This window comes from Streptomyces sp. NPDC049585, assembly GCF_040675615.1.
Taxonomy (GTDB): Bacteria; Actinomycetota; Actinomycetes; order Streptomycetales; family Streptomycetaceae; genus Streptomyces; species Streptomyces luteosporeus.
Map to the genome: position 1 here is coordinate 55,696 of NZ_JBFAPE010000004.1, position 56,709 is coordinate 112,404.

At 74.4% G+C, this 56,709-nt stretch carries 52 protein-coding genes (2 of these 52 cut by a window edge); 26 read left to right on the forward strand and 26 right to left on the reverse strand.

The annotated features are described in order from the left end of the window. Positions 1-577 carry the 5' portion of a PHP domain-containing protein gene (locus tag AB0K17_RS06350; RefSeq protein WP_365982272.1) on the reverse strand. The gene continues 437 nt to the left of window position 1, outside the view, so the window shows 577 of its 1,014 coding nt (coding positions 1-577); its start codon is at positions 575-577; its stop codon lies off the left edge, out of view. Between the two features lie 160 nt (positions 578-737). Here AB0K17_RS06350 and AB0K17_RS06355 point away from each other — a divergent pair, with 160 nt between their 5' ends. Further along, positions 738-2,144, forward strand: coding sequence for an FAD-dependent monooxygenase (locus AB0K17_RS06355; RefSeq protein WP_365982273.1), 1,407 nt, complete (start codon positions 738-740; stop codon positions 2,142-2,144). 150 nt (positions 2,145-2,294) lie between these two features. On the opposite strand, the gene AB0K17_RS06360 is transcribed toward AB0K17_RS06355, so the two are convergent. Next, positions 2,295-3,725: a lipase maturation factor family protein gene (locus AB0K17_RS06360; RefSeq protein ID WP_365982274.1), complete on the reverse strand. Its 1,431-nt coding sequence runs from the start codon at positions 3,723-3,725 to the stop codon at positions 2,295-2,297. Between the two features lie 80 nt (positions 3,726-3,805). Between AB0K17_RS06360 and AB0K17_RS06365 the strand changes: the two genes are divergently transcribed. The 6 genes from AB0K17_RS06365 to AB0K17_RS06390 all read left to right on the forward strand — a co-directional run bounded on the left by AB0K17_RS06365 (position 3,806) and on the right by AB0K17_RS06390 (position 12,904). Continuing rightward, complete coding sequence (locus AB0K17_RS06365) at positions 3,806-5,896, forward strand: SpoIIE family protein phosphatase (protein ID WP_365982275.1); 2,091 nt, start codon at positions 3,806-3,808, stop codon at positions 5,894-5,896. A 96-nt stretch (positions 5,897-5,992) separates the two neighbouring features. Beyond that, positions 5,993-7,879, forward strand: coding sequence for a methylmalonyl-CoA mutase family protein (locus AB0K17_RS06370; protein WP_365982276.1), 1,887 nt, complete (start codon positions 5,993-5,995; stop codon positions 7,877-7,879). Next, a complete protein-coding gene (scpA, locus tag AB0K17_RS06375) occupies positions 7,879-10,080 on the forward strand; it encodes a methylmalonyl-CoA mutase (RefSeq protein ID WP_365968494.1) in 2,202 nt (733 codons plus the stop codon). The genes AB0K17_RS06370 and scpA overlap by 1 nt, the downstream gene beginning before the upstream one ends. Before the next feature lie 4 nt (positions 10,081-10,084). Beyond that, positions 10,085-11,074: a methylmalonyl Co-A mutase-associated GTPase MeaB gene (gene meaB, locus AB0K17_RS06380; RefSeq protein ID WP_365968493.1), complete on the forward strand. Its 990-nt coding sequence runs from the start codon at positions 10,085-10,087 to the stop codon at positions 11,072-11,074. A gap of 163 nt (positions 11,075-11,237) precedes the next feature. Further along, complete coding sequence (locus tag AB0K17_RS06385; protein ID WP_365968492.1) at positions 11,238-12,077, forward strand: hypothetical protein; 840 nt, start codon at positions 11,238-11,240, stop codon at positions 12,075-12,077. Beyond that, positions 12,074-12,904, forward strand: coding sequence for an alpha-L-glutamate ligase (locus AB0K17_RS06390; protein WP_365982277.1), 831 nt, complete (start codon positions 12,074-12,076; stop codon positions 12,902-12,904). Before AB0K17_RS06385 ends, AB0K17_RS06390 begins: the two co-directional genes overlap by 4 nt. Positions 12,905-12,919: 15 nt before the next feature. Here AB0K17_RS06390 and AB0K17_RS06395 read toward each other — a convergent pair whose 3' ends face one another. The 7 genes from AB0K17_RS06395 to AB0K17_RS06425 all read right to left on the reverse strand — a co-directional run bounded on the left by AB0K17_RS06395 (position 12,920) and on the right by AB0K17_RS06425 (position 18,864). Beyond that, complete coding sequence (locus tag AB0K17_RS06395; protein WP_365982278.1) at positions 12,920-13,621, reverse strand: HAD family hydrolase; 702 nt, start codon at positions 13,619-13,621, stop codon at positions 12,920-12,922. Positions 13,622-13,858: 237 nt separating this feature from the next. After that, complete coding sequence (locus tag AB0K17_RS06400) at positions 13,859-14,794, reverse strand: M56 family metallopeptidase (RefSeq protein WP_365982279.1); 936 nt, start codon at positions 14,792-14,794, stop codon at positions 13,859-13,861. A gap of 103 nt (positions 14,795-14,897) precedes the next feature. Further along, a complete protein-coding gene (locus tag AB0K17_RS06405) occupies positions 14,898-15,869 on the reverse strand; it encodes a pirin family protein (RefSeq protein ID WP_365982280.1) in 972 nt (323 codons plus the stop codon). Between the two features lie 71 nt (positions 15,870-15,940). Next, positions 15,941-16,903, reverse strand: coding sequence for an electron transfer flavoprotein subunit alpha/FixB family protein (locus tag AB0K17_RS06410; protein WP_365982281.1), 963 nt, complete (start codon positions 16,901-16,903; stop codon positions 15,941-15,943). 49 nt (positions 16,904-16,952) lie between these two features. Continuing rightward, the gene (locus AB0K17_RS06415) at positions 16,953-17,741 is read right to left on the reverse strand and encodes an electron transfer flavoprotein subunit beta/FixA family protein (RefSeq protein ID WP_365968486.1); all 789 of its coding nucleotides are present in this window, start codon (positions 17,739-17,741) and stop codon (positions 16,953-16,955) included. A gap of 189 nt (positions 17,742-17,930) precedes the next feature. Beyond that, positions 17,931-18,425, reverse strand: a complete 495-nt coding sequence (locus AB0K17_RS06420) for a flavin reductase family protein (protein WP_365968485.1) — start codon at positions 18,423-18,425, stop codon at positions 17,931-17,933. A 124-nt stretch (positions 18,426-18,549) separates the two neighbouring features. Then, complete coding sequence (locus AB0K17_RS06425) at positions 18,550-18,864, reverse strand: thioredoxin family protein (RefSeq protein WP_365968484.1); 315 nt, start codon at positions 18,862-18,864, stop codon at positions 18,550-18,552. A 235-nt stretch (positions 18,865-19,099) separates the two neighbouring features. Here AB0K17_RS06425 and AB0K17_RS06430 point away from each other — a divergent pair, with 235 nt between their 5' ends. Then, positions 19,100-19,828, forward strand: coding sequence for a lysophospholipid acyltransferase family protein (locus AB0K17_RS06430; RefSeq protein WP_365968483.1), 729 nt, complete (start codon positions 19,100-19,102; stop codon positions 19,826-19,828). 74 nt (positions 19,829-19,902) lie between these two features. Here AB0K17_RS06430 and AB0K17_RS06435 read toward each other — a convergent pair whose 3' ends face one another. The 3 genes from AB0K17_RS06435 to AB0K17_RS06445 are packed head-to-tail and all read right to left on the reverse strand — an operon-like array spanning position 19,903 to position 23,176. Further along, entirely contained in the window at positions 19,903-20,994 is a 1,092-nt protein-coding gene (locus AB0K17_RS06435) for a low specificity L-threonine aldolase (protein WP_365968482.1), read from the reverse strand. After that, entirely contained in the window at positions 20,973-21,737 is a 765-nt protein-coding gene (locus AB0K17_RS06440; protein ID WP_365968531.1) for an SDR family NAD(P)-dependent oxidoreductase, read from the reverse strand. The genes AB0K17_RS06435 and AB0K17_RS06440 overlap by 22 nt, the downstream gene beginning before the upstream one ends. A 41-nt stretch (positions 21,738-21,778) precedes the next feature. After that, the gene (locus AB0K17_RS06445; RefSeq protein WP_365982282.1) at positions 21,779-23,176 is read right to left on the reverse strand and encodes a DUF6421 family protein; all 1,398 of its coding nucleotides are present in this window, start codon (positions 23,174-23,176) and stop codon (positions 21,779-21,781) included. A 345-nt stretch (positions 23,177-23,521) separates the two neighbouring features. On the opposite strand from AB0K17_RS06445, the gene AB0K17_RS06450 reads away from it, so the two are divergent. The 3 genes from AB0K17_RS06450 to AB0K17_RS06460 are packed head-to-tail and all read left to right on the forward strand — an operon-like array spanning position 23,522 to position 26,063. Continuing rightward, the gene (locus AB0K17_RS06450) at positions 23,522-24,382 is read left to right on the forward strand and encodes an ABC transporter substrate-binding protein (RefSeq protein WP_365982283.1); all 861 of its coding nucleotides are present in this window, start codon (positions 23,522-23,524) and stop codon (positions 24,380-24,382) included. Next, entirely contained in the window at positions 24,379-25,278 is a 900-nt protein-coding gene (locus AB0K17_RS06455) for an amino acid ABC transporter permease (protein ID WP_365982284.1), read from the forward strand. The genes AB0K17_RS06450 and AB0K17_RS06455 overlap by 4 nt, the downstream gene beginning before the upstream one ends. After that, positions 25,275-26,063 carry an amino acid ABC transporter ATP-binding protein gene (locus AB0K17_RS06460; protein ID WP_365968478.1) on the forward strand — a complete coding sequence of 263 codons (789 nt, stop codon included), beginning with the start codon at positions 25,275-25,277 and terminating at the stop codon, positions 26,061-26,063. Before AB0K17_RS06455 ends, AB0K17_RS06460 begins: the two co-directional genes overlap by 4 nt. A 21-nt stretch (positions 26,064-26,084) precedes the next feature. Here AB0K17_RS06460 and AB0K17_RS06465 read toward each other — a convergent pair whose 3' ends face one another. Beyond that, on the reverse strand, positions 26,085-26,633 hold the full coding sequence (locus tag AB0K17_RS06465; RefSeq protein ID WP_365982285.1) for a GNAT family N-acetyltransferase: 549 nt from the start codon (positions 26,631-26,633) through the stop codon (positions 26,085-26,087). A 76-nt stretch (positions 26,634-26,709) separates the two neighbouring features. Here AB0K17_RS06465 and AB0K17_RS06470 point away from each other — a divergent pair, with 76 nt between their 5' ends. The 5 genes from AB0K17_RS06470 (at position 26,710) to AB0K17_RS06490 (ending at position 31,046) form a co-directional block, all read left to right on the forward strand. After that, positions 26,710-27,102, forward strand: coding sequence for a VOC family protein (locus AB0K17_RS06470; RefSeq protein WP_365982286.1), 393 nt, complete (start codon positions 26,710-26,712; stop codon positions 27,100-27,102). Positions 27,103-27,244: 142 nt separating this feature from the next. After that, the gene (locus AB0K17_RS06475) at positions 27,245-27,781 is read left to right on the forward strand and encodes a DUF5134 domain-containing protein (protein ID WP_365982287.1); all 537 of its coding nucleotides are present in this window, start codon (positions 27,245-27,247) and stop codon (positions 27,779-27,781) included. A gap of 97 nt (positions 27,782-27,878) precedes the next feature. After that, the gene (locus tag AB0K17_RS06480; RefSeq protein ID WP_344433355.1) at positions 27,879-28,091 is read left to right on the forward strand and encodes a hypothetical protein; all 213 of its coding nucleotides are present in this window, start codon (positions 27,879-27,881) and stop codon (positions 28,089-28,091) included. Between the two features lie 86 nt (positions 28,092-28,177). Next, positions 28,178-29,470: an aldolase gene (locus AB0K17_RS06485; RefSeq protein WP_365982288.1), complete on the forward strand. Its 1,293-nt coding sequence runs from the start codon at positions 28,178-28,180 to the stop codon at positions 29,468-29,470. 52 nt (positions 29,471-29,522) lie between these two features. After that, positions 29,523-31,046, forward strand: coding sequence for a carboxylesterase family protein (locus AB0K17_RS06490; protein ID WP_365982289.1), 1,524 nt, complete (start codon positions 29,523-29,525; stop codon positions 31,044-31,046). 253 nt (positions 31,047-31,299) lie between these two features. On the opposite strand, the gene AB0K17_RS06495 is transcribed toward AB0K17_RS06490, so the two are convergent. Continuing rightward, positions 31,300-32,340 carry a LacI family DNA-binding transcriptional regulator gene (locus tag AB0K17_RS06495; RefSeq protein WP_365982290.1) on the reverse strand — a complete coding sequence of 347 codons (1,041 nt, stop codon included), beginning with the start codon at positions 32,338-32,340 and terminating at the stop codon, positions 31,300-31,302. 147 nt (positions 32,341-32,487) lie between these two features. On the opposite strand from AB0K17_RS06495, the gene AB0K17_RS06500 reads away from it, so the two are divergent. Both AB0K17_RS06500 and AB0K17_RS06505 read left to right on the forward strand, forming a co-directional pair. After that, positions 32,488-33,462 carry an ROK family protein gene (locus tag AB0K17_RS06500; protein WP_365982291.1) on the forward strand — a complete coding sequence of 325 codons (975 nt, stop codon included), beginning with the start codon at positions 32,488-32,490 and terminating at the stop codon, positions 33,460-33,462. A gap of 138 nt (positions 33,463-33,600) precedes the next feature. Beyond that, entirely contained in the window at positions 33,601-34,638 is a 1,038-nt protein-coding gene (locus AB0K17_RS06505; protein ID WP_365982293.1) for an NUDIX hydrolase, read from the forward strand. Positions 34,639-34,870: 232 nt separating this feature from the next. Here the strand turns inward: AB0K17_RS06505 and AB0K17_RS06510 are convergent, their stop codons facing one another. Further along, on the reverse strand, positions 34,871-36,262 hold the full coding sequence (locus AB0K17_RS06510) for a dipeptidase (RefSeq protein WP_365964705.1): 1,392 nt from the start codon (positions 36,260-36,262) through the stop codon (positions 34,871-34,873). Between the two features lie 190 nt (positions 36,263-36,452). Between AB0K17_RS06510 and AB0K17_RS06515 the strand changes: the two genes are divergently transcribed. The 4 genes from AB0K17_RS06515 (at position 36,453) to AB0K17_RS06530 (ending at position 41,063) form a co-directional block, all read left to right on the forward strand. After that, on the forward strand, positions 36,453-37,694 hold the full coding sequence (locus AB0K17_RS06515) for a geranylgeranyl reductase family protein (RefSeq protein ID WP_365982295.1): 1,242 nt from the start codon (positions 36,453-36,455) through the stop codon (positions 37,692-37,694). 578 nt (positions 37,695-38,272) lie between these two features. Next, complete coding sequence (locus tag AB0K17_RS06520; RefSeq protein ID WP_365964703.1) at positions 38,273-38,482, forward strand: ferredoxin; 210 nt, start codon at positions 38,273-38,275, stop codon at positions 38,480-38,482. After that, positions 38,472-39,833 (forward strand): FAD-dependent oxidoreductase, encoded by a 1,362-nt coding sequence (locus AB0K17_RS06525; RefSeq protein ID WP_365964702.1) that lies wholly within the window; start codon positions 38,472-38,474, stop codon positions 39,831-39,833. Before AB0K17_RS06520 ends, AB0K17_RS06525 begins: the two co-directional genes overlap by 11 nt. Positions 39,834-39,878: 45 nt before the next feature. Next, complete coding sequence (locus tag AB0K17_RS06530; RefSeq protein ID WP_365982296.1) at positions 39,879-41,063, forward strand: cytochrome P450; 1,185 nt, start codon at positions 39,879-39,881, stop codon at positions 41,061-41,063. A 29-nt stretch (positions 41,064-41,092) separates the two neighbouring features. On the opposite strand, the gene AB0K17_RS06535 is transcribed toward AB0K17_RS06530, so the two are convergent. Further along, on the reverse strand, positions 41,093-41,893 hold the full coding sequence (locus tag AB0K17_RS06535) for a maleylpyruvate isomerase family mycothiol-dependent enzyme (RefSeq protein ID WP_365982297.1): 801 nt from the start codon (positions 41,891-41,893) through the stop codon (positions 41,093-41,095). Positions 41,894-41,919: 26 nt separating this feature from the next. Further along, positions 41,920-42,813 carry a DUF2797 domain-containing protein gene (locus tag AB0K17_RS06540; protein ID WP_365982298.1) on the reverse strand — a complete coding sequence of 298 codons (894 nt, stop codon included), beginning with the start codon at positions 42,811-42,813 and terminating at the stop codon, positions 41,920-41,922. 102 nt (positions 42,814-42,915) lie between these two features. Between AB0K17_RS06540 and AB0K17_RS06545 the strand changes: the two genes are divergently transcribed. Beyond that, positions 42,916-44,139, forward strand: coding sequence for an ROK family protein (locus AB0K17_RS06545; RefSeq protein ID WP_365982299.1), 1,224 nt, complete (start codon positions 42,916-42,918; stop codon positions 44,137-44,139). 154 nt (positions 44,140-44,293) lie between these two features. Here AB0K17_RS06545 and AB0K17_RS06550 read toward each other — a convergent pair whose 3' ends face one another. Together AB0K17_RS06550 and AB0K17_RS06555 are read right to left on the reverse strand one after the other, a co-directional pair. Then, positions 44,294-44,818, reverse strand: coding sequence for an ATP-binding protein (locus AB0K17_RS06550; protein WP_365964697.1), 525 nt, complete (start codon positions 44,816-44,818; stop codon positions 44,294-44,296). Between the two features lie 199 nt (positions 44,819-45,017). Then, a complete protein-coding gene (locus AB0K17_RS06555) occupies positions 45,018-45,347 on the reverse strand; it encodes a hypothetical protein (RefSeq protein ID WP_365964696.1) in 330 nt (109 codons plus the stop codon). Positions 45,348-45,493: 146 nt separating this feature from the next. Here AB0K17_RS06555 and AB0K17_RS06560 point away from each other — a divergent pair, with 146 nt between their 5' ends. Further along, entirely contained in the window at positions 45,494-46,630 is a 1,137-nt protein-coding gene (locus tag AB0K17_RS06560; protein ID WP_365982300.1) for a PLP-dependent cysteine synthase family protein, read from the forward strand. A gap of 25 nt (positions 46,631-46,655) precedes the next feature. Here the strand turns inward: AB0K17_RS06560 and AB0K17_RS06565 are convergent, their stop codons facing one another. The 6 genes from AB0K17_RS06565 to AB0K17_RS06590 form a co-directional block, all read right to left on the reverse strand. Next, complete coding sequence (locus tag AB0K17_RS06565; protein ID WP_365964694.1) at positions 46,656-47,162, reverse strand: SRPBCC family protein; 507 nt, start codon at positions 47,160-47,162, stop codon at positions 46,656-46,658. A 77-nt stretch (positions 47,163-47,239) separates the two neighbouring features. Next, positions 47,240-48,088 (reverse strand): DeoR/GlpR family DNA-binding transcription regulator, encoded by an 849-nt coding sequence (locus tag AB0K17_RS06570; RefSeq protein ID WP_365964693.1) that lies wholly within the window; start codon positions 48,086-48,088, stop codon positions 47,240-47,242. A 103-nt stretch (positions 48,089-48,191) separates the two neighbouring features. After that, entirely contained in the window at positions 48,192-50,594 is a 2,403-nt protein-coding gene (locus AB0K17_RS06575) for a right-handed parallel beta-helix repeat-containing protein (RefSeq protein WP_365982301.1), read from the reverse strand. A 161-nt stretch (positions 50,595-50,755) separates the two neighbouring features. Further along, a complete protein-coding gene (locus tag AB0K17_RS06580; RefSeq protein ID WP_365964691.1) occupies positions 50,756-51,397 on the reverse strand; it encodes a hypothetical protein in 642 nt (213 codons plus the stop codon). Positions 51,398-51,542: 145 nt separating this feature from the next. Beyond that, positions 51,543-52,373 carry an MOSC N-terminal beta barrel domain-containing protein gene (locus AB0K17_RS06585; protein WP_365982302.1) on the reverse strand — a complete coding sequence of 277 codons (831 nt, stop codon included), beginning with the start codon at positions 52,371-52,373 and terminating at the stop codon, positions 51,543-51,545. Positions 52,374-52,615: 242 nt separating this feature from the next. Continuing rightward, positions 52,616-53,110, reverse strand: coding sequence for a DUF6643 family protein (locus AB0K17_RS06590; protein ID WP_365964689.1), 495 nt, complete (start codon positions 53,108-53,110; stop codon positions 52,616-52,618). Between the two features lie 188 nt (positions 53,111-53,298). Between AB0K17_RS06590 and AB0K17_RS06595 the strand changes: the two genes are divergently transcribed. Then, complete coding sequence (locus AB0K17_RS06595; protein WP_365982303.1) at positions 53,299-54,912, forward strand: TerD family protein; 1,614 nt, start codon at positions 53,299-53,301, stop codon at positions 54,910-54,912. Positions 54,913-54,928: 16 nt separating this feature from the next. Here AB0K17_RS06595 and AB0K17_RS06600 read toward each other — a convergent pair whose 3' ends face one another. After that, a complete protein-coding gene (locus AB0K17_RS06600) occupies positions 54,929-56,107 on the reverse strand; it encodes a glycosyltransferase (protein WP_365982457.1) in 1,179 nt (392 codons plus the stop codon). An 86-nt stretch (positions 56,108-56,193) separates the two neighbouring features. On the opposite strand from AB0K17_RS06600, the gene AB0K17_RS06605 reads away from it, so the two are divergent. Next, a protein-coding gene (locus AB0K17_RS06605) for an aspartate/glutamate racemase family protein (protein ID WP_365964687.1) crosses the window boundary here: on the forward strand, positions 56,194-56,709 show its 5' portion. Its footprint extends 282 nt past the window's final position; 516 of the gene's 798 nt are visible here — the first part of the coding sequence; it begins with the start codon at positions 56,194-56,196; its stop codon lies beyond the right edge, outside the window.

Genomic DNA, 56,709 nt, shown 5'->3' on the forward strand with positions numbered 1-56,709 from the left:
CGAGCAGTTCCTGTTCCTGGTCGAGGGAGCCGTCGTCGAGGATGTCGCACTCGATGCCGGTCAGCAGGCGGAAGCCGTCACCGAGGCGCTCGTTGACCTCCGCGACCACCTGCAGCTGCTCGCGCAGCCGCTCGGCGGACAGACCGCGGGCCACGGTGAGCCGGGGCGAGTGGTCGGTCAGGACGGCCCACTCGTGGCCGAGCGCCTTGGCGGTCCGGGCCATCTCCTCGATCGGGCTGCCCCCGTCGGACCAGTCCGAGTGCAGGTGGCAGTCGCCGCGCAGGGCCGCCCGCAGCGCCCGACCGCCCTCGTCGAGCGGACCGCCGGTCTCCTCCTCCAACCGGGCCAGGTAGCCGGGCACCTCGCCGCGCAGCGCCTCGATCGCCGCGGTCGCCGTCTTGGGGCCGACGCCCTTGAGGTCCGTCAGTGTCCCCGCGTCCGCGCGGCGGCGCAGTTCCCCCTCCGGCAGGGCCGCGAGCGTGGCTGCGGCCGTGCGGAAGGCCTTGACGCGGTACGTGGGAGCCTGGCTGCGCTCCAGCAGGAACGCGATGCGCTCCAGCGCCTCCACGGGGTCCATCGCACCACCTCCACCCCACCACCGTGCGGCACCCGGCGGGCGGACGCACGTGTTCGCCCGGTGCCCGGGACGGGCAGGTCACTCCTGCCGTTTCCGTCAGCGAGAGGAGAGCGGGACGAGCAAGGCGCAGCGCGGGCCCGGTGATGCGGGGCACCGCCGGGTGGTGGTCCTGGGCGGCAGCCTGGCGGGCATGCTGGCCGCCGCCGCGCTGGCGGGGCACGCCGGGGAGGTGGTGGTCGTCGAGCGGGACGTACTGCCGCAGGAGGCCCGGCCGCGCAAGGGCCTGCCGCAGGCCCGCCATGCCCATCTGCTGATGTCGGGCGGCGCCCGGGCGATGGAGTCGCTGCTGCCGGGCGTGACGGCCGGGTGGCTGGCGGCGGGCGGCCGGCGGGTGCCGCTGCCGACGGCGCTGGTGTCGCTGTCGGCACAGGGCTGGATCCCCCGGACGAGCGAACTGCAGTACGTGATCGCCTGCAGCCGCGACCTGCTGGACCTGGTCGTCCGCGAACGGGTGCGGGCGCTGCCGGGGGTGCGGTTCCTGGAGGGGACCGAGGTGCTGGGGCTCACCGGCGACGCCCGGCAGGTCACGGGCGTACGGCTGCGGGAGCCGGCCTCGGGCGAGGAGCGGTCCCTGGCGGCCGCCTTCGTCGTCGACGCCACCGGCCGGGCCTCGCGGGCGCCGCGGTGGCTGACCGGGCTGGGGCTGCCGCCCGTGCGGGAGGTCACGGTGGACTCCGGGCTGGTCTATGCCACCCGGATCTTCCGGGCCCCGCCGGGCTCGGAGGACTTCCCCGTCGTCAGCGTCGCCCCGGAGCCGGGCACCTCCCGGCCGGGCCGGGCCGCGGCGATGCACCCCATCGAGGGCGGCCGCTGGCTGGTGACCCTCTCCGGCACCCGCGGCGGCGAGCCGACGGCGGTGAACGAGGAGTTCGAGCCCTTCGCCCGCACCCTGCGCCACCCGATCATCGCGGACCTCGTCGCCACCTCCGAGCCGCTGACCGACGTGCGCCTGACGCGCTCCACCGTCAACCAGCGCCGCCACTTCGAGCGGCTGGGCGCCTGGCCGGGCGGCTTCGTCGTGACCGGTGACGCCCTGGCCGCGTTCAACCCGGTCTACGGGCACGGCATGTCGGTGGCGGCCATGGCCGCGGTGGCCCTGCGCGGGCTCCTGCCCGACGGCGGCCTGACCGACCCGCGGCTCGCGCGCCGGGCGCAGCAGGCGATCGCCCGTACGGCCGAGGCGGCCTGGTCCATGGCGGTGGGGGAGGACGTGCACTACCCCGGCGCCATCGGCGAACGGCCGCCGGCCGCGGCCCGCCTCCTGCGCGGCTATGTGCAGCGAATGATGCGCACGGCCACCGTGGATCCCGTGGTGACGCGGGCGCTGATCGACGTGATGTCCCTCTCCCGCCCCCTGCCGGCGGTCTTCGCCCCCGCGGTGGCGCTGCGGGTGCTGCGCGGCCCGACCACGGCGCCGCCGGCGGGCCCGCCGATCACCGCCGCGGAACTGGCCCTGGCGGGCCTGGCCCCCACCGAACCGGACCCGTGCGACCCGGCGCCCCGCTGAGGGGGCGCCCCGTCAGGGGCGCGGGGAACTGCGCGATCGGCCACCGGCGGCCTGCAGTCGACGCGGCGGCCGCGCGCATCTGCGGGCGCGTCGTGGCTTGTCGCGCAGTTCCCCGCGCCCCTGACGGGGCGCTGCACCGCGGCCTGGCCGCTACGGCTTCGCCAGGCGCGTGGGCGGCAGGAACTCGCCCTGCAGGGTGCGGTGCCACCAGGCGCCCGTCTCGCGGAGCTCGCGCCACGTCGTGAAGCGGTACCGGTACAGCCGGGCCCGTACGTGGGTCGGTGGGGTGTCGGGGAAGGGGTTGTGGCGCAGGAGGCGCAGGGTCGGCGGGTCGGCCGTCAGGAGCCGTTCGACGAAGGGGCCGAACCAGTCGCGGGCATAGCCCGGTGAGATCCCGGCGAACCACATGAGCCAGTCGAGTCGCAGGTGGTACGGGGCGTACTGGCGTGGCAGCCGCCCCGGCGCGCCGGGCTTGCCCTTGAAGCCGTACTCCCGCCAGACGGTCGTGGTGCTCGGCACCGGCTCGTCGGTGCCCTCGACCACCACCTCGTAGCGGCGGCGGTTGATGCTGCCGAAGGCGCCGTACGTGTTGACCAGGTGGAAGGCGTTGAACGACATGTTCATGCGCTGCTGCCGCGACAGCAGGTTGCGCGCCGGCCACCAGCTCAGGACGGCCACCAGGGCGGCCGCGGCGAGCACCAGCACCTCGTACCACAGCGGTGCGCCGCCGGCCGGGGCCGGCTCCGGCAGGGAGAACAGCTGTGCCATGGCCGAGCCGTCGACCGCGGAGAAGGCCAGGACGATGGTCACCCAGTTGAGCCAGGCGAAGTTGCCCGAGGCCACCAGCCACAGCTGGGTGACGATGATCAGCCCCGCCGCCACGCTTGCGTACGGCTGGGGGGTGAAGAGCCCGAAGGGCACGACGAGCTGTGCCACGTGGTTGGCGCCCGTCTCCACCCGGTGCAGCGGCTTGGGCAGGTGGTGGAAGAACCAGCTGAGCGGGCCGGGCATGGGCTGGGTCTCGTGGTGGTAGTACAGGCAGGTCAGGTCCCGCCAGCAGGGGTCGCCGCGCAGTTTGATCAGGCCTGCGCCGAATTCGACGCGGAAGACCAGCCAGCGCATCAGCCACAGCACGAGCACCGGGGCGTCGGTGCGCGCGTTGCCGAGGAAGACGGCGAGGAATCCGGCCTCCAGCAGCAGCGACTCCCAGCCGAAGCTGTACCAGGTCTGGCCCACGTTGACGATCGACAGGTACATGGCCCACAGCAGTGCCCACATCACCATCGCGGCCCACAGCGGCACCGCGTCCGCGGCGCCTGCGACGACCGCCGCGGACAGCAGTGTCCCGCTCCAGGACCAGGCGGCGAAGAAGCGGTCGGAGTAGTGGGCGTGGAAGACGCTGGGCGCCCGGCGCCAGGTGACGTACGCCAGGTAGCGGGGGACCGGCAGCATCCCCCGTTCGCCGATCAGCGCCCGGAACTGCAGGGCCGCGGCCAGGAAGGCGATCAGGTAGAGGGCCGCGAGGCCGCGCTGCAGCACCAGCCGGCTCAGCCCGTACCCGCCGGCCGTGAACCACTCCATGCCGGTATCCGTACCACCGGGCCGCCCGGCCGATCACCGTCGCATCGAAGAAACCGATAAAAGGTGGCAAAGTTGCTCATATGGTTGATCGGGGAGCGACGACGCCTGCCGTGCCGCCGCCGGAGGACTGGCCCGCCCGCCCGGAGACGGCCCTCGCCCTCAACCGGATGGGCAGCTTCGACTGGGACCTCGGCAGCGGCCGCATCCACCTGGACGAGCAGGCGCGCGAGGTGCTCGGCGTGTCCCCGGACGTCTTCCACGGCCACATCGACGAGCTCGTCGGCCGGCTGCCGCGCACCGACGCCATGCGGGTGGACGGCGAGGTCGCCCGCGCGCTGAAGGACGGCAGCGAGATCTACGGCGTCTACTACCGGGTCCGGCTGCCCGACGGTGGCCTGCGCTGGACGTACGCGCAAGGGCGCATCCGGCGCGACGAGGCCGGTCGGCCCAGCCGCATCGTCGGCATCGTGCGCGACGCCACCGAGGAACTGGGCCACGGCGCCCCGCGCGAAGTGGACGACGACCGCCGCCACCAGACCACCGTCGTCGAGACCACTACCGCCGCTCTCGCCCACGCCCGCACCGTCCAGGACGTGATCGACTTCTTCAAGGACCCGCGCGCCGTCGAGTACCTCGGCTCCGACCTGCTCGTCCTCGGCCTGCTCGACTCCGGCCGCATCCACCTCGTCGCCGAGGGGCCCTCCGAGCACTTCATCCCCGGCACCCGCTACACCCGCATCGACGACAACTTCCCCATGAGCGAGGTGATCCGCACCCTGGCCCCGCGCTTCATCGAGTCCCCGGAGGAGTTCGCCACCTGCTACCCCTGGCTGTACGAGCGCATCAGGGACATCGGCATCGCCTCGGCCGCCTACCTCCCGCTGATCGCCCAGGGCCGGGCGATTGGCGCCCTCGGCCTGCTCTACCGGGAGTCCCGCGGCTTCACCCGCCAGGAACGCAACCTCTTCATCGCCCTCGGCAGCAGCCTCGCCCAGGCCATAGCCCGCGCCATGCTCTTCGACCAGGAGCACGACCTGGCCGAGGGCCTGCAGCAGTCCATGCTGCCCCGCCGGCTGCCCGACGTCCCCGGCGCCCAGATCGCCGCCCGCTACCGCTCGGCCCGCATGGGCCGCGACATCGGCGGCGACTGGTACGACGCGATCCCCCTGCCCGGCGGCCGGGTCGGCGCCGTCATCGGCGACGTCCAGGGCCACGACACCCACGCCGCCGCCGTCATGGGCCAGCTGCGCATCGTGCTGCGCGCCTACGCCACCGAGGGCCACGCCCCCGCCACCGTCATGGCCCGCGCCTCCGTCTTCCTCCACGAACTGGAGACCGACCGCTTCGCCACCTGCACCTACGCCGAGGCCGACCTGGCCACCGGAGTCGTCCACCTCGTCCGCGCCGGCCACATGGACCCGCTGCTGCGCCACACCGACGGCACCTGCCGCCGCCTGCCGGTCTCCGGCGGCCTGCCGCTCGGGCTGTCCGCCGAGTTCGGCCGCCCCGACTACCCGGTGACCACCATGGAACTGGACCCGGGCGAGACGCTGCTGCTGTTCACCGACGGCCTGGTCGAACAGCCCGGCTCCGACCTCGACGAGGGCATGCGGCACCTGACCGGCCTCGTCCGCAAGGGCCCCTACGACCTGGACGGGCTCGCCGACCTGCTGTGCGAGGACGTGGGCGAACGGCTCGGCGAGGACGACATGGCCCTGTTGCTGCTGCGCCGGCACGGCCCGGCCACCCGCGGCGGCGGCCGCCTCCAGCAGCACATCGCCCCCGCCGACCCCGAGGCCCTCTCCGCCGGCCGGCACATGATCCGCGCCGCCGTGCGGGCCTGGGGCGCCCGCGAACGCGCCGACGAAATCGAACTGGTCGCCGACGAGTTGGTCACCAACGCCCTGCTGCACACCGACGGCGCGGCGGTCGTGACGATCCGTATGCTCACCGGGCCCGTGCGCCGCCTGCGCGTCGAGGTCGAGGACCGCTCCAGCGCCCTGCCCCGCCGCCGGGAACCGGGCGAATCCGGCGTCTCCGGCCGCGGCCTGATGCTCGTCGACCGCCTCGCCGACACCTGGGGCGTCGAACCGCGCGGTTCCGGAAAATCCGTCTGGTGCGAGTTCGTCGTGACCGACGGACACCGCGAGGAGGACCGGCCCGCCGACTGAAGCAGGCGGCGACCACACGACCACACCCCGGAAGAGGCCAAGGTCACAGCCGTTGCCCCTGCTGCCGGGCGGGCCCGCTCCCCTAACGTTCCCCCCATGACGGTCCTGCCTGATGACGGCTTCGTCCTGGCCGCCGAATTCCCGCCCGCGACCCGCGAACAGTGGCAGCGCCTCGTCCAAGGGGTCCTCGCCAAGGCGGGCGGTACGGCGGAGGGCGCGGCTGCCGAGGACGCCCTGGCCACCGCCCTCGAGGACGGGCTGGCCACGCGCCCCCTCTACACCGCGGACGACGGCCGCGCCGCGGCCGCCGCCACCGGCTGGCCCGGCTTCCCGCCCTTCGTGCGCGGCGCCCGGCCCGAGGGCACCACCACCGGCTGGGACGTACGCCAGCACCACCGCGACCCCGACCCGCGCCGCACCAACGAGGCCGTCCTCGCCGACCTGGAGAACGGCGTCACCAGCCTGTGGCTCGCCACCGGCGGAGCGCATCTGCCCGTCGAGGCCCTGCCCACCGCCCTCGACGGCGTCTACCTCGACCTCGCCCCCGTCGTCCTCGACGCCGGAGCCGAGTTCGAGGCCGCGGCCGGGCAGCTGCTGCGCCTGTACGACGAGCGCGGCCTGGCCCCCGGGGCCCCGCGCGGCAACCTCGGCGCCGACCCGCTGGGCACCCTCGCCCGCACCGGCACCGACGCCGACCCCACCGGCCCCCTCGCGGCCGCCGCCGCCCTCGCCGAACGGTGCCTGACGACCCGTCCCGGCGTGCGCGCCCTGACCGTCGACGCACTGCCCTACCACGAGGCCGGCGCGTCCCCAGCCCAGGAACTGGGCTGCTCCCTGGCCACCGGCGTCGCCTACCTGCGCGCCCTCACCGACGCCGGCCTCGGCGTCGAGCAGGCACTGGCCCAGCTGGAGTTCCGCTACGCGGCCACCGCCGACCAGTTCGTGACCATCGCCAAACTGCGCGCCGCACGCCGTCTGTGGGCGCGCGTCGCCGAGGTCAGCGGCGCCGCGCCAGCCGCCGGCGCCCAGCGCCAGCATGCCGTGACCTCCCCGGTGATGATGACACGCCGCGACCCGTGGGTGAACATGCTGCGCACCACCATCGCATGCCTGGCCGCGGGCGTCGGCGGCGCGGAGGCGGTGACCGTCCTGCCCTTCGATCAGGCCCTCGGCCTGCCCGACGCCTTCGCCCGCCGCATCGCCCGCAACACCTCGTCGATCCTGCTGGAGGAGTCCCACCTCGCCCGCGTCGCCGACCCGGCCGGCGGATCCTGGTACGTCGAGCGGCTCACCGACGAACTCGCCCACGCCGCCTGGACCTTCTTCCAGGAACTCGAAAGCGCCGGCGGCCAGGCCGCCGCACTGCGCTCCGGGCTGGTCGGCGAACGCCTCGCCGCCACCTGGGAGGAGCGCTCCCGGCGCCTGGCCACCCGCCGCGAACCGGTTACCGGCGTCAGCGAGTTCCCGCACCTCGCCGAGCAGCCCGTCCACCGGGAGCCCGCTCCCGCCGCCCCCGCCGGCGGCCTGCCCCGGGTGCGCCGCGACGAGGCATACGAGGCCCTGCGGGCCCGCTCCGACGCCCACCTCGCCGCCACCGGCGCCCGCCCGCGCGTCCTGCTCGCCACCCTCGGCCCCGCCGCCGCGCACACCGGGCGCGCCACCTTCGCCGCCAACCTCTTCCAGGCCGGCGGCATCGAACCCGTCCAGGCCGCCGTCGACGCCGACACGGCCGCCGGCGCCCTGGCGGACAGCGGCACCACCGTCGCCTGCCTGTGCTCCAGCGACGCCCTCTACGCCGAGCAGGCCCCCGCCGTCGCCGCCGCCCTCAGGGCGGCCGGCGCCACCCGCGTGCACCTCGCGGGGAAGGCCTCCGGCGACCAGCGGGAATCCTTCGAACGGGCCGGCATCGACGCGTTCGTCTTCGCCGGCGGCGACGCCGTCGCCGTCCTGTCCTCCGTCCTGGACCACCTGGGAGTGGCGTGATGCGCATTCCGGACTTCTCCCGCATCGACCTGGGCACCCCCGGCGACGGCCCGGCCGACGCCGCCGCCTGGCGCTCGGCCCTGAAGGAGAGCACCGGCCACCGGGCCGAGGACCTGGTGTGGGAGACCCCCGAGGGCATCGGCGTCAAGCCGCTCTACACCGACGAGGACCTCGCCGGCCTGGACTTCCTCGGCACCTACCCGGGCATCGCGCCCTACCTGCGCGGCCCCTACCCGACGATGTACGTCAACCAGCCCTGGACCATCCGGCAGTACGCCGGCTTCTCCACGGCCGAGGAGTCCAACGCCTTCTACCGCCGCAACCTCGCGGCCGGCCAGAAGGGCCTGTCCGTCGCCTTCGACCTGCCCACCCACCGCGGCTACGACAGCGACCACCCGCGCGTGACCGGCGACGTGGGCATGGCCGGCGTCGCCATCGACTCCATCTACGACATGCGGCAGCTGTTCGACGGCATCCCGCTGGACCGCATGACCGTCTCCATGACGATGAACGGCGCCGTGCTGCCCGTCCTCGCGCTGTACATCGTCGCCGCCGAGGAACAGGGCGTACCGCCCGAGAAGCTGGCCGGGACCATCCAGAACGACATCCTCAAGGAGTTCATGGTCCGCAACACCTACATCTACCCGCCCCGGCCCTCGATGCGGATCATCTCCGACATCTTCGCGTACACCTCGCAGAGGATGCCGCGCTACAACTCCATCTCCATCTCCGGCTACCACATCCAGGAAGCCGGCGCCACGGCCGACCTCGAGCTCGCCTACACCCTCGCCGACGGCGTGGAGTACCTGCGCGCCGGCCGCGAGGCCGGCCTCGACGTCGACGCCTTCGCCCCCCGCCTGTCCTTCTTCTGGGCGATCGGCATGAACTTCTTCATGGAGATCGCCAAACTGCGGGCCGCCCGGCTGCTGTGGGCCAGGCTCGTCGCACAGTTCGAGCCGAAGAACACCAAGTCGCTGTCGCTGCGCACCCATTCGCAGACCTCCGGCTGGTCGCTGACCGCCCAGGACGTCTTCAACAACGTCGCCCGCACCTGCGTCGAGGCCATGGCCGCCACCCAGGGTCACACCCAGTCCCTGCACACCAACGCCCTCGACGAGGCCCTGGCCCTGCCCACCGACTTCTCCGCCCGCATCGCCCGCAACACCCAGCTGCTGCTGCAGCAGGAGTCCGGCACCTGCCGCGTCATCGACCCCTGGGGCGGCAGCGCCTACGTCGAACGCCTCACCCACGACCTGGCCCGCCGCGCCTGGCAGCACATCCAGGAGGTCGAGGCCGCCGGCGGCATGGCCCGGGCCATCGACGCCGGCATCCCCAAGATGCGCGTCGAGGAGGCCGCGGCCCGCACCCAGGCTCGTATCGACTCCGGCCGGCAGCCGGTCATCGGCGTCAACAAGTACCGGGTCGAGGCCGACGAGCAGATCGAGGTGCTCAAGGTCGACAACTCCTCCGTCCGCGCCCAGCAGATCGACAAGCTCCGCCGGCTGCGCGCCGAACGCGACGAGGCCGCCTGCCAGGACGCCCTGCGCGCCCTGACGAACGCCGCCGCGGCCGGCCCCGGCCCCGGCCTGGAGGGCAACCTCCTCGCCCTCGCCGTCGACGCCGCCCGCGCCAAGGCCACCGTCGGCGAGATCTCCGACGCCCTGGAGAAGGTCTACGGACGTCACGCCGGCCAGATCCGTACGATCTCCGGTGTGTACCGCGAAGAGGCAGGACAGTCGGCCGCCGTCGAACGCACCCGCACCCTGGTCGAGGCGTTCGAGCAGGAGGAGGGCCGCCGGCCGCGCATCCTGGTCGCCAAGATGGGCCAGGACGGCCACGACCGCGGCCAGAAGGTCATCGCCAGCGCCTTCGCCGACCTCGGCTTCGACGTCGACGTCGGCCCCCTCTTCCAGACCCCCGCCGAGGTCGCCCGGCAGGCGGTGGAGGCCGACGTGCACATCGTCGGCGTCTCCTCGCTGGCCGCCGGCCACCTCACGCTCGTCCCCGCCCTGCGGGAGGAGCTGGCGGAACAGGGCCGCGAGGACATCATGATCGTGGTGGGCGGCGTCATCCCGCCCCAGGACGTGCCGACCCTGCTGGAGATGGGCGCCGCCGCGGTCTTCCCGCCCGGCACGGTCATCCCCGATGCCGCCCACGACCTGCTGAAGACCCTCGCCGGGGTCCTCGGCCACGAGCTGTGATCGCATGGCCCGCGCGATAGACACCGACGCCTACGTCAAGGGCGTTCTCGACGGCAGGCGGGCCGCCGTCGCGCGCGCCATCACCCTCGTCGAGTCCAGCCGCGGCGACCACCGCGAGCACGCCCAGCGCATGCTCACCGAACTCCTGCCGCACGCCGGGCGCGCCCGTCGCATCGGCGTCACCGGCGTGCCCGGCGTCGGCAAGTCCACCTTCATCGATGCCTTCGGCACCATGCTCACCGGGCTCGGCCATCGCGTCGCCGTCCTCGCCGTCGACCCGTCCTCCGGGCGCACCGGCGGCAGCATCCTCGGCGACAAGACCCGCATGGAACGCCTGGCCGTCGACCCCGCCGCCTTCGTCCGCCCCTCGCCGACCGCCGGCACCCTCGGCGGCGTCGCCCGCGCCACCCGCGAGGCCATGGTGGTCATGGAGGCCGCCGGCTACGACGTGGTGCTCGTCGAAACGGTCGGAGTCGGGCAGTCCGAGACGGCCGTCGCCGGCATGGTCGACACCTTCCTGCTCCTGACCCTCGCCCGCACCGGCGACCAGCTCCAGGGCATCAAGAAGGGCGTCCTGGAACTGGCCGACGTCATCGCCGTCAACAAGGCCGACGGACCGCACGAACGCGACGCGAAGGCCGCGGCACGCGAACTGGCGGGCGCCCTGCGGCTGCTGCACGGCCCCGACGCCGCCTGGAACGCGCCCGTCCTCACCTGCAGCGGCCGCGAGGGCGCGGGCCTGGACGTGCTGTGGGAGCGCATCGAACAGCACCGCCGGGTCCTGGACGCCACGGGCGCGCTGGCCGCGCGCCGCCAGGGGCAGCAGGTGGAGTGGGTCTGGAGCATGGTCCGCGACCAACTCCTGACGGAACTGCGGCAACACGAGGGCGTACGGACGCTGGCGCCGGAACTGGAGCGCGAGGTCGCGGCGGGCACCCTCCCCGCCAGCACCGCGGCCCAGCGCCTCCTGCGGGCGTTCCGGGGCGAGGAGTAGAGCCCCGCCCCGGGGCTTTGCCCCTCGGAGCCCCGGGACCGCGCTTCGCCCGGTGGCCCCGAACGCCGGCCGGGCCGCACGGCCCGCTCCACCCCCGGGTCCGGCCCCCGGCCGAACGTGGCATCCTGAGCCGTCACAGTTCGCCGGACCGAGGGTGCACCACATGAGACTCTGCTTCCTGGTGGAGGAGCAGTACCGGCACGACGGCATGCCGGTGGACGTCATCCGCCAACTCACTGCCTGGGGGCATCACGTGGACGTGCTGCGCCCCGGCAGCTCCCTGGTTCCCCTTTCCGAAGCGGTACGAACCGGGCAGCACGACGCATGGGTGCTCAAGACGGTCTCCGGCGGTCCGGGGCTGAGCCTTCTCGAAGCCGCCGCGGCCGTGGGTGTGGTGACCGTCAACGACGCCCGTTCGATCCGTGCCGTGCGCGACAAGGTGCGGGCCGCGGTCGTGGCGGAGGCCCACGGACTGCCGGTGCCGCCGACGTTCGCCGCGGCGGACGCCCGGCAGTTCGCCGAGCTGCCCGAGTCGCTGTTCCCGCTGGTCGTCAAGCCGGCCGACGGCAGTTCGGGCCGCGCCGTACGGCTCGTGGCATCCCCCGACCAGCTGCTGCCCACGGCCACCGGATCCCTGCTCATCGCCCAGCCCTACGTGGCCAACTCCGGCACCGATCTCAAGGTCTACTGCGTCGACGGCGAGTTCCACGGCACCGAGCGCCGCAGCCCCCTGCACCCGGACCGCCCGGCCCACGAGCGCACCGTGCCGCTGCCGCCCGCAATCGCCGCCGTCGCCGCCGCGGTCGGCGAGGCGTACGGCCTCGACCTGTACGGCGTGGACATCGTGCTGGGCCCCGACGGGCCCGTGGTCGTGGACGTCAACGACTTCCCCAGCTTCCGCCAGGTGCCGGACGCCGTCGCCAAGGTCTCCCGGGCCGTGCTGCGCCTCGCGGCACGCACGGATGCCGCACCCCTCACGCACGCGGCCGGCGGCCTCGCATGAGGATATGCCTGCTCACCCCCGACCCGACGCACCCGCTGCTCGCCGAGACCACGGCCCTGCTGACCCCCCGCCACGAGGTGGAGTGGCTCGACCCGGGCACCTACGAGGGCCTGCCGGAGCCGGCCGGGCTCGCCGACGTCTACCTGCTCAAGACCCGCACACCGCGCGCCCTGGAGCTGGCCCGCCACCTGGAGACGCACGGCGCCCCCGTCATCAATTCCGCCTCGGCCACCGAGCTGTGCCAGGACCGCACCGCCATGGCGGAGGTCGCGCTGCGCGCCGGGCTGCCGTTCGTGACCACCCGCACCGAGCCCTCGCTGGCGGGGTTCGCCGCGGCCGGCGGGCCCGGCGACCCGGTGGTCGTCAAGAGCCGGCACAGCCGCCGCGGCGACCTGGTCGCCCTCGTCGACGGCCCGGAGCGTCTCGCGGAGCTGGCCGGGCAGTGGCCGGGGGAGCCCGTCGTCGTCCAGCCCTTCACCCCCAACGACGGCTGGGACCACAAGCTGTGGGTGGTCGCGGACGAGATCTTCGCCGCCCTGCGCCGCTCGGAGCTGGCCCCGCCCGTCCCCGGCCCGCGCACCCGCTCCTTTCCCCCGGCGGACCTGCCGCCGGGGTGGCTGGAGGTGGTGCGCCGGGTGGGCGAGGTCTTCGCGCTGGACGTCTACGGCGTGGACCTGCTGGACGCCGGCGGACAGCCGGTGATCGTCGACATCAACGCCTTCCCCGGCATCCGCGGCCAGCAGGGCGCCCCCCACGCACTGGCCGCCCTGGCCCTGCGCACGGCCACCGGCAGCCGCGGGCCCCGCGTGCCGGCGGTCAGCCCCTGACGGCCCGCGCAGCGGTCAGCCGCCCACCGTGTCGAGCACCGGCAGCAGGGCGTCGGGACGCCGGTCGACCGGGAGGTGCTCCACCAGGTGCACCGCGCAGCCGATGCGGGCCGCCCCGCCGTCGTTGACCGCGTCGTCACCGACCATGAGCACCTCCTGCGGCGGTAGCCCCAGCGCCTCACAGGCCGTGTGGAACAGGCGGGGGTCGGGCTTCTGCACGCCGTGCTCGTACGACAGCACGTAGGCCTCCACCAGCGGGTCCAGGCCGTGTTCGCGGAAGACGGGCCGCAGGTCCCAGCCCACGTTGCTGACCACGGCGGTCCGCACACCGCGCCGGCGCAGCTCGCCGAGCACCGCGGCGGCGTCGGCGTACGGCCGCCACGCGCCGGGCTCCATGTGCCGCGCGTACAGCACCTCGTACAGCCCCGGCACCGGCATCGGCACGCGGCTCGCCATCGCGAAGTAGGCGGCCCGGTGCTCCTCGGCGCTGCTGTCGCGCCGCGCCCACACGGCGGCGAGCTCGTCGGGCACCTCGGCCGGCAGCGGTCCGCCCGGTTGTGCGCCTGCCTCCTGCAGACGGCGCACGAGCTCCTCGAACCCGTCCTCCGGCAAGGTGGTCCCCGTCCGCTCCAGCGCGGCGCGCAGCCACGACGCCGTCGACTCGATGCACAACAGGGTGCCGGAGAAGTCGAAGAGAACGCCCTTGGGGTGGCTCATGGCACCACTGTGCCATGAGCCCAGGGTGTCCGGCGGGTCTTCATCGCGGGGCAGTGCGTCGACTGCGGGCCGTCGGTGGCCGATCGCGACCACGCGGCGGCAGCCGCACACCGGCACTGCCCCGCGCCCCTACGGGGCGCCGTGGCTGGTGCAGTGCCCCGTCAGGGGCGCGGGGAACTGCGCGACAAGCCACGATGCACCCGCAGACGGGGCACTGCATGATCCGCCGGACACGGCCTAGCCGCGAAGGGCGCTCAAGCCGGGGACGAAGGTCACCAGCACGGGGACGAACGGCACCAGTGAGGCCACCGCCGTCAGCCGCAGCCGTTGCGGCACCGTCAGCCGGGGCGCGGGTGCCAGCAGGCGGTCGACACGGTCGGGCAGCCGGGACAGGCCGGAGGCGCCGGGGCCGAAGACACCGCGGTCCTCGTTGAGTTCGACCAGGGCGAGGGCGGTCGCCAGCCGGCCCGTGCGGCGGGAGGCGCAGTCGTCCGCCGCGAGCTCGACCAGGTGGTGCACCTGGTCGCGGAAGGCCGCGAAGACCGGCACCTGCGGGAAGCCGTCCGCCAGTGCGGCCGAGCAGTGCAGCAGCCAGTCGTGGCGGGCCCGGGCGTGGCCCTGTTCGTGGGCGAGCACGGCGTCCAGCTGCGAGCCGTCCAGCCGGCGCAGCGCCGCGGTGGTGATCACCAGCCGGGGTGCGGCGCCGCCGCGCAGCAGCCAGGCGTCCGGACGGTCGCTCTCCAGCACCACCAGGCGCTCACCGCCGCGTGGTTCGCCCGGCAGCCGCGGCGAGCGCACCCGCAGTGCCGCGTGCCGCCGGCGGCGCCGGGCCCGGCGCACCTCGCGGGTGAGCATCGCCGCCGTCCACAGGGCGCCGGCGGCCAGCGAGATGGCCAGGGGTGCGGCCCAGGAGCCGTACACGCCCAGGGCGTAGGCCTCCATCACCCCGTGCGGCGCCGGGGCGAAGACGTGGCCGCGCACCGCCTCCCAGGCGGCGGCCGCGCTGAGCGACATCGCGAGCGCGCAGCACAACAGGACGGCGGCCACCGCGCATTGCCACACCCACAGCGCCAGCACCGGTTCGCGGGCGGGCCAGTCGGCGCGGGTCAGGACGCGCGGGGCCAGGGCCGCGACGAGGGCGGCCAGGAGCAGCAGCGCGAGCGGGACCATCATGGGCGTGTGTACCCCCCGGACCGAAGTGATGGGTGCCTGCTGCGACCCTAGTGGCCGGGCGGCCCCGCGCGCAGTGGTCCCGCCCACGCCGGGGCGGCCGGTCTCAGCGCACGCGCCCGCGGGGCTTGAGGGGGACGGGCGGCAGGGCGGGGGCGGCGAGGCGCGCACCCTCGTAGCCGTGCACCTCGCCGAAGCGCGCGGGGCCGGCCATCCACTCCTCGCGCGCCCGCACGATCTCGTCGTGGCCGCGGCCCACGAAGTTCCACCACATCACGATCCGCTCCTCGAACGGCTCGCCGCCCAGCAGCATGAACGCGCTGTCCACCGTGGCCCGCAGCGGCAGTTCCGTGCGCCCGCACCCCAGGTACAGCATCGATCCGGGGGCCGGTCGTACACCGTCGACCTCGGCCTCGCCGGACATCGTCAGCACCGCGTACTCGAAGTCGGGGTCGACCGGCAGCCGGGCCGACGTGCCGGCCGCGAGGGCGACGTCCGCGCCGACGAGGGGGGTGTACGCGGTGGCGGGCGAGGCCACGCCGGCCAGCTCGCCCATGAGCACGGTGGCGGTCAGGCCGTTGCCGCCCGTCACCCGCGGCAGCTCGGCGTGGTGTTCCCAGGCGGGCGCGGTGTGCCGGTGCGCCTCGGGCAGCGCCACCCACAGCTGCGCCCCGTGCAGCAGCGGGGCGTGCTCGCGCGGCGACTCCTCCGAGTGGGCGATGCCGCGCCCCGACGTCATCAGCCCCAGCTGCCCCGGCCGCAGCGTCTGCGCGCTGCCCAGGCTGTCGCGGTGCAGGATCTCGCCGTCGTGCAGCCAGCTGACGGTCTGCAGGCCGATGTGGGGGTGTGGCGGGACCTGCATGCCGGGCTCGTCCGCGATGTCGTCGGGCCCGTAGTGGTCGACGAAGCACCACGCCCCGACCATGCGCCGGCCCATGCTGGGCAGCAGCCGGCGCACGACGGTGCTCTCGCCCAGCGGCATGCGCTTGGCGGGCAGCAACTCCCGCACGGGACCGCCCGGTACGTCACCGCGGCCGCCGCAGGGGGTGGGGACGGGGCGCAGGTCGAGGTTGCTCATGAGCACACTGTGCCACGCGAAGGCCCCCGCCCGGCGGAAGCCGGAGCGGGGGCCCTGGGAAGGAGGCGGGATCAGCCCTTGCGGGACTTGACCTCTTCCGTCAGCTGCGGGACGACCTCGAACAGGTCGCCCACGACGCCGTAGTCGGCGAGCTCGAAGATCGGGGCCTCGGAGTCCTTGTTGATGGCCACGATGGTCTTCGAGGTCTGCATGCCGGCCCGGTGCTGGATGGCGCCGGAGATGCCCGCCGCGATGTACAGCTGCGGCGAGACGGACTTGCCGGTCTGGCCGACCTGGTTGGTGTGCGGGTACCAGCCGGCGTCGACGGCGGCGCGGGAGGCGCCGACGGCCGCGCCGAGGGAGTCGGCGAGGGACTCGATGATCCCGAAGTTCTCGGCGCCGTTGACGCCGCGGCCGCCGGAGACCACGATCGCGGCCTCGGTCAGCTCGGGGCGGCCGGTCGACTCGCGCGGGGTGCGGGAGACGACCTTGGTGCCGGTGGCCAGCTCGCCGAAGCTCACGGCCAGCTGCTCGACGGCGCCGGCGGCCGGGGCGGCCTCGGGGGCGGCCGAGTTGGGCTTGACGGTGATGACCGGGGTGCCCTTGGTGACGCGGGACCTGGTGGTGTACGAGGCGGCGAAGACCGACTGCGTGGCCACCGGGCCCTCGTCGCCGGCCTCCAGGTCGACGGCGTCGGTGATGATGCCCGAGCCGATGCGCACCGCGAGGCGCCCGGCGATCTCCTTGCCCTCGGCGGAGGAGGGGATCAGCACGGCGGCGGGGGAGACGGCCTCGTAGGCCGCCTGCAGGGCGTCGACCTTGGGCACGACGAGGTAGTCGGCGAACTCGGGGGCGTCGGCGGTGAGGACCTTGACCGCGCCGTACTCGGCGAGGGTCGCGGCGGCGGCGTCGGCACCGGCGCCCAGGTGCACGGCGACGGGCTCGCCGATGCGGCGGGCGAGCGTCAGCAGCTCCAGGGTGGGCTTGCGGACGGCGCCGTCCACGTGGTCGACGTAGACGAGGACTTCAGCCATGGCGTTGCTCTCCTGCGGGGAAACGAGGACGGGAAGGGGACGGCGCGGCTCAGATGAACTTCTGGCCCGCGAGGAACTCGGCGAGCTGCTTGCCGCCCTCGCCCTCGTCCGTGACGATGGTGCCGGCCGTGCGGGCCGGGCGCTCCGCGGCCTCGTCGACCGCGGTCGAGGCGCCCTCCAGGCCGACCTCGTCCGCCTCGATGTCCAGGTCGGACAGGTCCAGGGACTCCACCGGCTTCTTCTTGGCGGCCATGATGCCCTTGAAGGACGGGTAGCGTGCCTCGCCCGACTGGTCGGTGACGGAGACGACGGCCGGCAGGGCGGCCTCCAGCTGCTCGCTGGCGGCGTCGCCGTCGCGGCGGCCGGTGACCTTGCCGTCGGCCACGGCGACCTCGGAGAGCAGGGTGACCTGCGGGACGCCCAGGCGCTCGGCGAGCATCGCCGGCAGCACGCCCATGCCGCCGTCGGTGGAGGCCATGCCGCTGATCACCAGGTCGAAGCCGGTCTTCTCGACGGCCTTGGCCAGCACCAGGGAGGTGCCGAGCGCGTCGGTGCCGTGCAGGTCGTCGTCCTCGACGTGGACGGCCTTGTCGGCGCCCATCGACAGCGCCTTGCGCAGCGCGTCGTTCGCGTCCTCGGGACCGATGGTCAGGACGGTGATCTCCGCCTCGCCGTCGGCCGCCTCCTTGATCTGCAGCGCCTGCTCGACCGCGTACTCGTCGAGCTCCGAGAGCAGGCCGTCCACGTCGTCGCGGTCGACGGTCAGGTCTTCGGCGAAGTGCCGGTCGCCGGTGGCGTCGGGCACGTACTTCACACAGACAACGATCCTCAAGCTCACGCCGGCTCTCCTACTGCATCGTCTCTATCAAAGCTGCCTTGACAGGCAGCATAGGCGCCTGGTGGGGCGGGATCCCGGTCGGCGGCGTCCTCGCTCCGACCAGAATGTTACTCGTCAGTACATCGAGCGTGGTGACCGAACGCAAGGCCGGTCCACTGTGATCTGCCCAACGCGTGAGACGGGGACGCCTCAGTCGCGCAATGCGTTGAAACGCCCCTGGTGGTACAGCAGGGGCCGGCCGTCGCCCGTGGGATCCCCGGCCACCACCTCGGCCAGCACCAGGCGGTGGTCTCCGGCGGGCACCCGGGCCACCACCCGGCACACCAGCCACGCCAGGACGTCCTCCAGCACCGGCACCCCGTGCGGCCCCGGCCGCCAGCGGGTGGGCGGGGCGAAACGGTCCGCGCCGCTGCGCGCGAAGGTGGTGGCGAGCTGCTGCTGGTGCTCTCCCAGTATGTGCACGCCCACATGCTCGGCCCCGGCCAGCACCGGCCAGCTGGAGGAGCCGGTGCCCACCCCGAAGGAGACCAGGGGCGGTTCGGCGGCGACGGAGGTCAGGGAGGTCGCGGTGAAGCCGGCCGGGCGGGCACCCTGTGCGGTGATCACCGCGACGCCGGCCGCGTGCCGGCGGAAGACCGAGCGCAGCAGCTCGGGGCTGCCGAGGTCGGCGGGGGAGGCCGTCATGGAGTTGTGGTGTCCTTCCGAAGGGGCCCGGGCGGCATGGCGTCACAGTGACGATCGACGCCGTGCGGCGTCAAGCGAGGGCCTACGGGTGGGAGGTGGATCACGCCGCGTGACCTCGATGCCGTCACATCGCCGCGCCGAGCGCGGCGACGACGTCGGCCCGGCGCGGCTGCCCGGCGGCCCGGCGCACCACGCGGCCGCCTGCGTCCAGGACGAGGGTGGTCGGGGTGGCGGTCACCTCCAGCGCGCGCACCAGTTCCAGGCGGGACTCCGCGTCGATCTCGACGTGCGCCACGCCCTCGACCATGGCGGCCACGTCCGCGAGCACCCGCCGGGTGGCCCGGCACGGTTGGCAGAAGGCGCTGGAGAACTGCACGAGCGTCGCCCGCTCGCCCAGGCGCGCGCCGAGTTCGGCCCCGCTCAGCCGCGTCGGCTGCATCGTGTGCTCCTTCGTCGTCCCCGCCGTGTCATCGGCGCCCGTTGCCCTCGCGTCAGCGCCCGCCGTAACCGGGAAATTTCCCGACGTGACGAGGATCTCCACCCCCGCCCGGTCTCCCAGCTGGATCGGCGCGTGCCCATTCGGGCACGATCTGGCGAAAGCCAGACCCTACGTCCGCGTAACTTCAGCATCTCAACCGGGAGCACCCTCCCCGGGCCGGAAGGATCTTCCCGATATGGCAGAGCTCGTCTACCCCCCGGTGATCGGATTCGCGCGCACCATGTTCAAGGCCTTGGACCTGCGTTTCGACATCCAGGGCAGCGAGCACGTCCCGCAGCGCGGCGGGGCCGTGCTGGTGAGCAACCACATCGGCTACCTCGACTTCGTCTTCTGCGGGCTGGCCGCGCGGCCGGCGGGGCGCCTGGTGCGCTTCATGGCCAAGGAGCAGGTCTTCCGTCACAAGGTCTCCGGGCCGCTCATGCGGGCCATGAAGCACATACCCGTCGACCGCGCCGCGGGCGCCGACGCCTACCGCCACGCGCTGTCCGCGCTGCGCTCCGGCGAGGTCGTCGGGGTCTTCCCCGAGGCGACGATCTCCACGTCCTTCACGCTGAAGAACTTCAAGACGGGCGCGGCACGGCTGGCCCAGGAGGCCGGGGTGCCGCTGGTGCCCATGGCGCTGTGGGGCACCCAGCGGCTGTGGACCAAGGGACGCAAGCGCGACCTGGGCCGCAACCACGTCCCGGTGACCATCCGGGTGGGCGAGCCGGTCGAGGCCGCGGCGGACGAGTCCGCCGAGCAGGTCACCGACCGGGTGCGCGGCCGCGTCCAGCAGCTGCTGGAGGCCGCCCAGCGCGCCTATCCGGTGCGCGCCGACGGCCCCGGCGACAGCTGGTGGGTGCCCGCCCACCTGGGCGGCACGGCCCCCACGCCGGCCGAGGCCGCCCTGGCCGAGCGCCGCTGATACGACGACGGGGTGCGGGGTACGTACGTCGCCGTACGTACCCCGCACCCCGTACGGTGCAGGGGCGCTTGCGCCTACTGCTTGGCCATTTCCTCCGCGACCGCCGCGGTGAAGGCGTCCACGTCGGCCTCGGTGGTGTCGAAGGAGCACATCCAGCGCACGTCGCCGGCCGCCTCGTCCCAGAAGTAGAAGCGGTAGCGCTTCTGCAGCCGCTCGCTCACGTCGTGCGGCAGGCGGGCGAAGACCGCGTTGGACTGCACCGGGTGCAGCACCTCCACGCCCTCGATCCCGCGCACGCCCTCGGCCAGACGGGCGGCCATGGCGTTGGCGTGGGAGGCACTGCGCAGCCACAGGTCGCCCGACAGCAGCGCCTCGAACTGCACCGAGACGAAGCGCATCTTGGAGGCGAGCTGCATCGACAGCTTGCGCAGGTGCTTCATCGCCCGCACCGCGTCCGGGTCGAGGACGACGACGCACTCGCCGAAGACCATGCCGTTCTTCGTCCCGCCGAAGGAGAGCAGGTCCACACCGGCGTCGGTGGTGAACGCCCGCAGCGGCACGCCCAGGGAGGCCGCCGCATTGGCGATCCGCGAACCGTCGAGGTGGACCTTCATGCCCCGCTCGTGGGCGTGGTCGCAGATCTCGCGGATCTCCTCGGGCGTGTAGCAGGTGCCCAGCTCGGTGGTCTGCGTGATCGAGACGATCTGCGGCTGGGCGCGGTGCTCGTCGTCCCAGCCCCACGCCTCGCGGTCGATCAGCTCCGGCGTCAGCTTGCCGTGCTCGGTGGGTACGGCGAGCAGCTTCAGCCCGCCGACGCGCTCGGGCGCGCCGCCCTCGTCGACGTTGATGTGCGCGCTCTGCGCGCAGATCACCGCCCCCCAGCGCTCGCTGGCGGCCTGCAGGGCGACGACGTTGGCGCCCGTGCCGTTGAACACCGGGAAGGCCTCGGCGGTGGGCCCGAAGTGGGCCCGCATGATCTCCTGCAGATGGGCGGTGTAGTCGTCCTCGCCGTAGGCGACCTGGTGGCCGCCGTTGGCGAGGGCGAGGGCCGCGAGGACCTCCGGGTGGGCGCCGGCGTAGTTGTCGCTGGCGAAGCCGCGCAGCTGCGGGTCGTGCCGGCGTATCGCGTCGGTCGCCGGGGGGATCACGGTTGCGGGGTCAGCCACTGACGGGTTCCGTTCACTTCGTGGGCGGGCTTCTCCCAGACGCCTGCGATGGCCTGGGCCAGGTCGGCGACGTCGGTGAATCCCGCGAATTTCGCGTTGGGTCGTTCGGCGCGCATGGCGTCGTGCACGAGGGCCTTGACCACCATGACGGTGGCGGCGGCCGGCGGCTCGCCCTCGCCGCCCGCCTTGCGGAAGGAGTCCGCGAGCGCCAGGGTCCAGGCCTCGGCGGCGGCCTTGGAGGCCGCGTAGGCGGCGTTGCCCGCGGTGGGCTTGCTCGCGCCCGCGGCGCTGACCAGCACGTAGCGGCCGCGGCCGCTGCGGGCCAGGGCGCCCTCGAAGGCCAGCGAGGTGTGCTGGACGGTGCGGATGAGCAGCTTCTCCAGCAGCTCCCAGTCGGCCAGGTCGGTCTCGGCGAAGGTCGCCGAGCCGCGCCAGCCGCCCACGAGGTGGATCAGGCCGTCGATCCGCCCGAACTCCTTCTCCGTGCGGTCCGCCCAGGCACGGGTGCCGTCCAGGTCGAGCAGGTCCACGGTCTCGCCGGTCACGGTCGCGCCTCCGTGGGCGTACCGGGCGGCGTCCACGGCCTCGGCGAGGCGGGCCGCGTCGGCGTCGGAGGCCACGACGGTGGCCCCGGCCTCGGCCAGCCGCAGCAGGACCGCCCGTCCGGCCGCACCGGCCGCTCCGGCCACTGCCACCACGGCGCCCTCCAGCGGGCCACCGTTGCCGTTCGACGGAGTGCTCATGCCCGTCGCCTCCTTCTCCTGCTCGCTCACGTTCTGCTCGCTCACGCCGCGACCCGCTCCACGTCCGCCGCGGTGATCCCCTTGGTCGAGGCGATCACGGACCGCAGCTTCTTGGCAAGGGCCTCGTAGAACATGCTGAGCGGGAACTCGTCCGGGAGCACCTCGTCCACGAGCTTGCGCGGCGGCTGGGTGAGGTCCAGGGCGTCGGGACCCTTGGCCCACACGGAGCCGGGGTGGGGGGCCAGGTAGGAGGAGACGAGCTCGTAGGCGGCGAACCAGTGCACGAGCTTGGGGCGGTCGATGCCGTCCCGGTAGAGCTTCTCGATCTCGCCGCACAGCTGGTTGGTGACCTGCGGGGCCCGCTCCCAGTCGATGCGCAGGGTGTTGTCCGTCCAGCGTACGACGTCGTGCTTGTGCAGGTACGCGAAGAGCAGCTGACCGCCCAGACCGTCGTAGTTGCGCACGCGCTCACCGGTGAGCGGGAAGCGGAACATGCGGTCGAAGAGCACCGCGAACTGCACGTCACGGGCCTGCGGGTAGCCCTCGTCCGCCAGCTTCACGGCCTCCTTGAACGCCGTGAGGTCGCAGCGCAGCTCCTCCAGGCCGTACATCCAGAACGGCTGGCGCTGCTTGATCATGAAGGGGTCGAAGGGCAGGTCGCCGTGGCTGTGGGTGCGGTCGTGGACCATGTCCCACAGCACGAACGCCTCCTCGCAGCGCTTCTGGTCGCCCAGCATCGCCGCGATGTCCTCCGGCAGGTCCACGCGCAGGGTCTCCACGGCCGCCTCGGTCACCCGGCGGAAGCGGGCGGCCTCGCGGTCGCAGAAGATCCCGCCCCAGGTGAAGCGCTCGGGGGCCTCGCGCACCGCGATCGTCTCGGGGAAGAGCACGGCGGAGTTGGTGTCGTAGCCCGCGGTGAAGTCCTCGAACGTGATGCCGAGGAAGAGCGGGTTGTCGTACCGGGTGCGCTCCAGCTCGGCCAGCCACTCCGGCCACACCACGCGCAGGACGACGGCCTCCAGGTTGCGGTCGAGGTTGCCGTTCTGCGTGTACATCGGGAAGACGACCAGGTGCTGCAGGCCGTCGGCGCGCTGCGCGGCGGGCCGGAAGGCCAGCAGTGCGTCCAGGAAGTCCGGCACGCCGAAGCCCGAATCCGCCCAGCGGCGCAGGTCGGCCACCAGGGCCTCGTGGTACGCGGCGTCGTGCGGCAGGAGCGGGGAGAGCTCCTGGACGGCCGTTATGACCGCCTCGACCTGTGCCCGGACCGCCTCGCCCGGCGGCGCTCCGCCGGCGGTGAGGTCGATCGAGCCGTCGGCGGACTGCCACGGCCGAATCGTCTCGACCGCCGTCTTGAGCGCGGCCCAGGCCGGGTGCTCCACGACACGATCGTCAGACAGAATGTCGGTTTTGACCGCTGTCGACGCAAGAATTTCCGTCACGACTGCCCCTCCTCGGGAGAACCTGGCGTTAAGACACCGTATCCAGGCGAGGTTCTTCAGCTCAAGGGCCGTGGCGAGAAATTATCCTGCAACCCCCCGGGGTGGACCGACGTTTTTCCTGTGCGCCTCCCCCGTGCGAGGCAACGCGAGAGGACATACGCCACCCTCGGCGCACCTTTCACCCCGGCGACACGGGCGAAAACCGGCCACGCGCGCGGTGCACCGTCCTTCCCGGACGCCTACCCACGTTGCGGCCGGTTCATGAACCGGCAACAACCTTCCGCCATCCGGACGGACGGTGATCCCTTCTGGACAGCCCCGCACGGCCGCTGCCAGTCTCCCGCCATGCCCGTCGCCACCCAGCCCGCCCGCCTGGCCGCCGCCCTCGCCGTGCTGCTCGCCGCGGTCACCGGCTGCGCGCCGCAGGACGAGACCGACACCGCGGCACCCGCCGCCTGCACCGGCCCGAGACCCGCCACGCGCACCCCCGGCACACTCACCGTCGGCACCGACAAGCCCGCCTACGCCCCCTGGTTCCAGGGCGACGACCCCGCCAGTGGCAAGGGATTCGAGTCGGCCGTCGCCTACGCCGTCGCCGGCCGCCTCGGCTTCGACCGCTCCGCGGTTCGCTGGCGCACGGTGCCCTTCAACAACGCGGTCGCACCCGGCCCCAAGGACTTCGACTTCGCCATCAACCAGGTCTCCATCAGCGACGAACGCCGCCGCGCCGTCGACTTCTCCAGCGGCTACTACACCGTGCGCCAGGCCGTCGTCGCCCTCAAGGACTCGCCGGCCGCGCAGGCCACCACCGCCGCCGGCCTCCGGCACGCCCGCCTCGGCGCCCAGGTCGGCACCACCAGCCTCGACGTCGTCAACGACGTCATCAGGCCCGACCGGCAGCCGGCGGTCTTCCAGAAGAACGACTACGCCAAAAGCGCCTTGAAGAACCGTCAGGTCGACGCCGTCGTCGTCGACCTGCCCACCGCCTTCTTCATCACCTCCGCCGAGGTGCCCGAGGCGAAGGTCGTCGGCCAGCTCCCGGCCACCGGCGCCCGCGCCGAGCAGTTCGGGCTCGTCCTGGACAAGGGCAGCCGGCTCACCCCGTGCGTCAGCAAGGCCGTCGACGACCTGCGCGGCGACGGCACCCTGGCCCGGCTGGAGAAGCAGTGGCTGGCGGATGCCGCCGGCGCACCGGAGCTGCGATGACGGCCCGCGGGACGACGGCCCGGCCCAAGGACGCCGCACCCGAGGCGGACGGCTACGTCCCCTCCGCCCGGCGCCTGGAACGCGAGCGCTTCGCCCGCGCCCGCGCCCGCCGCGCCCGGACCCTCGCCGCCGCCAGCACCCTGCTCACCGCCCTCGTCCTCGTCCTCCTCGTCGTCAACTCGCCCGGCTGGCCCCGCACCCGGCAGACCTTCCTCAGCTACCACCACGCCCGCGAGGCCCTGCCGCACATCCTCACCGGACTGTGGCTCAACATCCGGCTCCTGCTGGTGTGCGGGGCGGCCGTCCTCGTCCTCGGCCTGCTGATCGCCGTCGCCCGCACCCTGCGCGGACCGGTCTTCCTCCCCTTGCGCGTCCTCGCCGCCGCCTACACCGACTTCTTCCGCGGCCTGCCGCTGATCATCTGCCTGCTCATGGTCGTCTTCGGCGTCCCCGCCCTGCGCCTGCAGGGCGTGACCACCGACCCCGTCCTGCTCGGCGGCACCGCGCTCGTGCTCACCTACTCCGCCTACGTCGCCGAGGTCTTCCGCGCCGGCATCGACTCCGTCCACCCCTCCCAGCGCGCGGCCGCCCGCTCGCTCGGCCTGAACACCGGGCAGACGCTGCGCTTCGTCGTGCTGCCGCAGGCCGTGCGGGCCGTGGGGCCGCCGCTGCTCAACGACCTCGTCTCGCTGCAGAAGGACACCGGCCTGGTCTCCATCGCCGGAGCGGTGGACGCCGTCTACGCCGCGCAGATCAGCGCCGCGAAAACCTTCAACTACACGCCCTACGTCGTCGCAGGACTGATCTTCGTGGCCCTGACCGTCCCCATGACCCGCTTCACCGACGCCGTCACCGCCCGCATGGACCGCCGCCGCGCCAAGGGAGGACTGCTGTGACCGCCACGACCGCGCCCACGGCCGCTGCTGACCGGCCCGGGCAACCCGTCCTGCGCCTGGAAGCCGTGCGGAAGTCCTTCGAGGGCACCGTCGTCCTGCGCGACGTCGACCTGGAGGTCGCCCCGCACACCGTCACCGCGCTCATCGGCTCCTCCGGCTCGGGGAAGTCCACCCTGCTGCGCTGCGCCGGCCTGCTGGAGGAGATCGACGACGGCGCCATCCTGCTCGACGGCACCGAGATCACCGACCCCCGTGCCGACCAGGACGCCGTGCGCCGCCGCATCGGCGTCGTCTTCCAGGCCTACAACCTCTTCCCGCACATGACCGTGCTGCAGAACATCACCCTCGCCCCCCGTCGCGTGCACGCCGTGCCCCGCGCCGAGGCCGAGGAGCGGGCGCACGCCCTGCTGGAGCGGCTCGGCCTGGCCGACCGCGCCGGCGAGTACCCCGACCGGCTCAGCGGCGGCCAGCAGCAGCGCGTGGCCATCGCGCGGGCCCTGGCCGTACGGCCCCGGCTGCTGCTCCTGGACGAGATCACCGCCGCCCTCGACCCCGAGCTCGTCGGCGAGGTGCTGGACGTGGTGCGCGGCCTGAAGGACGAGGGCATGACCATGGTCCTGGCCACGCATGAGATGGGCTTCGCCCGCGACGTCGCCGACCAGGTGTGCTTCCTGGACGGCGGGGTGGTCGTCGAGCGCGGCACCCCCGCCCGCGTCCTCGGCGAGCCCGGCCACGAGCGCACCCGGCGCTTCCTCAGCCGCCTCGTGGCGGCGGGACGGCTGTGAGGCCGCCGGCCGGGCGAGGTCTCAGACGAGGTCCTTGATCAGCAGCTCGAACTCCAGGTCCGCCCGGCGCGGTATGCCGAACCGCTCGTCGCCGTACGGGAACGGGCTCATCCGCCCCGTACGGCGGTAGCCGCGGCGCTCGTACCAGGCGATCAGCTCCTCGCGCTGCCTGATCACCGTCATGTGCATCGCCCGCGCATCCCACTCGGCACGCGCCAGCCGCTCCGCCTCGGCCATCACCAGCTTGCCCAGACCGCCGCCCTGCGCCGTCGGCCGGACCGCGAACATGCCGAAGTAGACGTGGTCGCCGCGGTGCTCCAGGTGGCAGCAGGCCACCGGCTCGCCGTCCTGCTCGGCCATCAGCAGCCGGCTGCCGGCGTCGTCCAGCAGACGCAGCACACCGGCGGCGTCCGTGCGCTGCCCGTCCAGCAGGTCGGCCTCCGTCGTCCAGCCCGCGCGGCTGGCGTCGCCCCGGTACGCCGACTCCACCAGCGCGACCAGCGCGGGCACGTCGCCCGCGTGCGCGATCCGGAAGACGGGCAGGTCCGTGCCGGGGGTGGCGGTCTCCATGGGTACCGGGATCCTTTCGCGCGGGTTCGGGCGTACGTACGACCCTAGCCGAGCCGGAATGCGTACAGTCACCGGCATGGTGCACGTACTGAGCAGCAGGTTCTTATTGCGACCGACCGACCCCGAGAGGTCCCGGACGTTCTACGGCGAAACGCTGGGCCTCGCCGTCCACCGCGAATTCGGCACCGGCCCCGAGCGCGGGGTCGTCTACTTCCTCGGCGGCGGCTTCCTGGAGGTCTCCGGCCGCTCCCCGGCCCCACCCGCCCCCGGACTCGAACTGTGGCTCCAGGTCGCCGACGTCGCCGCGGCCCACGAGGAGCTCGCCGCCCGCGGCGTGACGGTGCTGGAAGCCCCCGAGCGCAAGCCGTGGGGACTGATCGAGATGTGGATCGCCGACCCCGACGGCGTGCGCATCGCGGTGGTCGAGATCCCCGAGGGACACCCGCTGCGCTACCGGCCCGGCATCTGAGGAGGCGTACCTCGTGCGCCGGCGGTGAGCGGGCGCATGCGACGGCACCGGCGTGCTCCCGCCGTGCGCCCGTGCGCTCCCGTGCGCGGCCCCGCGGGCGGGCAGCCTCCCCAGGAGGTGTGCACGCCCGGGGAGGTGCGCCGTGCACGGACCGCCGCTGGCCGGCTGGCTGCTCGTCGTTCTGTGCACGGCCACCGGGGCGTACTGCCTCCTGCGCGCCCGGACCGGCGCCGCGGGGGAGCGCCGGTCCGCGGCGGACGACGCGGTGATGGGCCTGGGCATGGCCGCCATGGCGGTGCCCACCACGGCTTGGGACACCCTGCCCTGGCGACCGGTGCTCCTCGCCGTGCTCTTCGCCGCGGCGGCCGCGCGCGCCCTGGTGACCGGGCACCACCTGCACCACACGGTGGGAGCTCTGGCGATGGTCTACATGTCCGTGGCGATGGTGCCGGCATCCGCCCAGGGCACGCACGCCGGCCACCACCGCCCGGCGGGCACCCCCCTGCTCACCGGGCTCCTCCTGCTGTACTTCGCCGCCTACGTCGTCCGCACCGCGGCCGCCGTCGTCCCCGTACCCGCCCCGGCAGGCGGCCCCCCGCGGCCGCCGGGCCGCGAGCTGACGCACGCCTGCCGGCTGTCGATGGCCATAGGAATGCTGACCATGCTCCTGACCCTGTGACGGCTCCGTCCGAGTGACCTTGCCGTCCCCCCGGGTGCCCCGCGCGCCGGGCGCTGGAAGAGATCCGTCCGGAGGACGGATCCCACGAGGAGGCCCCATGGAGACGGACACCGTGACGCGGTTTCTCCACGCTTTGAGCCCGGCCAGCCGGGAGGACGTCCAGCAGCTGCCGCGCGAGGAGCAGGAGAAACTGGCCGCGACCTGGGAGGACTACCTGCGCGACGACACCGACCTGCTCTCCCTGAGCGAACTGGACCCACCCACCGCCGAGAACCGCGCGGCCGAACACGTGGTGCGCGAGTACTTCTGACACCGGCCGCGCCATTGCCCCGTGCCCGCGCGCCTGGCTACGTTCGCGCCACCGGACGGTCAGTACGCAAGGTGGCGGAGGGACGCATGGGGACGCAGCCGGAAGTCGTGACGACCTTCTCGCGCGCGGTGAGCGAGCGCATCGGGGCTCTGCTCGGGCCGGTCGATGCCGCGTTGGCGCGGCGTTATCCCGGGGAGCCGGGGACGCGTCAGCCGGTGCACACCGTGTACGTCCCGGCCGACGCCTTCGGCGACGGCACCGCGCGGGCCTGGGGTGAGCAGGCGCTTGCGGCGCTCGACGAGCACGCGGCCGACGCCGCCGCGTTCGGCGCGGTGCTGGGGCTGCCGGAGCGTCTTGCCGGCGAGGTGTACGCCCGCGTGCGGGCCAAGCTGGGCGGGGAGCCGGTGGAGGATCTGCGCATCGACTTCGAGGACGGGTACGGGGTGCGCCCCGACACCGAGGAGGACGCCGCCGCGGCACGGGCCGCCCGGCTGGTGGCCGCCGGCACCGGGACGCCGTACACGGGCATCCGCATCAAGTGCCTGGAGGCCGCCGTGCGCGAGCGCGGCATCCGCACCCTCGACGTCTTCCTCACCGGGCTGGTCGCCGCGGGCGGGGTGCCGGACGGGCTGGTGGTCACGCTGCCCAAGGTCAGCCACCCGGCGCAGGCGGCGGCGATGGTGCGGCTGATGGAGGAGTTCGAGAAGGCGCACGGTCTGCCCGGGGGCCGGCTCGGGTTCGAGATACAGATAGAGACCACGCAGGCCGTGCTCGGGCCCGACGGCCGGGCCACGGTCGCCCGGCTCGTCGAGGCGGGGGAGGGGCGCGTGACCTCCCTGCACTACGGCACGTTCGACTACAGCGCGGCGTGCGGGGTCGCGGCGGCCCACCAGTCGCCGGACCATCCCGTGGCCGACCACGCCAAGGCGGTGATGCAGGTCGCCGCGGCCGGCACCGGGGTGCGCGTGTCGGACGGCTCGACGAACGTCCTGCCCGTCGGCCCGCGGGAACGCGTGCACGAGGGATGGCGGCTGCACCACGCCCTGGTGCGGCGCTCGCTGGAACGGGCGTACTACCAGGGCTGGGACATGCACCCGGCACAGCTGCCCACGCGGTACGCCGCGGTGTACGCCTTCTACCGCGAGGGCCTGGGGCCGGCCGTGGCCCGGCTGGCGGCATACGCCGCCGGCGGCGGCGACGGCGCCGTGCTGGACGAGCCGGCGACGGCACGGGCGCTGGCCGGCTTCCTGCTGCGGGGCATCGACTGCGGGGCGCTCGACGCGGCGGAGGTCACCGACCCGACAGGCCTCGACCTGTCCGCCCTGAGCAACGTGGCAGGTCGTTCCGGGGCTGTGGAAAACGGCTGGCGCTCGTCCTGATCCGACGGGACCATCGACGTGGCGGCCACCACGTGCCCGGGAAGGGACTGCGATGACCACTGACGTATCCGCACCCGAAGTGCGCATCGCCTCCGGAGCGCTGCGCGGCAGCGCGGAGGAGGGCGTGGCGGTCTTCCGCGGGATCCCGTTCGCCGAGCCGCCGGTGGGCGGCCTGCGGTTCGCCGCACCCCGGCCGGCCGGGCGCTGGGAGGGCGTGCGCGAGGCCGTGACGTACGGTCCGCCGCCACCGCAGGCCGCCGTGTTCGGCATGGACGCACTGTCGCGGAACACCGGCACCGACTGGCTGACGGTCAACGTCTGGTCGCCCGAACCGCGTACGGGGGCGGGGCTTCCGGTGCTGGTGTGGATCCACGGCGGCGCCTACATCATCGGCACCGCGGCCCAGCCGGAGTACGACGGGGCCCGCCTCGCGCGAGAGGGCGGTCTCGTCGTGGTGACGTTCAACTACCGCCTGGGCATCGAGGGCTTCGCGCAGATCGAGGGGGCGCCCGCCAACCGGGGGCTGCTCGACCAGATCGCCGCGCTGGAGTGGGTCCGTGACAACATCCGGGCCTTCGGGGGCGACCCGGACCGGGTCACGGTCTTCGGCCAGTCGGCGGGCGCGGGGTCGATCGCCGCGCTGATGACGATGCCGCGCGCGGCCGGGCTCTTCCGCCGGGCCGTCGCACAGAGCGTGCCGGGCACCTTCTTCTCACCGGAACTCGCCGCCGACGTCACCGCCGTCTGCGCCGCCGAGCTGGGCCTGCGGCCCACCGTGTCCGACCTCGCGGCCGTGGCCCCGGACCGGCTGTCGGCCGCCGGTGACGCGGTCGGCGCCAAGGCGGCCGCGTTCGCGGGGCGCTGGGGCTCGATCGCGCACCGGCCCGTCCTCTTCTCGCCCGTCGTCGACGGCGACGTCCTGACCGCCACCCCCTGGCAGGCCCTGGCCCGTGGCGCCGGCCGGGACGTGGACCTCGTGGTCGGCCACACCCGTGACGAGCAGCGGCTGTTCGACATGGCCGACGGCACGCTCGGCCAGGTGACGCCGGAGCAGGCGGCCACCGCCCTGGAGCGGTTCGCCCCCGGCCCGGACGGCGCCCGCCGCTACCGTGACGCCTTCCCGGCCGCGGGCCCGGGCGAGCTGTACGAACAGGTCAACTCCGACCGGCTGTTCCGCATGCCGAGCCTCCACCTCGCCACGGCCCGGGCCGCCGGCGGCGGACGCGCCCACCTGTACGAGCTGACCTGGGCGGCCCCCGGCATGGGCGGCGCCTTCGGCGCCTGCCACGGCCTCGACGTCCCGCTGGTGTTCGGCAACCTCGGCAGCGGCCTGGCCACGATGCTCATCGGCGACGGCGCCTGCCCCGCCGCGGAGGAGGTCTCCGCCTCCCTGCGCGCCGCGTGGACGGCCTTCGCCGTGCACGGCGACCCCGGCTGGCCCGCGTACGACACCGAGCAGCGCCTGACGCGGCTGTTCGACACCCGGCCGGTGACCACCGCCTACCCGGAGGAGGCGTCCCGCCTGCTGTGGCAGGACCACGTCTTCGCGGCACTGCCGTTGCTCGACGGCGCGTAGGGGCACGACACGGCCCCGTCTGCGGGTGCGTCCTGGCTTGTCGCGCAGTTCCCCGCGCCCCTACGGGGCGCCCCGTAGGGGCGCGGGGAACTGCGCGATCAGCCACCGACGGCCCGCAGTCGACGTGCCACCCCGAGGCCCGGGCGAAGTACGGCCCCCTGTCTGCGGGCGCGTGGGCGCGTGGGCGGAGTGCTGGGGTGGGACTTCGGCCGCAGGCCGTCGGTGCGCCCCTTGCGGGGCGACGGTCCGGGGGTCACCCCGTGGCGGGCGGCAGTTCGCCGGAGCCGCGGACCACCAGGCGGGTGGGGACCTCCACGCGGCGTGGGGTGTTCTCGGCGCCTTCCAGGCGCTGGAAGAGCAGTTCGGCCGCGGTGCGGCCCAGGCGGGCGGCGTCCTGGGCCACGACCGTGATGCCGGGGGAGAGCAGGCCGGCCAGTTCCAGGTCGTCGAAGCCGACGAGGGCCACGGGCCGCGGCGAACGCGCCAGCAGGCCCAGGACGGTGACGGTGACGCGGTTGTTGCCGGTGAACAGGGCGGTGACCTGCTCGGGGCCGGTGAGCATGCGGTCGGCCGTGGCGCGTACGCGGTCGGGCGCGGTGGGGCCGAGGCCCAGCCACTCCTCGGCCACGGGCAGCCCTGCCTGCGCCATCGCGACCCGGTAGCCGCGCAGTCGCTCGGCCGCGGTGTGGATGCCGGGTCGGTCGCCGATGAAGCCGATGCGCCGGTGGCCGTGGGCGATGAGGTGGGCGACGCCCTCGCGGGCGCCGCCGAAGTTGTCGGAGAGGACCGCGTCGGCGGATATGAGCCCGGCCGGCCGGTCGACGAAGACGGTGGCGATGCCGGCGGCGATCTCGGGCTCGAGGTAGCGGTGGTCGTGACCGGCCGGGATGACGATCAGGCCGTCGACGCGGCGGGCGCAGAAGGCGAGGGCGACCTCCTGTTCGCGCTCGGGGTCCTCGGCGCTGGAGCCGTTGAAGAGCAGGGCGCCGTGGTCCCGGGCGACTTCCTCCACCGCGCGGTTCAAGGGCGCGTAGAACGGGTCGGCGAGGTCCTCCAGGACCAGGCCGATGGAGGCGGTGCGGCCCTTGCGCAGGATGCGGGCGCTGTCGTTGCGCCGGAAGCCGAGGGCGGTGATGGCGTCGCGGACGCGTCGCTCGGTCTCGGCGGTGACACCCGGTTCGCCGTTGACCACGCGGGAGACCGTCTTCAGGCCGACGCCGGCGCGGGCGGCGACGTCCTTCATGGTGGGGCGGGCGCCGTAGCGCGGTTGCCGGGGGCCGCGGGCGGTGTTCATGGGCGTTTTTCCGGTCCTTTGTGCGTACGGGGGCCGCCGGTTGCGCGGGGCGGTGTCGAGCATAGAGGTGGACAACGTTGTCAACCCCGGTGAGACTGGGGCCCGTACACCGACGGCCCGGCCGCACCCAGGAGAGACGCGAGCACCGTGCACACCGACCCCGGCGACCTCGTCGCCGCTCTCGACATCGGCGGCACCAAGATCGCCGGAGCGCTGGTGGACGGCCGCGGCCGGCTGCTGCGGCGCGTCCGCCGGGCGACCCCGGCGGACGGGGACGCGGCCGCGGTGATGGCCGCGGTGGCGGCGGTCCTCGGCGAGTTGGCCGCGGCCGCCGAGTGGTCGGGCGTACGGGCCGTGGGCATCGGTAGCGCCGGGCCCGTGGATGCCTCCGCCGGCTGCGTGAGCCCCGTCAACGTACCCGGCTGGCGCGGCTTTCCGCTGGTCGCCGAGGTGGCAGCGGCCAGTGGTGGGCTCCCGGTGGCGCTGGTGGGCGACGGGGTGGCGATGACCGCCGCCGAGCACTGGCAGGGCGCCGCCCGCGGCCACGACAACGCGCTGTGCATGGTGGTCTCCACGGGCGTCGGCGGCGGTCTGGTGCTGGGCGGTCGCCTGCACCCCGGCCCCACCGGAAACGCCGGCCACATCGGGCACATCAGCGTCGACCTCGACGGGGACCGCTGCGCCTGCGGCGGGCGCGGCTGCGTGGAGCGGATCGCCAGCGGACCGAACATCGCCCGCCGGGCGCTGGCCGCGGGCTGGCGGCCGGGGGCGGACGGGGACGCGAGCGCCGAGGCCGTCGCCGCCGCGGCCCGCGCCGGGGACGAGGTCGCGCGCGCGTCCTTCGCCCGCGCCGCCCGGGCGCTGGCCGCCGGTATCGCCGCGACGGCCACCCTGGTGGAGGTCGACGTCGCGGTGGTGGGCGGCGGCGTGGCGGGGGCGGGCGAGGTGCTCTTCGGCCCGTTGCGCGCATGCCTGCGCGAGTACGCGGCGCTGTCCTTCGCCGCGGGCGTCCAGGTGGTTCCGGCCCGGCTGGGCGCGGACGCGGGTCTGGTGGGTGCGGCGGCCGCGGCCGCGGGGGAGCTGGGGCTGTGGGGACTGCCGGGGAACGCCCCCGGCATATGACGTGGGCTCAGGCCCTGGTCAAGACGGGCCCGGCGATCGGGCGCGGGCACCATGCCCCTCGTACAGGTTTCCGTGGCAAGGTGGTGCGGGACGTGCTGTCGGGGGCGGTCCCTGGGGGACCGCGCAGAAGGGGGAACCGTGATCGTCTGGCTGAACGGCCCGTTCAGTGGCGGCAAGACCAGCACGGCGCAGGAACTGGTCCGGCTCCTTCCGGACAGCACTCTCTACGACCCGGAGGTGATCGGCGCGGCGCTGCGGCACCTGCTGCCGCACAAGAGAATGGAGCAGGTCACCGACTATCAGGACCTGCCGATCTGGCGGCGGATGGTGGCGGACACCGCGGCGGCGCTGCTGGCCGAGGTGGGCGGGGTGCTCGTGGTGCCGATGACGCTGCTGCGCCAGGAGTACCGCGACGAGATCTTCGGTGCTCTCGCCTCCCGGCGGATCCAGGTGCGCCATGTGGTGCTCACCGCCGACGAAACGATACTGCGGGAGCGCATCGAGGCACGGGAGGAGTTCCCCGGCGACGCGGTGCGCAGCGAGTCCGTACGGCAGTGGGCGCGCGACCACCTCGCCCCCTACCGGGCCGCCCTCGGCTGGCTGAAGGAGGACGGCCTGGTCGTCGACACCGCCGGCCGCACCCCGCGCGAGGTCGCCGCACACGTCGCCGAGGCCGTCCGCAACGGCACCGCCGGCTACTGCCCCATCGTCCAGACGCCCGAGCCCACGGCGGCCACGCTCGCCGCCGGAGTGCTGCTGTTCGACGAACACGACCGCTTCCTGCTCGTCGACCCCACCTACAAGCCCGGCTGGGAGTTCCCCGGCGGCGTCGTCGAACAGGGCGAGGCCCCCGCCCGGGCCGGAATGCGCGAGGTCGCCGAGGAGATCGGCATCGAACTGCAGGACGTGCCGCGCCTGCTGGTGGTCGACTGGGAGCCGCCCAAACCACCCGGCTTCGGCGGCATGCGCTTCCTCTTCGACGGCGGCCGGCTGCACTCGGCCGACGCCCACCGCCTGCTGCTGCCCGGCTCCGAGCTGCGCGGCTGGCGCTTCGTCACCGAGGACGAGGCGGTCACCATGCTGCCGCCGGTCCGCCTGAGCCGACTGCGCTGGGCACTGCGCGCCCGGGAGCGGGGCTGCCCGTACAACCTGGAGGCCGGGGTCCCTGTGGGGTGAGGGCGCAGCGCCAGAGCCTGTCCCGGCGAATGCAGCGCCCCACGGGGGCGCGGGGCAGTGCCGATCCGCGGCTGCCGCCGCGTGGGCGCGATCGGCCACCGGCGGCCTACGGCCAACGTGCCGCCCCGGCACTTTCGTCTGCGGGCGCGTCGTGGCTTGTCGCGCCCACGCGGCGGCAGCCGCAGATCGACACCGCCCCGCGCCCCTTACGCCCCTTACGGGGCGCCCCATGTCAGCCCTTGCTGCCCGCGTAGTCCACCAGGAAGAGGGCCTCGGCCAGGGCGAGTCGCTCCAGCTCCTGCGGCGAGACGCTCTCGTTCACCGCGTGGATCTGCGCCTCCGGCTCGCTCAGGCCGATGAGCAGGATCTCCGCCTGCGGGTAGAGCGAGGCGAGGGTGTTGCACAGCGGGATCGAGCCGCCCATGCCCGCGGTCTGCATCTCCTCGCCGGGGTACGCGACGCCCATGGCCCGGGCCATCGCCTCGTACGCCGGGCTGGAGGTGTCCGCCTGGAACGGCTGGCCCTGGCCGACCTGCTCCACCGAGACCCGGGCGTTCCAGGGGGTGCTCGCCTGCAGGTGCGCGGCCAGCAGCTCCGTCGCCGCCGCCGCGTCCGTGCCCGGCGGCACCCGCAGGCTGATCAGGGCGCGGGCACTGGCGTGCACGGACGGGGTCGCGCCGACCACCGGCGGGCAGTCGATGCCGAGGACGGTCACGGCCGGGCGGGCCCACAGCCGGTCGGCCACCGTGCCGGAGCCGATCAGCGCGACGCCGTCGAGCACCTTGGCGTCCTTGCGGAAGTCCTCCTCCGGGTACTGCAGTCCCTCCCAGCTCGCCGCCGCCTGCTCCTCCAGACCGGGCACGACCGTCGAGCCGTCCTCGTCGCGCAGCTTGTCCAGGACGCGGATCAGGGCCGCCAGCGCGTCCGGCGCGGCACCGCCGAACATGCCGGAGTGCAGGTTGCCCTCCAGCGTGTCCACCTGGACGCGCACCAGCGTCATGCCGCGCAGGGTGGCCGTCACCGTGGGCAGGCCGAGGCGGAAGTTGCCGGCGTCACCGATGACGATGGCGTCGGCCGCCAGCAGCTCCGGGTGCGCCTCGGCGTACCGCTCCAGGCCCCCGGTGCCCTGTTCCTCCGAGCCCTCCACGATCACCTTCACGCCGACCGGCACGCCACCGTGCTCCTTCAGCGCCCGCAGCGCCATCAGGTGCATGATGAAGCCGCCCTTGCAGTCGGCCGAGCCCCGGCCGTACCAGCGCCCGTCGCGCTCGGTCAGCTCGAACGGCGGGGAGACCCAGGCCGCCTCGTCCAGCGGCGGCTGGACGTCGTAGTGGGCGTACAGCAGCACGGTCGGCGCCCCGGCCGGGCCGGGCAGGTAGCCGTAGACGGACTGGGTGCCGTCCGGGGTGTCCAGCAGCGCCACGTCCTCGAAGCCCTCGGCACGCAGGGCGCCGGCCACCCAGTTCGCGGCCGCCTCGCACTCGCTCTTGGGGAACTGCGCCTCGTCCGCCACCGATCGGAAGGCCACCAGCTCGGCCAGTTCGGTCCGGGCCCGTCCGGTGAGCCCGGCGACGGTGGTCGCCAGCGCGGCGGGGTCCGGCAGGCGGGACGAGGACGTGTCCATGGAACGCTCTCCTTCGAGACGCGGCAGCGGTCGTTCGTGCCGTGACCGCACCTTTCGTACGGATGCACGGATGTGTCCGTCGATCCTCCCACGCTCCCTCCCGGCCTCACCCCCGAGGGGGCGCGCCGCGACGGGCCGTAGGATGCGGACGAAAGCCGTTGCCGTGTAGGTGTGGGGAGCGAAGGCACAGGTGAGCAGCGACAGCGCAGCCCGGGACGAGGGACGCGAGACGGCCGGGGAGGCGGTCTGGGACGTCGTGGTGGTGGGCGCCGGGCCCGCCGGCGCCTCGGCGGCCCACGCCGCGGCCACCGCGGGCCGCCGGGTGCTGCTCCTGGAGAAGGCGGAACTGCCCCGCTACAAGACCTGCGGGGGCGGCATCATCGGCCCCTCGCGCGACGCGCTGCCGCCCGGCTTCGAGCTGCCGCTGCGCGACCGCGTGCACGCCGTCACCTTCTCCCTCAACGGCAGACTCACCCGCACCCGCCGCTCCAAGCGGATGCTCTTCGGGCTCATCAACCGGCCCGAGTTCGACGCCGGACTCGTCGAGGTCGCCAAGGCTGCCGGGGCCGAGGTGCGCACCGGAGCGACCGTCTCGCGCGTCGAACAGCACGGCGCGGCCGTGCCCGACCGGCGCACTGTCGCCGTCGTCCTCGGCGACGGCAGCACCGTCCTGGCCCGCGCCGTGGTCGGCGCCGACGGCAGCGCGGGGCGCATCGGCGCCCACGTCGGCGTGAAACTCGAGCAGGTCGACCTCGGCCTGGAGGCCGAGATCCCCGTGCCCGCCACCGTGGCCGAGGACTGGGCCGGCCGGGTGCTCGTCGACTGGGGCCCGATGCCCGGCAGTTACGGCTGGGTCTTCCCCAAGGGCGACACCCTGACCGTCGGCGTCATCGCCGCCCGCGGCGACGGCGCCGGCACCAAGCGCTACCTGGAGGACTTCATCGGCCGCCTCGGCCTCGCCGGCTTCGAGCCGAAGATCTCCTCCGGCCACCTCACGCGCTGCCGCACCGACGACTCCCCCCTCTCCCGCGGCCGGGTCCTCGTCTGCGGCGACGCCGCCGGGCTGCTGGAGCCGTGGACGCGCGAGGGCATCTCCTTCGCCCTGCGCTCCGGCCGGCTGGCGGGGGAGTGGGCGGTACGCATCGCCGAGGCGCAGGACGCCGTCGACGCCCGCCGCCAGGCCCTGAACTACGCCTTCGCCATCAAGGCCGGGCTCGGGGTCGAGATGGGCGTCGGGCGCCGCATGCTCGCCCTCTTCGAACGCCGGCCCGGCCTCATCCACGCCGCGGTCACCGGCTTCCGCCCGGCGTGGCGCGCCTTCGCGCGCATCACCAGCGGCTCGACGACGCTCGCCGAGATCGTCCGCACGCACCCGATGGCCCGCCGCACCCTGGCGGGCGTCGACCGCCCGGCCCCGCCGGCAGGCGCCTGACGGCGCCGCGGGGCCGGCGGGGGCCGGGCGGGAGCACGGACCTCGTTCCTCCGGGCGCTAGGCCGTGTCCGGCGGATCATGCAGTGCCCCGTAAGGGGCGCGAGGCGTTGTCGATCTGCGGCTGCCGCCGCGTGGGCGCGATCAGCCACCGGCGGCCTGCAGACGACGTATCACCCCCGCGGGGTCCGGGCGCAGCACGGCACTTCGTCTGCGGGCGCGCCGTGGCTTGTCGCGCCCACGCGGCGGCAGCCGCACATTGACACCGCCCCGCGCCCCTACGGGGCGCCGTGGTGGCGCGTGACGAAGATCCGCCGGACACGGCCTAGCCCGCTCGGACGGCCGGCGCATTCCTCCGGCAGGGCCTGGCGCAGTGTGGCCCGGGTCCGTGCCGCGCAGCGGTCTTCGTGCACGCCGCTCACCGGGCTGCCAGGACGGCGTCGGACGCCGGCGCACTCGCCAGTGCCTGGGCGAGCAGGATGCGCCGGTCGGGAGTGCCGCGTCCGGCGTGGTCGTGCGTGCGACCGCATTTCCCCTCATGCTGGCAATGAGGGGGCGAGGCCACGGAGGAAGTGGTGAGGATGCAGACCGTTGTGGATCTCACGCGCTGCCAGGGCTACGCGCAGTGCGTGTTCCTCGCGCCGGAGGTGTTCCACCTGCACGGGCAGGAGGGGCTGCTGTACGCCCCGGCCGTCCCCGACGACCAGGTCGAGCACGTGCGCCAGGCCGCGGCGGCGTGCCCGGTCCAGGCGATCCTCCTCGGTGAAGAGGTGAACGCGGGTGCCCGGTGACCTCAAGGACGGCCGCTTCGTCATCGTCGGTGCGTCGCTGGCCGGGTTGAGGGCCGCGGAGGCATTGCGCGACGAGGGCTTCACCGGCTCACTGACCGTGGTGGGGGACGAGCCCCATCCGCCCTACGACCGGCCACCGCTGTCCAAGCAGGTGCTCCTCGGCCACGCGGCAGCGGACAGCACCGGGCTGCCGATGCGGCGGGACCCGGACGCCGACTGGCGGCTGGGCGTACGTGCCACGGGCCTGGACCCGCTCGCGAAACGGGTGGTGCTGGACACCGGCGAGTCGCTGCCCTTCGACCGGCTGCTGATCGCCACCGGGACCCGTGCGCGGCCCTGGCCCCACCCGCAGGAGGCCGCCCTGGACGGGGTGTTCACCCTGCGCACCCGTGACGACGCCGGAGAGCTGGCGAAGCGGCTGGCCGCCGGGCCGCGGCGGGTCCTGGTGATCGGTGGCGGCTTCACCGGCTCGGAGATCGCCTCGGCCTGCCGGGAACGGGGGCTGGAGGTCACGGTCGCCGAGCGCGGCCCCGCGCCCTTGGTGGGCGCGCTCGGCGGCACCCTGTCGAAACTCGCGGCCGTCATGCAGCGCAACCACGGGGTGGACCTGCGCTGCGGGGTGACGGTCACCACCCTGCGCGGCGACGGGAACGGCCGCTTCAACGGTGCGGACCTGTCCGACGGCAGCCGTGTCGACGCGGACGTGTGCGTCGTGGCGCTGGGAGCGGTCCGCAACGTGGAATGGCTGGCGGATTCCGGACTGGCGGCGGGCCCGCGCGGTATCGCCTGCGACGCCGGCTGCCGGGCCTTCACCATGTACGGGATCGTCACCGACGACGTCTTCGTGGCCGGCGACGTCTCCCGCTTCCCCCATCCGCTGTTCGGGTATCAGATGCTCTCCCTGGAGCACTGGGGCAACGCGATCGCGCAGGCCGAGGTGGCGGCCCACAACATGGTCAGTCCGGGCCCCCTGCGACGCCCGCACCTCGCCGTGCCCGAGTTCTGGTCGAGCCAGTTCGGGCTCAACATCAAGTCGGTGGGCGTGCCCGCCTTCTCCGACCAGGTGGTGATCGCCCAGGGCTCTCTGGAGGCGCGGCGTCTGGCGATGGTCTACGGCTACCAGGGGCGGGTCACCGCCGCGGTCACCGTCGACATGGCCAAATCGCTCAACTACTACCGGCACCTGATCGAGACCGCCGCTCCCTTCCCGCCCCCACCCGGCGCAGCGGACCGCGCGATCGCGGCCGACATCACCATTCCCTCCGACGTGCCGGACCCGAAGGGGCTCACCCACGGCCCCACCGTGGCACTCACCGGGTACCTGCCCGACCGCCGGCTGATCGTGGTGTAGAACCCACCCCCCGACCCGCGTCCCGCCCGACGACGAGGAGCCACCATGGCCTCCGACACCCTGCTGGCACGGATCACCGACTACGCCAGCCGCCCCGACCCCTATCCCCTGTACACGGAACTCCGCGAGGCCGGTCCCGTGGTGCGGCAAACGGACGGCAGCCATCTGGTCGGCACCTACCACGAGATCGCCGCTCTGCTCCACGACCCGCGCATGAGTGCCGAACCCCGCAGCCGAGGCGAGACGGCACCACGGCCGCCGTTCCTGCGGCTGGACGACCCCGAGCACCACAGGCTGCGCACCCTGGCCATGCGGCCGTTCGGCCCACCGCACAGCCCGGGCCGGGTCGATGCCATGCGCGACGAAATCGCCCGGATCACCAAGGAGCTGGCGGACACCGTCCAGGCGGGCCGGCAGATCGACATCGTCGACGACTTCGCCTACCCCCTGCCCGTCACGGTGATCTGCCGGCTCCTCGGCGTACCGCGCGAGGACGAACCGCTGCTGAGGGAATGGTCCGACGCCCTGGTCACATCCGCCGACGTGAAGCCTGGTGAGGACGCCACCGAACGGACCCGGGCGGGTGATCAGGCACGGATCGAGATGGGCCGTTACCTGCTGGACCTCGCCGAGCAGCGCCGTGACCACCCGACCGGCGACATGCTCTCCGCCTTCGTCAACGAGCCGGACCCCGCCCTGCGGCTCACCCGGGAGGAGCTCGCGGAAACCGCGATCCTGTTGTTCATCGCGGGGCACGAGACCACGGTCAACCTCATCACCAACGGCGTGCTCACCCTGCTGCGCCACCCCGAGCAGCTGGACCGCCTGCGTCGCGATCCCGACCTGCTGCCACGAGCGGTGGAGGAACTGCTGCGCTACGAACCCCCGGTCCATATGCGCGAGCGCGTCCCCCTCGCCGACATCGACGTCGCCGGCACCACGATTCCCGCGGGCGCATCCGTCGTACTGGTGTTGGCCTCGGGCAACCGCGACCCCATGCGGTTCCCCGAGCCCGACAGGTTCGACCCCACTCGCCCGGACAACCAGCACCTCGGCTTCGGCAGCGGCATCCACCTGTGCTACGGCGCCCCCCTCGCCCGCATCGAAGCCCAGGCCGCACTCGGCGCGCTGATCCCCCACCTCGGTACGGCCCGCCTGGTCCAGGACCCGCCCCCCTACCGGCAGAACGCCATGCTCCGCGGCCCCCGCCACCTCCCCGTCCACCTATGAAGAGGCGCCCGGTACGGCTGAGGTAGGGCTCACTCCTCCTGGAGCCAGAAGCCCGTGCGGTCCAGCCACAGCGCCAGCAGGTCCGCGTTGCCGGTGACACGGACGTCCGGGGCCGGGCGGCGGTAGAGGAAGAGGAGCAGGTCCGTCAGCGTGCCCCGCACCGTGACCGCCGCGTCGGCCGGTGCCGGGCGGACGGAAGGACTCGTACCGGTCAGGTCGACGAACCAGTCGGCGGGCCGGTCCCCCGTGGCGTGGAAGTGCAGGGTGCGGCCGGGGCCGAGCAGGCCGGGCCGGCCCGGGGCCGCCTCGTACGCCTCCGGCAGGCCGGCGAAGCCCAGCCACTCCTCGACGGCGTCCCGCGCCACCTCGGCGTCCAGCGCGAACTCCGCCCCCACCGCCAGCGCCGCGTCCGCCCGGTGCACGGCCGTCTCGTGGGCCATCCTGCGGGCCCAGAACCCGGCGCACCGGTAGCGGGCCGACTCCTCCGGCACCGGCGACCACACCGGCGCGGCCGGCCCCGCCGTGCGCAGGGCCCCCGCCAGCAGCGCCGCGCCCTCCTCCAGCCAGGAGCCCAGCGGGTCGAGGTCCTCGCCGGTGTGCCGGGGGACGGTGTTCGGCTCCGCGTCGGGGACGGGCTCCTGCGCCCGCGTCCGTACGGCCGTCTCCGCCCACCGGTGGGCACCGCCGAGGTGCCGCAGCAACTGGCCGAGGGTCCACTCGGGGCAGGTGGGCACCGGGGCGTCCGCGTCCGCCCCCTTGACGTGGGACCTCAACAGGGCCGACTGCGCGAGGATTTCCGCGCAGTGGCGCTCGAAGCTCAGGGCCGTCATGGCACCACCGTAGCGGCGGGGCGGCCTCAGAAGAGCGCTTCCGGCTCCGCCGTCGTGGCCCGCACCGCCGCCGTCGTCCGGGCGTCCGGCGCCGCCGCCGTCAGCGGCCAGCCGGCCAGCTGCCGCGCGTCGACGATCAGCTGGCGCCCTTCGGACGTCGCCAGATGGATGTCCGGGCCCGCCACGGCGGCCACCCGGCCCACCACCGTGCACCCGGGGGCGAGCTCCACCAGGGCCCCGCCGGTGCGTATGCCCTCCGTGTGGAACGCCTCGTCGTGGTGCACCACGGTCGGCGGCAACGTCTGCAGCGACTCGGGCAGCCCCGCCAGCCCGAGCGCCTGCGCGTGCGTCGCCGCGAGCTCCTGCGCGCGCCGCTGCGAAGGCGGCAGCGGATGGCGGGCGGCGCGCTTGGCCGCGTACGGGATGCGGTCGGGGACCGCGAGGGCGGCGCCCAGCACGGCCTCCGCGCGGCGTGCTGCCATGAGCGGGCCGCGCCCCAGCAACACGTACGACAACGCGGCCTGTTCGAGCAGGCGGGCGCCCTGCCGCTCGGTGGCCGTGATGCCGACCTTGATCAGACCGGGGCCGAACCACGCCAGGTACACGTCGTACGGACGGGGGTCGTCGGCGAGGGTGTCCGCCGCCACGGAGCGGGAGCGGTCCAGACGGGCGCAGTCGGCGCACTGCGCCGAGGCGACCGTGGCGGGGACGCCGGCACCGGTCGGGCACGGGGTGTGCCGACCGCCGCGGCGCACGCCCACACAGTGGCGGCCGGCGCCCGTGGCGAAGGACAGCGCCCTGCCGGGCGGCAGCGGGGAGAAGCGCTCGTCGTGCCCTGGGCGGCGCCACACCAGGGCCGGGCCGTCCGCGCTCCAGCGCAGGCCCGCGCACAGCCAGTCACGCTCCGCGGCGATCACCACGGCAGCCTCCCCTCGCTCACGCAGCCATCGTGCCAGCCGGTACTGACACGCGGGCGACCGTCCCTTTTTTGTTCAGCGACGGTACAAAGTCAGAATAGGAGTGTGACCCAGACTCGGACCACCCGCCTGGAGCGGGGCAGAGGGGCGCTCGGCCCGGCCCTCGAGCTCGTACACACCGGCCGTGCGCCCACACGCGCCGTGCTCACCGCCGAACTCGGTGTGACCCGGGCGACCGCCGGCGCCGTGGCCGCCGAACTGGAAGCCCTCGGGCTGATCACCGTCGACCCGCACCCCGTGGCCGCCGGCGCCCAGGGACGCCCCTCCCACCGGCTGTCCATCGCCCCCGGGGGACCGGTCGTCCTCGCCGCGCAGATCCACGCCGACGGCTACCGGGCGGCCCTCGTCGGCCTCGGCGGACGCATGGTCGCCACCGCACCCGGCTGTATGGACGTCCCCGCCGACCCCTCCCGCATCATCGACGCCGTCGTCGAAGCCGGCGCCGCACTGCTGCACGAGACCGGCCGGCAGTGCCTCGGCGCGGGCCTCGCCGTGCCCTCGGCCGTGGCCGAACCCGACGGCACCGCCCTCAACCCGCTGCACCTGTCCTGGCCCGCCGGCGCGCCCGTACGCCGGCTGTTCACCGAGGCCCTCGCCAAGAGCGGCATCACCGGGGCCGACGGCGGGCCGCTCACGGGAGTCGCCGGCAACGACGTCAACCTCGCCGCCCTCGCCGAGCACCGGCACGGCGCCGGCCGCGGCGCGCGACACCTGCTGTGCGTGGCCACCGGCCACCGGGGGGTCGGCGGGGCGCTCGTCCTGGACGGCCGGCCCCACACCGGCAGCTCCGGGCTCGCCCTGGAAGTCGGCCACCTCACCGTCAACCCCACGGGGCTGCCGTGCCATTGCGGCAGCCGCGGATGCCTCGACGTCGAGACCGACCCGCTCGCCTTCCTCACGGCGGCCGGCCGCACGCCGGGCCCCGCGGTGTCGCTGCTGCAGCAGTCGCGGGAGCTGCTCCGTTCGGAGTACTCCGACCCGGCGGTACGGGCCGCGGCGGAACTGGTCGTCGACCGGCTCGGGCTCGGGCTCGCGGGACTCGTCAACATCCTCAACCCGGATCGCATCCTGCTCGGCGGGCTGCATCGCGAACTGCTGGAGGCCGATCCCGAGCGGCTGCGGGCGGTCGTGGCCGACCGGAGTCTGTGGGGGCGCAGCGGGAGCGTCCCGATCCTCGCCTGCACCCTCGACTTCAACAGTCTCATCGGGGCGGCGGAGGCGGCTTGGCAGCCGGTGCTGGACGATCCTCTGCGGGTGCTCGTCGGCTGACGCGGGTGCCGGTGCCGGTGCCGGTGCGCTTGCGGGGTGCGGTGCGCTTGCGGGGTGCGCGGTCGGGTGCGGGTCGGTTGTGGCTTGTCGCGCAGTTCCCCGCGCCCCTCGGGGTGGGGCCGTGTGTCCTTGGGTGCGGGCCGTCCTCGGCCGGTCAGGTGCGGGTTCGGGTGGGGCGGGCGCCGGCCAGGGCGGGTTCCTCGTGGGGGGCGAGCGTGGCCGGCAGGGCGGCGCGCTTCTTGGGACGGCGGGCCGTGCGCGGCGGGGTCGTCGCCGGGGCGCTCGCCGGGACGGACAGGGTGAACCAGACGACCTTCCCGCCGTCCGGCCGCTCCTGCACGCCCCAGCTGGAGCTGAGCGCGGCCACCAGGGCCAGCCCCCGGCCGTGGGTGCTCGCCGGGTCCGCCGCGCCCAGGGTGGGCAGCCGGGGGTCGTGGTCGCGCACGGAGACGGTCAGCCGGTCCATTACCAGGTCGAGTTCGACCGTGCAGCGCTTGTCGGGCTCCGCGTGCTGGTGAACGTTGGTCAGCAGCTCGGTGACGCCCAGGGCCGCGCGGTCGATGAGCGGATCGAGATGCCAGTAGCGCAACTGCGCAGATACGATTCTGCGGACCTGGCCGATCCGCGGCGGCAGGGCCTGGAGCTCGACGGTGCAGTGCTTGTTCACTCGGCTGATCACGGCTGCGACTCCCTGAAGAAGTAGGGCTAGCCTGATTCCGAAACGCGTTGCCTCACGCGCCTGTTGCGGACCGGCGGCGTCCCCCTGCCGGTCCGTACGGCGGACTGGTCCGCAGGGTGACCGCCGGTAGACCCTCGGTGATGCCGGTACTTGCGTCAAGGGTCGACTCTCGCAGCCGCCTTCGCAACTCCTGCACCCGTCAGTGCTTCGGCGTGCTTCCGTGCGCCGACCGCACCACCTCCAGGAAACGGTTGACCTCTTCCTCGGCCTTGTCCTCGGAGGCCGCCTCGTGCTCGGCAGCCAGGGTGAGCACGTAATGGTGGCCGTTGACCGTCGCCCTCGCCCGGTCGCGGGCTAGCCAGGGCTTGCGCGCCTGCACCGAGTCCACCGGCGCGCTGTCGATCTCCCGGCCGTAGCTGGTGAGCAGCTCCAGGCGGCCGTCCTTGATCTGCACCTGTCCGGCCCGGGTCAGCGACCGGTGGTCGCGCTCGATCCGCACGCCCCTCGCGCTGTATTCCGCTTCCGCCACGGCGTACCGCCTTTCGTGTCGTGTCCCGATCGCCCTCCAGGCGCAGTCTGCCCGTGACCGGGCCCGGACACCAGTGCCCGCTTATGATCGAAGGGCCACACCGGGCCGGAGCCCGGCAGGCGCCCGCACAGCACCAGGAGCGGCGTGTGAACGGCACAGCGCACCCGCCGGAGCACGACCCGCCCCGGCACACCGTCGACGTGGACCGCAGCGATCCGGCGTACCGCGCCTGGCTCAAGGAGGCGGTGCGCAGGGTCCAGGCGGACGCCAACCGGTCCGCCGACACGCACCTGCTCGGCTTCCCGCTGCCGCCGGAGTGGGGCGTCGACCTGTACCTGAAGGACGAGTCGACCCATCCGACCGGCAGCCTGAAGCACCGGCTGGCGCGCTCGCTGTTCCTGTACGGGCTGTGCAACGGCTGGATCCGGCCGGAGGCCGCGGTCATCGAGGCCTCCAGCGGCTCCACCGCCGTCTCCGAGGCCTACTTCGCCGAGCTGATCGGCGTGCCCTTCGTCGCCGTCATGCCGCGCACGACCAGCCCGGAGAAGTGCCGGCTCATCGAGTTCCACGGCGGGCGCTGCCACTTCGTGGACGACCCGCGGACGATGTACGCCGAGGCCGCGGCCCTCGCCGAGTGCACCGGCGGCCACTACCTCGACCAGTTCACCTACGCCGAGCGGGCCACCGACTGGCGCGGCAACAACAACATCGCCGAGTCGCTCTACCGTCAGATGCGCGACGAGCGCCACCCCGAGCCAGCCTGGATCGTGGCCACCGCCGGCACCGGCGGCACCTCCGCCACCATCGCCCGCTACATCCGCTACATGCAGTACGACACCCGGGTGTGCGTCGCCGACCCGGAGAACTCCTGTTTCTTCGCCGGCTGGCGCGACCACGACCCGTCCGCCGTGTGCGAGCTGCCCTCGCGCATCGAGGGCATCGGCCGACCCCGCATGGAACCCAGCTTCCTGCCCGCTGCCATCGACCGGATGATGAAGGTCCCCGACGCGGCGAGCGTGGCGGCCGTGCGCGCCCTGGAGCGGGCCATCGGGCGCAAGGCGGGCGGCTCCACCGGCACCGGCCTGTGGAGCGCTCTGAGGATCGTGGCGGAGATGGCCGCGGAGGGCCGGGCGGGCAGCGTCGTCACCCTCATCTGCGACCCCGGCGAGCGCTACCTCGACAAGTACTACTCCGACGCCTGGCTGGCCGCGCAGGGTCTGGACATCACCCCCTACACCATGGCCATCAGCACCTTCCTGGCCACCGGCCGCTGGCCCGGCTGACGCCGCGGCCCCTGCACCCCGGCCCCTACGCCGCCGACAGCCGGCGGTCCAGGGCGCGCACCGCATCGCGGAAGGCCCGGTGCAGCAGGGGTCGGGCCAGCTGGACGGCCAGGAGCCCCGGCAGGGGGCCGTCCACGCCGATCCGCCACTGCAGGATCGTTCCACCACCGACCGGTGACAGCCGCCAGTCCTCCAGCATCGCGTGCAGCCCCGGCACGTTGGTGCCGTCGATGCGGTACGCGTACCGCCGCTGCGGGACCGCCACCATGACGGTCGCAAGGAAGCGGATCGTCCCCATCAGGTGAACCTCGTGCCCGTCCCGGCCCTCCCGCTCCACCGGCCGGGCCAGGGTCACCACGCGGAACCAGCGCGGCCACGCCTCCACCTCGTCGGCCAGCGCACGGTAGACCTCCTCGGGCGCCGCGGCCATCCGGGCCGCGAACGACAGGCGCACCGGCGCGGTGTCGGCGAAGTCCGCACCGACCGGGCGCAGGCCGCGCGACCTGCGGGTCATCGCACCGACACGGGTCATCGCACGGGTCATCGCAGCAACCCCCCACGTGGGTCTCGCCTCCGACCGGGTTCCGCTTAACGGTAGTGCGTGCGGCCTCAGATGTCCGTATCCCCGTCGCCCTCCTCGCCGGCCACCACGAGGGCCGGCCCGCGCTCGGTGATCTGCGTGCGCGCCGCGGCCGCCAGCCCGGCATCGGTGACCAGGGCGTCCACCTCCTCCAGCGCGGCGAAGGAGCTCAGGCCCACCGTGCCCCACTTGGTGTGGTCCGCCAGCACCACCACCCGTCGCGCCGCGCGCACGAAGTGCCGGTTGGTCTCGGCCTCCGCCAGGTTGGGCGTGGACAGTCCGGCGTCCGCCGATATGCCGTGCACGCCGATGAAGAGCACGTCGAAGTGCAGCGACCGGATCGCCGCGTCCGCCACCGGGCCCACCAGGGTGTCCGACGGCGTGCGCACGCCGCCCGTCAGCACCACCGTCGCCGCGCCCGGCCGGGTGGGGGAGACGGAGGGCGAGAGCGCGCGCCGGGCGGTGTGGAACGCCTCGGCCACCCGTACCGAGTTGGTGACGACCGTCAGATCGGCGACCTCGACCAGCTGCTGTGCGAGGGCGTACACGGTCGTCCCGCCCGCCAGCGCTATCGCACTGCCGCGCGGCACCATCCGGGCCGCGGCCCGGGCGATGTCCTGCTTGGCGCCGAGCTCCAGCGCCGACTTCGCCTCGAACCCCGGCTCGTGCGTGGTCGCCGCCGCCACCGGCACCGCGCCCCCGTGCACCTTCTCCACCACCCCCTGGCGCGCCAGCGCGTCCAGGTCCCGGCGGACCGTCATGTCCGACACGTGCAACCGCCGGGTCAGCTCGTTGACCCGCACCCCGCCGCGCCGCCGGACCTCGTCGAGGATCAGGGCGCGCCGCTGCTCCGCCAGAAGGTTCTGGTTGTCGCTCACCCGGGCCGTCCTTTCGGGGGTCGACCGTCGCACACCGTGGCGCACATCCTGCCACGCGGTCACGGCGGCGCCAGGTGGCGCACCAGGCGAACCCCCCGCCCGCTCAGGGCAGTTCGGGCAGGTCCTGCGCGTATAGCAGGGTGAGGTCCTCGGTGCTCGGTGCCGGCAGCTGCGCCACCCGGCCCGCGTGCCGCTCGACCATGGCCTCGAAGGTCTGCCGGGCCGTGCGGCCGTTGCCGAACGCCGGCCCCTTGGGCAGGTCCGTGAAGTACCGCAGCAGCGCCTCGGCGGCCTCCTCGCCGATGCGGTACTCGTGCTCCTCCGCCTGCTGCCGCACAATGCGCAGCAGCTCCTGCGGCGCATAGTCGCCGAAGGTGATCGTCCGCGAGAAACGCGAGGCCACCCCCGGATTGACCGTCAGGAAGCGCTCCATCTCCGCCGTGTAGCCGGCGACGATCACCACCACCTCGTCCCGGTGGTCCTCCATCAGCTTCACCAGCGTGTCGATGGCCTCCCGGCCGAAGTCCCGCCCGGCGTCCTCCGGGCACAGCGCGTACGCCTCGTCGATGAACAGCACCCCGCCGCGCGCCCGGTCGAACGCCTCCTGCGTGCGCAGCGCCGTCGAGCCGATGTGCTCGCCCACCAGGTCCACGCGGGAGACCTCCACCAGGTGCCCGCGCTCCAGCACCCCGAGGGAGGCCAGGATCTCGCCGTAGAGCCGGGCGACGGTGGTCTTGCCCGTGCCGGGGGAACCGGTGAAGACCAGGTGCCGGCGCACCGAGGCCGCCTTGAGGCCGGCCTCCTGCCGCCGCCGGCCGACCTCGATCATGTCGGTCAGGGCGCGCACCTCGCGCTTGACGCTCTCCAGGCCCACCAGCGCGTCCAGCTCGCCCAGGACCGCCGCCGCCGGCCGCACCGCCGCACCGTCCACCGCCTGCGTGTCCGCCGTCGCCGGGCGCGGGGCGGGCACCGCGGCGGGCCGGGCCGGGGCGGCCGCGGTCTGCACCACGGGCACCGGCGCCGCGGCCCGCACGTCGTCGCTCGTGCACCCCTCGCGCACGACGCCGTCCTCGGCGAACTCGTAGCCGCCGCGCGCGCAGCGCTCCGTACGGCAGTCGGTCAGCGTCGAGCGGCAGCCGTCGATGACGTGGAAGCCGTACCCGGCACTGCCGGTCACCCGGCAGCCGTCGAACGTGCCGCGCCCCTCGGCCGAGACGTAGAAGCCGGCCTCGCGCGGAGAGGTGACGGTGCAGCGTTCCACCACGGGATCCGCGCCCTTGGAGACGATCACGCCGGTGGACGTGGCGTCGATGGTGCAGCCGGCCACCCGACCGCCGCTGCCGTGGCCGCGGAACCACACGCCGGTGGCCGCCTCCCGGATGCGGCAGTCCTCCAGGGCCGCGGCCGCGCCGCCGCTGACCGAGACCGCGGTGCCGCGCACCCGCGACAGGTCGCTGTCGGTGACCTCCGCGCTGGAGCCGCGATCCAGGACGAACAGGGCGTCCGGGACGTCGTGCACCCGGCAGGAGACCAGGCCGGCCCCGGCGCCGTCGCTCACCCACACCGCCGGGTAGTCGCCGGTGCTGTCGTGGATCTCGCACTGCACGGCCTCCACCCGCGTGCCCGGATCCCACACCGACAGCCCGTTGCGGCCGAAGCGGCGCACCGCCGAGCGGGTCATCCGCAGCACCGAACGCGAGCGCAGGTCCACGGCGTTCTCCGGGACGTCGTGGATGGCGCAGTCGGCGAGCTCCAGCACCGCGTCGGTGTCCAGGGTCACCCCGTCCCCGGAGGTGCGGTGCACCCGGCAGTCCGTCAGCCGCCCCGCGGCGCGCGCCGCGACCTGCACCCCGGCGCCCCGGATCTCGTACACATCGCAGCCCACCGCCTCCAGCGTGCTGCCCTCGCCGGTCAGCGACAGGCCCGCGCCGCGGGCGTGGTGCACCCGGCACCGCTCCAGGCGCGGCGCGGCCCCGCCGCCGACGGCCACCCCGGACTGGCCGGCGGCCACCACCTCGCAGTCCTCGAAGACCCCGCCCGCACCGCCCTGCACACTGATGCCCACCCCGGCGGGGTTGTCGACGGTGCAGGCGCGCACGGTCGGCCGCGCGCCGTCGCGCACCTCGATGCCCGCCGCCGAACGCGTCACCACCCGCAGCCCGGACAGCACGGGTCTGCCCTCCTCCACCAGCAGCGCGGGGACCGAGGCGTCGTGGCCCTCGATGCACACGTCCTGCAGCGTCGCCGACGCCCGTACGGTGACGGCCACGCCCTCGGTGGGGGCGATCCGCACCGAGCCGGGTTGGCCCTCGTCGCCGCGCAGCGTCACGGCGCGGGCCAGCACCACGTTCTCCCGGTAGGTGCCGGGTGCCACCGACAGCACGTCGCCGTCGGCGGCGGCTTCGAGGGCGGCGGCCAGCGAGTCGTACTCCCCGATGCGTTCGCCGGCCCGCAGCCGCCAGCGGGACGTGCCGGTGTGCGTCACCTTCACCGAGCCCTGTGCCATGGTGCTGCTGTGCCCCCACGTATGAGTGTGTGTGCGATCCGGGACGAGCCATCGTGGACGGAAGGAGTACCGGCCGCACCACGGTAGCGCGCGCGGCGCACGGGAGTTGACGTCTCCGCGTCGCCGCCCGCCCGCGGCCGGTGCCGGACCGATGCCTGCTCTCAGCTGCCGGTGTCCGCCCGCCCCCAGGTGCGCGCCGCCCGCTCCCACTCCTCGTCCCACTGCGCGTAGCGGCGCCGGACGATGCGCCACACGACGAGCCGCCGCCCGCCTTCCAGCAACCCCGCGCAGGCGCCGGCCGCGGCGACCCCGGCCAGCACGGCGTGCAGCGCGGCTGCCGCGTCGTCCATGGGCCGGGTCGCGATCCGGCCCGCGTCGTCGGTCCACAGCGGGAAGTGCTCGCCGGGCCCGGCGAACCGGCGCACGGTAACCGCCCCGGTGCACTCCCGGCCGCCCGGGCACGGCCAACTGGCGAGCACATGGTGGAAGCCGTCGCGGCCGGTGGAACTCTCCTGCCCGGGCCCCGCCTCCGGGGCACCGGCGGGCACCGGCAGCGCCGTCGCGGTCACCAGATGGCGGTGCCGCTGCTGCTCGCGGACGGTCTCGCGCAGCGCGTCGTGGGCCAGCGAGCCGGTGAGCCAGCCCAGCGGCGGTGCCAGCAGAAGCATCAGCACCACGGCGGCCACCCCCGTCCAGGCCTCGGCGACGTCGCTCCGGCGCAGCAGCGGACTGCGCCGCCGGGACACCGGGAAGCCCCAACGGGCCAGCAGTCGGCACAGCCGGTGGGACAGTGTCGCGCGCACGGTGGTCACCCCCTTACGCGTCCGTAAATACCTCACACGGAAGACCGCATGCGGAGGAAGACGACGGAGAGAGGGAAATCACCCCTCGCGGAGTGTGCCCGCGGCGGCGCGTTGACGCCGCCCCCCGGCGGCCGCGCGGCGGGAGTCAGTCCAGCACCTCGACCGGGTCGCCGACGCGCAGGGTGCCGGTGTGCTCCGGTATCAGGTTCTGCCCGAACACCGGCTTGCCGCCCAGCCGGTGGTGGCGGGCCAGGGTGCGCAACGGCTCCCTGCCCCGCTCGGCGGTGCGCTGGTCGGTGGTGGTGATGATGCAGCGGCCGCTGGGTTTGACGGCCCGGAAGGTCACCTCGCCGATCCGCACCCGCCGCCAGCCGTCCTCCTCCCACGGCTCGGTGCCGTCGACGACCGCGTTGGGCCGGAAGCGGTCCATCGGCAGGGGGCCCTCCGCGGCGTGGTCGCCCTCGGCGACGAGCGCGTCGAGTGCCCGCAGCGAGGCGGTGGTGGTGACCAGCAACGGGTAACCGTCCGCGAAGCTGACCGTCTCGCCCTCGTGCGCATAATCGGGATCGATGGGGCGGCAGTGCGCCGGGTCGGCCATGTGCACGAGCCGGGACGGGGCGCCCAGGAAGGCGCTCACCCATGCGTCGGCGGCGGCGCCCGCGGGCACCGCCGTCACCTTCTCGGAGAAGACCTGGACCGTGACCGTCCCCCGCTCCCCGGAGACGGGCGGCGCGAGCTCCAGCGGCCGGGCCCCGGGCGCGCCGAGTCGCACGCCGCCGCCCGGCAGCGGAACGGCCGCGCCCAACGCGAGCCGGGGCGCCTGCCGTTGCGTGAGCACCCGGCCGTCCGCGTCGGTGACGGCCCATCGGCGGTCTCCCGCGAGCCCCCAGGGCTCCATGAGCGCCTCGTCGGGCGCGCATCCCGCCATCGACTTGACCGGGTAGCAGTGCAGCGCGGTGAGCACGGGAGTCGGCATGGGGTCATCTTGCCAGCCGGATATGACACTTGGCCGGTCGAGGGGAGGGGACGCCCGCCGTCGTGGCGGTTCGTCCCCTTTTCACGCTCGGTCGTGCGTTCTGTCGTGCGATGTATGTCGTGCGTGGTGCGTGGTGCGTGGTGCGTGGTGCGTGGTGCGTGGTGCGTGATGCTTGGTGCGTCGTGCTCGGTGTGTCCCCCGCAGGACGTGCCGGGGCCGGTCGGGGCCCCGGCACCGGTCGGTCAGTAGCCTCCCTGGCCCTGGTACGGGCGACCGCCGCCGTACGGGTCCTCGTACTGCCCGGGCGCCGGGCGCGGCGCGGCCGGGCGCATCGCCTCGAAGCTCGCAGGGTTGGTGCCGCCGCCCGGACGCTGCTGCAGCTGCTGCGGGGCCACCGGACCGCGCGGCGCGGAGGCCTGCTGCGGGATGTACGGCGCCGGCGCCTGCTGCAGGCCGCCGGGCTGCGCCATGGCCGGGCCCGGCTGGCCGCCGCCGTACTGCGGCTGCTGCGGCGCGGGGTAACCGGCCGGCGGCGCGGACTGCGCGGCGGAGGGCCCGGAGGGCAGCGCCGGCAGGGCGGGCAGGCCGCCCCCGCCGAAGTCGTAGGGGGAGGAGACCCGGATCGGCGCGATCTGCGGCGTGCCGCGCTCGGCGACGAGGCTGTCGTAGATGGGGGTGTCCGGGAACGACGACGAGGCGTAGTAGCCACCGCCGTAGGTGCTGCGGGGGGAGGTCATAGCCCATAAGTTAAGCCCATGGTGTGCCGGTTGGGGAGCCCGGTGGGTGGGTTGATTCCGGTTCCCCGGGAGGCGGGGGATCACCGACCCGGTCGAACCGTGGAAAAACGGTCGCCAAAGGGCGTTGGAATCGTGTAAAGGCCGGCAGCTGCAAGGAGCTCGGCAAGGGTTCCGGAGGGGTTGGGAACATGGGCATGCTCAAGGGCGCCAACATCATCGTCCCTGCACAGGCCGTACGGATCGAGCTGGGCTGGCGCCCGGGCCCCGGAGTTCCGGACGTCGACGCCGCCGCCGTGCTGCTCACCGCCGGCCGGGTCCGCTCCGACGACGACCTCGTCCTCCTCCACGGCCGGCCGGTGCACCCCTCGGGCACCGTGCGCCATGAAGGCCGAGGTTCCGCTTCCGGCGCCACGGAGACCCTCGCGGTCGACCTGGCTGCCCTCGCCGGCCACGTCGAGCGTGTCGTGATCGCCGCCCTCGCCGACGGCCCCTTCGGCCGGGTGCCCGGCCTGCACGTGCGCGTCCTGGACGCGGCCGGCGGCCGCGAACTGGCGCGCTTCGACAGCACGGACGCCACCGTCGAGACCGCCCTCGTCCTCGGCGAGCTCTACCGCCGGGGCGGGCAGTGGAAGTTCCGGGCCGTCGGCCAGGGCTGGAACACCGGTTACGAGGGCCTGGCCGCCGCGTACGGCCTGGGCCCCGACCGCCCCTCCCCGCGGCCCGCGGCCTCCGGCCACCGGCCCGGGGCCCCGGCGCCCGGGCCCTCGACCCCCGGCTCCGGGCCGGCGGGTTCCACCCCCCGGCCGGCGACTCCGGGCTCCGGCCCCGGGGCCTCGTCGTCCGGGCCCGGGGCTCCTTCCCCCCGGCCGGCAGCTCCTCCGCCCGGGCCCGGGGCCCCGGGTTCCGGCTCCGGAACTCCCGCGTCCCGTCCGGCCGGCCCGGCTTCCGGCCCCGGGGGCCCGGCGTCCCGCCCCGGAACCCCCGCACCCCGGCCCGCCGCTTCCTCCCCCCGCCCCGCGCCCGCCGTCCCGCGGACCGGCCCGCAGGTCACCCCGCCGCTGCGGCCCTCGCCCGGGCCGGCCGGCCCGCCGTCGGGCGTCCCGCAGCCCGCGGCCGCCGGCCGCCGGACCGGCCCGCAGGCCGTCCCGCCGCCCGCCGCGCCCGCGGCTGCGCGGCCCGCCAAGGTCACCCTCACCAAGGAGGCCCCGGCCGTCTCCCTCGCCAAGCAGGGCGGCACCTCCGGCGTGATGCGCGTCAACCTCAACTGGCAGATGCTGCCCCGCCCCACCACCGGCCGGGGCCGCCGCCTCGGCGTGCCCCCGCAGCCCCTGGACCTCGACCTCGGTGCCCTGTGGGAGCTCACCGACGGCAGCAAGGGCGTCGTCCAGCCCCTGGGCGAGTCCTTCGGCGCCCTGCACGAGCCGCCGTACATCCACCTCGACGGCGACGACCGGACCGGCGAGGTGGAAACCGGCGAGAACCTCACCATCAACCTCGACCACGCCCACCTCTTCCGGCGCATCCTCGTCTTCGTCACCATCTACGAGGGCGCTCGCAGCTTCGCCGGCCTGCACGCCACCGTCACCCTCCAGCCGCAGCACGGCGCGCCCATCGAGTTCGCCCTCGACGAGTGCACCGTGGCCTCCGACGTGTGCGCCCTCGCCCTGATCACCAACCAGAACGGCGAGCTCGTCGTCCACCGCGAGGCCCGCTACCTGGTGCCCGAGCGCGGTGTCGGCCCCCAGCGTGCCGTGGACCGCGCCTACGGCTGGGGCCTGCGCTGGCGGCCCGCCCGCAAGTGACCGCCGCCGGGTCCCGTCAGGAGGCCGACCGGTCGGGGGCGGCCTCGGGACGCGCGTACGTGCGTCCCTTCCAGGCCGCCCCCCGCCCCCGGTGGTGCTGCACCGCCGAGTCCACCGTCATCAGCAGGTACAGCAGCGCCGTGACCGGCAGCAGTGGCGCGAGCCACAGCGGCTGGCGGTAGTAGCGCAGCATCGGTCCGTACGTCCCCGCCATCACCGCCCACGCGGCCGCGCCCAGGGCCGCCGGCAGCGCCGCCCCCGTCACCGCACCGGCCACGACCGCGGCCGGTGGCACCAGGTAGACCACGGCCAGTCCCGCCACCGTCCCGGCCAGCAGCAGCGGGTTGTGCAGCAGCTGGGCGTAGGCGCTGCGCGAGACCATCCGCCACAGCGGCCCCAGGCCCGGGTACGGCCGTACGCTCTCGACCCGCTCCGCCAGCCCCAGCCAGATCCGGCCCCCGCTGCGCCGCACGGCCCGGGCCAGCGCCACGTCGTCGATCACCGCCTGCCGGATGGCGGCCGGGACGCCGGCGCGCTCCGCGGCCTCCCGGCGGATCAACACGCAGCCGCCGGCCGCCGCCGCGGTGCGCCCGCCCGGCCGGTTGCACCAGCGGAACGGATACAGCTGCGCGAAGAAATAGACGAAGGCGGGCACGACCAGCCGCTCCCAGAAGGTGGCCACGCGCAGCCGCGCCATCTGCGAGACGACGTCCAGCCCCGGGCCCGTACCGGCCGCGGCGACCAGCTCGCGCAGGCTGTCGGGGCCGTGGGCGATGTCGGCGTCGGTCAGCAGCAGGTACGCGGCGTCCGTACGGGCCCGGGCCAGGGCCATGCCGTGCCGCACCGCCCACAGCTTCCCCGTCCAGCCGGGCTCCGGCTCCCCGGGGGAGGTCACCGTCAGCGGCAGCCCCCCGTGCCGGTCGGCCAGCTCACGGGCCAGGGCGGCCGTGCCGTCGGTGCTGCCGTCGTCGACGAGGAAGATCTCCGCCCGCCCGGGATAGTCCTGCGCCAGCAGCGACGGCAGGCTGGCGGGCAGCACGGCGGCCTCGTCCCGGGCCGGCACCACGATCGCCACCTGCGGCCACCGCCCCGGCGGCGTGCGCCGCGGCAGGCGCACGTCGGTGCGCCAGAAGAAGCCCTGGCCCAGCAGCAGCCACAGCCAGGCGGCCAGCGAAACGGCGGTGATCCACGTCAGCGCGTCCACCCGCCGCAGTCTGCCGCACGGGCGCCCGTCCCGGGGCGCGAAGCCGCCGCCGCGGGCGCATCGACTAAAGTGACCGGGTGAAGATCGCGCTCATCGACTCCGGCCTCGGCCTGCTGGCAGCGGCTGCCGCCGTGCACCGGCAGCGTCCCGACGCCGATCTCGTCCTGTCGTCCGACCCCGGCACCATGCCCTGGGGCCCGCGCACGCCCGAGGACCTCACCCGGCTCGCCCTGGGCTGCGCCCGGGCCGCGGCGGAGCACCGCCCCGACGCCCTGATCGTCGCCTGCAACACCGCCTCCGTCCACGCGCTCGGCGCGATACGGGCCGAGCTGGAGCCGGCCCTGCCGGTCATCGGCACCGTGCCCGCCATCAAGCCGGCGGCTGCCGCGGGCGGCCCCGTGGCCATCTGGGCCACCCCGGCCACCACCGGCAGTCCCTACCAGCGCGGGCTGATCCGCGACTTCGCCCAGGGCGTCGAGGTCACCGAGGTGGCCTGCCCCGGGCTCGCGGACGCCGTCGAGCGCGCCGACGCCGAGGCCATCGACCTCGCCGTGCGGGCCGCCGCGGCCGCCACCCCGCGCGACGTGCGCCGC

Bases quoted from the DNA above. Each gene is read 5' to 3' on its own strand.
- AB0K17_RS06360 (WP_365982274.1), bottom strand. From the start codon at position 3,725: ATGGAGTGGTTCACGGCCGGCGGGTACGGGCTGAGCCGGCTGGTGCTG.
- AB0K17_RS06365 (WP_365982275.1), top strand. From the start codon at position 3,806: ATGGTTGATCGGGGAGCGACGACGCCTGCCGTGCCGCCGCCGGAGGAC.
- AB0K17_RS06370 (WP_365982276.1), top strand. From the start codon at position 5,993: ATGACGGTCCTGCCTGATGACGGCTTCGTCCTGGCCGCCGAATTCCCG.
- scpA (WP_365968494.1), top strand. From the start codon at position 7,879: ATGCGCATTCCGGACTTCTCCCGCATCGACCTGGGCACCCCCGGCGAC.
- meaB (WP_365968493.1), top strand. From the start codon at position 10,085: ATGGCCCGCGCGATAGACACCGACGCCTACGTCAAGGGCGTTCTCGAC.
- AB0K17_RS06385 (WP_365968492.1), top strand. From the start codon at position 11,238: ATGAGACTCTGCTTCCTGGTGGAGGAGCAGTACCGGCACGACGGCATG.
- AB0K17_RS06390 (WP_365982277.1), top strand. From the start codon at position 12,074: ATGAGGATATGCCTGCTCACCCCCGACCCGACGCACCCGCTGCTCGCC.
- AB0K17_RS06395 (WP_365982278.1), bottom strand. From the start codon at position 13,621: ATGAGCCACCCCAAGGGCGTTCTCTTCGACTTCTCCGGCACCCTGTTG.
- AB0K17_RS06400 (WP_365982279.1), bottom strand. From the start codon at position 14,794: ATGATGGTCCCGCTCGCGCTGCTGCTCCTGGCCGCCCTCGTCGCGGCC.
- AB0K17_RS06405 (WP_365982280.1), bottom strand. From the start codon at position 15,869: ATGAGCAACCTCGACCTGCGCCCCGTCCCCACCCCCTGCGGCGGCCGC.
- AB0K17_RS06410 (WP_365982281.1), bottom strand. From the start codon at position 16,903: ATGGCTGAAGTCCTCGTCTACGTCGACCACGTGGACGGCGCCGTCCGC.
- AB0K17_RS06420 (WP_365968485.1), bottom strand. From the start codon at position 18,425: ATGACGGCCTCCCCCGCCGACCTCGGCAGCCCCGAGCTGCTGCGCTCG.
- AB0K17_RS06425 (WP_365968484.1), bottom strand. From the start codon at position 18,864: ATGCAGCCGACGCGGCTGAGCGGGGCCGAACTCGGCGCGCGCCTGGGC.
- AB0K17_RS06430 (WP_365968483.1), top strand. From the start codon at position 19,100: ATGGCAGAGCTCGTCTACCCCCCGGTGATCGGATTCGCGCGCACCATG.
- AB0K17_RS06440 (WP_365968531.1), bottom strand. From the start codon at position 21,737: ATGAGCACTCCGTCGAACGGCAACGGTGGCCCGCTGGAGGGCGCCGTG.
- AB0K17_RS06450 (WP_365982283.1), top strand. From the start codon at position 23,522: ATGCCCGTCGCCACCCAGCCCGCCCGCCTGGCCGCCGCCCTCGCCGTG.
- AB0K17_RS06455 (WP_365982284.1), top strand. From the start codon at position 24,379: ATGACGGCCCGCGGGACGACGGCCCGGCCCAAGGACGCCGCACCCGAG.
- AB0K17_RS06465 (WP_365982285.1), bottom strand. From the start codon at position 26,633: ATGGAGACCGCCACCCCCGGCACGGACCTGCCCGTCTTCCGGATCGCG.
- AB0K17_RS06470 (WP_365982286.1), top strand. From the start codon at position 26,710: ATGGTGCACGTACTGAGCAGCAGGTTCTTATTGCGACCGACCGACCCC.
- AB0K17_RS06480 (WP_344433355.1), top strand. From the start codon at position 27,879: ATGGAGACGGACACCGTGACGCGGTTTCTCCACGCTTTGAGCCCGGCC.
- AB0K17_RS06485 (WP_365982288.1), top strand. From the start codon at position 28,178: ATGGGGACGCAGCCGGAAGTCGTGACGACCTTCTCGCGCGCGGTGAGC.
- AB0K17_RS06490 (WP_365982289.1), top strand. From the start codon at position 29,523: ATGACCACTGACGTATCCGCACCCGAAGTGCGCATCGCCTCCGGAGCG.
- AB0K17_RS06495 (WP_365982290.1), bottom strand. From the start codon at position 32,340: ATGAACACCGCCCGCGGCCCCCGGCAACCGCGCTACGGCGCCCGCCCC.
- AB0K17_RS06510 (WP_365964705.1), bottom strand. From the start codon at position 36,262: ATGGACACGTCCTCGTCCCGCCTGCCGGACCCCGCCGCGCTGGCGACC.
- AB0K17_RS06520 (WP_365964703.1), top strand. From the start codon at position 38,273: ATGCAGACCGTTGTGGATCTCACGCGCTGCCAGGGCTACGCGCAGTGC.
- AB0K17_RS06530 (WP_365982296.1), top strand. From the start codon at position 39,879: ATGGCCTCCGACACCCTGCTGGCACGGATCACCGACTACGCCAGCCGC.
- AB0K17_RS06535 (WP_365982297.1), bottom strand. From the start codon at position 41,893: ATGACGGCCCTGAGCTTCGAGCGCCACTGCGCGGAAATCCTCGCGCAG.
- AB0K17_RS06565 (WP_365964694.1), bottom strand. From the start codon at position 47,162: ATGACCCGTGTCGGTGCGATGACCCGCAGGTCGCGCGGCCTGCGCCCG.
- AB0K17_RS06575 (WP_365982301.1), bottom strand. From the start codon at position 50,594: ATGGCACAGGGCTCGGTGAAGGTGACGCACACCGGCACGTCCCGCTGG.
- AB0K17_RS06585 (WP_365982302.1), bottom strand. From the start codon at position 52,373: ATGCCGACTCCCGTGCTCACCGCGCTGCACTGCTACCCGGTCAAGTCG.
- AB0K17_RS06590 (WP_365964689.1), bottom strand. From the start codon at position 53,110: ATGACCTCCCCCCGCAGCACCTACGGCGGTGGCTACTACGCCTCGTCG.
- AB0K17_RS06595 (WP_365982303.1), top strand. From the start codon at position 53,299: ATGGGCATGCTCAAGGGCGCCAACATCATCGTCCCTGCACAGGCCGTA.